At 72.7% G+C, this 42901-nt stretch carries 33 protein-coding genes and 1 pseudogene; 14 read left to right on the plus strand and 20 right to left on the minus strand.

Going from position 1 to position 42901, the window contains the following annotated elements; genetic code table 11:
• Positions 1-92 precede the first annotated feature (92 nt).
• Positions 93-695, minus strand: coding sequence for a superoxide dismutase (locus ACWDBB_RS32295; RefSeq protein WP_392880054.1), 603 nt, complete (start codon positions 693-695; stop codon positions 93-95).
• A gap of 181 nt (positions 696-876) precedes the next feature.
• Here ACWDBB_RS32295 and tsaD point away from each other — a divergent pair, with 181 nt between their 5' ends.
• The 5 genes and pseudogenes from tsaD to ACWDBB_RS32320 all read left to right on the plus strand — a co-directional run.
• Complete coding sequence (gene tsaD, locus ACWDBB_RS32300) at positions 877-1929, plus strand: tRNA (adenosine(37)-N6)-threonylcarbamoyltransferase complex transferase subunit TsaD (RefSeq protein WP_449792958.1); 1053 nt, start codon at positions 877-879, stop codon at positions 1927-1929.
• Between the two features lie 199 nt (positions 1930-2128).
• Positions 2129-4426 (plus strand): collagenase, encoded by a 2298-nt coding sequence (locus ACWDBB_RS32305; RefSeq protein WP_449792959.1) that lies wholly within the window; start codon positions 2129-2131, stop codon positions 4424-4426.
• A gap of 554 nt (positions 4427-4980) precedes the next feature.
• Positions 4981-6027 carry a cytochrome P450 gene (locus ACWDBB_RS32310; protein WP_449792960.1) on the plus strand — a complete coding sequence of 349 codons (1047 nt, stop codon included), beginning with the start codon at positions 4981-4983 and terminating at the stop codon, positions 6025-6027.
• Between the two features lie 75 nt (positions 6028-6102).
• Positions 6103-7209, plus strand: coding sequence for a JmjC domain-containing protein (locus ACWDBB_RS32315; protein ID WP_449792961.1), 1107 nt, complete (start codon positions 6103-6105; stop codon positions 7207-7209).
• Positions 7210-7315: 106 nt separating this feature from the next.
• Positions 7316-7465 (plus strand): annotated as a pseudogene (locus ACWDBB_RS32320) (LuxR C-terminal-related transcriptional regulator); the annotation flags it as partial.
• Positions 7466-7591: 126 nt separating this feature from the next.
• Here the strand turns inward: ACWDBB_RS32320 and katG are convergent.
• Positions 7592-9808: a catalase/peroxidase HPI gene (katG, locus tag ACWDBB_RS32325; protein ID WP_449792962.1), complete on the minus strand. Its 2217-nt coding sequence runs from the start codon at positions 9806-9808 to the stop codon at positions 7592-7594.
• Between the two features lie 289 nt (positions 9809-10097).
• On the opposite strand from katG, the gene ACWDBB_RS32330 reads away from it, so the two are divergent.
• Both ACWDBB_RS32330 and ACWDBB_RS32335 read left to right on the plus strand, forming a co-directional pair.
• A complete protein-coding gene (locus ACWDBB_RS32330) occupies positions 10098-10511 on the plus strand; it encodes a Fur family transcriptional regulator (RefSeq protein WP_449792963.1) in 414 nt (137 codons plus the stop codon).
• 452 nt (positions 10512-10963) lie between these two features.
• A complete protein-coding gene (locus ACWDBB_RS32335) occupies positions 10964-12064 on the plus strand; it encodes a PP2C family protein-serine/threonine phosphatase (RefSeq protein WP_449792964.1) in 1101 nt (366 codons plus the stop codon).
• A 31-nt stretch (positions 12065-12095) separates the two neighbouring features.
• On the opposite strand, the gene ACWDBB_RS32340 is transcribed toward ACWDBB_RS32335, so the two are convergent.
• The 4 genes from ACWDBB_RS32340 to ACWDBB_RS32355 all read right to left on the minus strand — a co-directional run bounded on the left by ACWDBB_RS32340 (position 12096) and on the right by ACWDBB_RS32355 (position 18833).
• Positions 12096-13244 (minus strand): substrate-binding domain-containing protein, encoded by a 1149-nt coding sequence (locus ACWDBB_RS32340; protein ID WP_449792965.1) that lies wholly within the window; start codon positions 13242-13244, stop codon positions 12096-12098.
• On the minus strand, positions 13241-14305 hold the full coding sequence (locus ACWDBB_RS32345; RefSeq protein ID WP_449792966.1) for an ABC transporter permease: 1065 nt from the start codon (positions 14303-14305) through the stop codon (positions 13241-13243). The genes ACWDBB_RS32340 and ACWDBB_RS32345 overlap by 4 nt, the downstream gene beginning before the upstream one ends.
• Complete coding sequence (locus tag ACWDBB_RS32350; protein WP_449792967.1) at positions 14302-15864, minus strand: sugar ABC transporter ATP-binding protein; 1563 nt, start codon at positions 15862-15864, stop codon at positions 14302-14304. Before ACWDBB_RS32350 ends, ACWDBB_RS32345 begins: the two co-directional genes overlap by 4 nt.
• Positions 15865-15944: 80 nt before the next feature.
• Positions 15945-18833 (minus strand): SpoIIE family protein phosphatase, encoded by a 2889-nt coding sequence (locus ACWDBB_RS32355; RefSeq protein ID WP_449792968.1) that lies wholly within the window; start codon positions 18831-18833, stop codon positions 15945-15947.
• Between the two features lie 169 nt (positions 18834-19002).
• On the opposite strand from ACWDBB_RS32355, the gene ACWDBB_RS32360 reads away from it, so the two are divergent.
• Positions 19003-19911: a cyclase family protein gene (locus ACWDBB_RS32360; protein WP_449792969.1), complete on the plus strand. Its 909-nt coding sequence runs from the start codon at positions 19003-19005 to the stop codon at positions 19909-19911.
• A gap of 55 nt (positions 19912-19966) precedes the next feature.
• Here ACWDBB_RS32360 and ACWDBB_RS32365 read toward each other — a convergent pair whose 3' ends face one another.
• Positions 19967-20563, minus strand: a complete 597-nt coding sequence (locus ACWDBB_RS32365; RefSeq protein ID WP_449792970.1) for a hypothetical protein — start codon at positions 20561-20563, stop codon at positions 19967-19969.
• A gap of 296 nt (positions 20564-20859) precedes the next feature.
• On the opposite strand from ACWDBB_RS32365, the gene ACWDBB_RS32370 reads away from it, so the two are divergent.
• Positions 20860-22005: a PP2C family protein-serine/threonine phosphatase gene (locus ACWDBB_RS32370; RefSeq protein ID WP_449792971.1), complete on the plus strand. Its 1146-nt coding sequence runs from the start codon at positions 20860-20862 to the stop codon at positions 22003-22005.
• A 9-nt stretch (positions 22006-22014) separates the two neighbouring features.
• Here the strand turns inward: ACWDBB_RS32370 and ACWDBB_RS32375 are convergent, their stop codons facing one another.
• On the minus strand, positions 22015-23316 hold the full coding sequence (locus ACWDBB_RS32375) for a cytochrome P450 (RefSeq protein ID WP_449792972.1): 1302 nt from the start codon (positions 23314-23316) through the stop codon (positions 22015-22017).
• Between the two features lie 84 nt (positions 23317-23400).
• Between ACWDBB_RS32375 and ACWDBB_RS32380 the strand changes: the two genes are divergently transcribed.
• The gene (locus ACWDBB_RS32380) at positions 23401-25518 is read left to right on the plus strand and encodes a tetratricopeptide repeat protein (protein ID WP_449792973.1); all 2118 of its coding nucleotides are present in this window, start codon (positions 23401-23403) and stop codon (positions 25516-25518) included.
• Here ACWDBB_RS32380 and ACWDBB_RS32385 read toward each other — a convergent pair.
• Both ACWDBB_RS32385 and ACWDBB_RS32390 read right to left on the minus strand, forming a co-directional pair.
• The gene (locus ACWDBB_RS32385) at positions 25446-26285 is read right to left on the minus strand and encodes a helix-turn-helix domain-containing protein (RefSeq protein WP_449792974.1); all 840 of its coding nucleotides are present in this window, start codon (positions 26283-26285) and stop codon (positions 25446-25448) included. The genes ACWDBB_RS32380 and ACWDBB_RS32385 overlap by 73 nt on opposite strands.
• Before the next feature lie 74 nt (positions 26286-26359).
• Positions 26360-27130 (minus strand): SDR family NAD(P)-dependent oxidoreductase, encoded by a 771-nt coding sequence (locus tag ACWDBB_RS32390; RefSeq protein WP_449792975.1) that lies wholly within the window; start codon positions 27128-27130, stop codon positions 26360-26362.
• A 155-nt stretch (positions 27131-27285) separates the two neighbouring features.
• Here ACWDBB_RS32390 and ACWDBB_RS32395 point away from each other — a divergent pair, with 155 nt between their 5' ends.
• Complete coding sequence (locus ACWDBB_RS32395) at positions 27286-27948, plus strand: NADPH-dependent F420 reductase (RefSeq protein ID WP_449792976.1); 663 nt, start codon at positions 27286-27288, stop codon at positions 27946-27948.
• Between the two features lie 33 nt (positions 27949-27981).
• On the opposite strand, the gene galK is transcribed toward ACWDBB_RS32395, so the two are convergent.
• Positions 27982-29109: a galactokinase gene (gene galK, locus ACWDBB_RS32400; RefSeq protein WP_449792977.1), complete on the minus strand. Its 1128-nt coding sequence runs from the start codon at positions 29107-29109 to the stop codon at positions 27982-27984.
• Entirely contained in the window at positions 29106-30218 is a 1113-nt protein-coding gene (gene galT, locus ACWDBB_RS32405) for a galactose-1-phosphate uridylyltransferase (RefSeq protein ID WP_449792978.1), read from the minus strand. Before galT ends, galK begins: the two co-directional genes overlap by 4 nt.
• A 151-nt stretch (positions 30219-30369) precedes the next feature.
• Between galT and ACWDBB_RS32410 the strand changes: the two genes are divergently transcribed.
• Positions 30370-31197 (plus strand): DeoR/GlpR family DNA-binding transcription regulator, encoded by an 828-nt coding sequence (locus tag ACWDBB_RS32410; RefSeq protein WP_449792979.1) that lies wholly within the window; start codon positions 30370-30372, stop codon positions 31195-31197.
• A gap of 124 nt (positions 31198-31321) precedes the next feature.
• On the opposite strand, the gene ACWDBB_RS32415 is transcribed toward ACWDBB_RS32410, so the two are convergent.
• The 7 genes from ACWDBB_RS32415 to ACWDBB_RS32445 all read right to left on the minus strand — a co-directional run bounded on the left by ACWDBB_RS32415 (position 31322) and on the right by ACWDBB_RS32445 (position 39728).
• Positions 31322-32419 (minus strand): LacI family DNA-binding transcriptional regulator, encoded by a 1098-nt coding sequence (locus tag ACWDBB_RS32415; protein WP_449792980.1) that lies wholly within the window; start codon positions 32417-32419, stop codon positions 31322-31324.
• 98 nt (positions 32420-32517) lie between these two features.
• Positions 32518-34263: a glycoside hydrolase family 36 protein gene (locus tag ACWDBB_RS32420; RefSeq protein ID WP_449792981.1), complete on the minus strand. Its 1746-nt coding sequence runs from the start codon at positions 34261-34263 to the stop codon at positions 32518-32520.
• Positions 34264-34265: 2 nt separating this feature from the next.
• Positions 34266-35111, minus strand: coding sequence for a carbohydrate ABC transporter permease (locus ACWDBB_RS32425; protein ID WP_449792982.1), 846 nt, complete (start codon positions 35109-35111; stop codon positions 34266-34268).
• Positions 35108-36055 carry a carbohydrate ABC transporter permease gene (locus tag ACWDBB_RS32430; protein WP_449792983.1) on the minus strand — a complete coding sequence of 316 codons (948 nt, stop codon included), beginning with the start codon at positions 36053-36055 and terminating at the stop codon, positions 35108-35110. Before ACWDBB_RS32430 ends, ACWDBB_RS32425 begins: the two co-directional genes overlap by 4 nt.
• On the minus strand, positions 36052-37398 hold the full coding sequence (locus tag ACWDBB_RS32435) for an extracellular solute-binding protein (RefSeq protein ID WP_449792984.1): 1347 nt from the start codon (positions 37396-37398) through the stop codon (positions 36052-36054). The genes ACWDBB_RS32430 and ACWDBB_RS32435 overlap by 4 nt, the downstream gene beginning before the upstream one ends.
• Before the next feature lie 293 nt (positions 37399-37691).
• Positions 37692-38918 (minus strand): radical SAM protein, encoded by a 1227-nt coding sequence (locus ACWDBB_RS32440; protein WP_449792985.1) that lies wholly within the window; start codon positions 38916-38918, stop codon positions 37692-37694.
• A 75-nt stretch (positions 38919-38993) separates the two neighbouring features.
• A complete protein-coding gene (locus tag ACWDBB_RS32445) occupies positions 38994-39728 on the minus strand; it encodes a hypothetical protein (protein WP_449792986.1) in 735 nt (244 codons plus the stop codon).
• 361 nt (positions 39729-40089) lie between these two features.
• On the opposite strand from ACWDBB_RS32445, the gene ACWDBB_RS32450 reads away from it, so the two are divergent.
• Entirely contained in the window at positions 40090-41004 is a 915-nt protein-coding gene (locus ACWDBB_RS32450) for an aromatic prenyltransferase (protein WP_449792987.1), read from the plus strand.
• Between the two features lie 88 nt (positions 41005-41092).
• Positions 41093-41884 carry a class I SAM-dependent methyltransferase gene (locus tag ACWDBB_RS32455; RefSeq protein ID WP_449792988.1) on the plus strand — a complete coding sequence of 264 codons (792 nt, stop codon included), beginning with the start codon at positions 41093-41095 and terminating at the stop codon, positions 41882-41884.
• A 53-nt stretch (positions 41885-41937) separates the two neighbouring features.
• Here ACWDBB_RS32455 and ACWDBB_RS32460 read toward each other — a convergent pair whose 3' ends face one another.
• The gene (locus tag ACWDBB_RS32460) at positions 41938-42729 is read right to left on the minus strand and encodes a DUF2785 domain-containing protein (protein WP_449792989.1); all 792 of its coding nucleotides are present in this window, start codon (positions 42727-42729) and stop codon (positions 41938-41940) included.
• Between the last annotated feature and the right edge of the window lie 172 nt (positions 42730-42901).

Raw genomic sequence — 42901 nt, forward strand, 5'->3', positions numbered from 1 at the left:
GTGGGGGGCTTCAACCCCTGTGGGGTTCTGTTCCTACGGGGGTCGGCCCCGGACCGCCCGACCGGTCCGGGGCCGACCGTCACCCGACGGGGTCAGGCGCTCTTGACGGCCGCGAAGCGGTCCGACACGTCCTGCCAGTTGACGACGTCCCACAGGCGGGTGACGTAGTCCGGGCGGACGTTGCGGTACTGCAGGTAGTAGGCGTGCTCCCAGGCGTCGAAGGCCAGCAGCGGAGTGGTGTTCTGGCCGACGTTGCCGTGGTGGTCGTAGACCTGCTCGACGATCAGGCGCTGCCCGAGCGGCTCCCAGGACAGGATGCCCCAGCCGGAGCCCTGGACGCCGGTGGTGGCGTTGGTGAGCTGCTTCTTGAAGGCCTCGAAGCTGCCGAAGTGCTCGGTGATGGCGTCGGCCAGCTCGCCCTCGGGGCGCTCGCCGCCCTCGGGCGAGAGGTTCTGCCAGAACAGCGAGTGCAGCACGTGGCCCGACAGGTGGAAGGCGAAGGTCTTCTGCAGGCCGACCAGGCCGCCGAACTGCTCCTTGTCGCGGGCCTCGGCCAGCTGGTCGAGGGTGTCGTTGGCGCCCTTGACGTACGCGGCGTGGTGCTTGGAGTGGTGCAGCTCCAGGATCTCGGCCGACATCGCCCGCTCCAGCGCGGAGTAGTCGTACGGGAGGTCGGGAAGCGTGTAGGTGCCCATCAGGACACGGCCCCTTTCGGCGGGTTGCACCGCGTTTGACGGCGGTGGAGGTGTGATCGTGCCGGGACAACACTATTGCGTATGAGTTGCAAGAACGAAGCATGGGCTCCTGCTTATTCCTCACATCCCGTCGGGCACAATGGTCGTCGTTCCGTGTAATGACCGACAAAGGTGAGTGACTGTGACAGGGTCACCGGTGGTGCTGGGCATCGAGTCCTCCTGCGACGAGACCGGCGCGGGCCTGGTGCGCGACGGCGTGCTGCTCGGACAGGCGGTGGCCTCGTCGATGGACGAGCACGCCCGCTACGGCGGGGTGGTGCCGGAGATCGCCGCCCGGGCGCACGTGCACGCGATGGCGCCGGTGGTCCGGGAGGCGCTGGACCGGGCCGGACTCGCCCTGGCGGACGTCGGCGCGGTCGCGGTGACCGCCGGCCCCGGACTGGCCGGGGCGCTCCAGGTGGGCGTGGCCGCCGCCAAGGGGTACGCCTTCTCGCTGGGCGTCCCGCTGTACGGCGTGCACCACCTCGCCGGGCACGTCGCCGCCGCCACCCTGGACGGCGGGCCGCTGCCCGACCCCTGCGTGGTGCTCATCGTCTCGGGCGGCCACACCTCGCTGCTGCTGGTGCGCGACCTGGCCCGGGACCCGATCGTCCACCTCGGCGACACCCTGGACGACGCGGCCGGAGAGTGCTTCGACAAGGTCGCCCGGATCCTGGGGCTCCCCTACCCGGGCGGTCCGGCGATCGACCGCGCGGCGCGCGAGGGCGATCCGACGGCCGTCCGGCTGCCGCGCCCGCTGACCGGGCCGCATGACGACCCGTACGCGTTCTCCTTCTCCGGCCTGAAGACCGCGGCCGCCCGCTGGGTGGAGGCGCAGCGCGAGCCCCGGGTGCCGGACGCGGCGGCCGCGCTGCAGGAGGCGATCGCGGACGTGCTGACCCGCAAGGCGGTGCGGGCCTGCCTGGACCACGGGATCGGCACCCTGGTGGTGGTCGGCGGGGTCGCGGCCAACTCCCGGGTGCGGGCGCTGGCCGAGCGGCGGTGCGCGGCGGCGGGGATCGCGCTGCGGGTGCCGCCGCTGCGGCTGTGCACCGACAACGGCGCGATGGTGGCGGCGGTCGGGGACCTGCTGGTCCGCGCGGGTGCGGAGCCGGCCCCGGCGGACCTGTCGGTGGATCCCTCGGCGCCGCTGGAGTTCGCGGCGCTCACGCCCCGGGCGCTCGCGCGGGCCTGACAACCCCGCATACCCGACAGCCACACAGACCGCTCGCCCGCGCGAACCTGACAACGTTTCGGTCTCGCCGACCGGCAATCCGCTCCCGGCCCTTCCCTCCGCGTTCTCCGTTGTGCCATTTTACATGTCACACGGCAAGGCCCGTGCGCCCCACGCAGCACGGCAGCCCCCACCCCCAACGGCCCGGAGGCCCCCACAGATGCGTCCCTCCTCGATGGCGAAGGACGCCGCGCGCAGGCTCCCCGCGCTCGGCACCGCGCTCCTCCTCTCGCTCGGCCTGTTCGCGCCGGCCGCCCAGGCCGCCGGCACCCCCGGCGCCGCACCGGCCGGGAGCCCGGCCACCTCGGCTGCCTCGGCGACCTCGGCGACCTCGGCCGGGAAGGCCGCGCCGCGCACCATCCCCGTGCCCAAGTCGCCCGACACCCCGCAGGACGACCGGCCGCTCGCCTCGGACCCGCAGGCCAAGGCGACCGCCCCGACGGCGGGCAGCACCGTCGGCGCCGCCAAGTCGGCCCGGTCGCTCTCGGCCGCCGCCTGCGACGTCTCCGCCTTCACCGGCAAGTCCGGTGCCGCGCTGGTCCAGCAGGTCAAGTCGGCCGGGCTCGACTGCGTCAACACGCTGTTCCAGCTCACCGGCAACGATGCCAAGGGCGCCTTCAACGAGGCCCAGATGGTCACCGTCGCCAACGCCCTGCGCGACACCGCCGCCACCTACCCCGGCGACAACTCCACCTCGGCCGGGAACCTGGTGCTCTTCCTGCGGGCCGGCTACTACGTCCAGTGGTACAACAAGGACGCCGTCGGCCCGTACGGCGACAGCCTCAAGACCGCCATCCGCGGCGCGCTGGACTCCTTCTTCGCGGCCCCGCGCACCAGGGACGTCAGCGACGCCAACGGCAACACGCTCGGCGAGGCCGTCACCCTGATCGACAGCGCCCAGGAGAACGCCCGGTACACCGGCGTCGTCAAGCGGCTGCTGAACGACTACACCGGCAGCTGGCCCGCCGCGATGACCACCGCCGTGGCCAACACCGAGACCGTCATCGAGCGCGGCTTCGACCTGCCGGAGTTCGTCTCCGCCCTCCAGGCCGACCCCACCTTCGCCACCACCGCGTCGTCCTTCGTCACCCGCAACAGCGGCCTGATCAACGGCGGCGACCTGGTCACCAGGATCGGCATCCAGCTGGGCAACCTGGTCGCCCACGAGGAGCTGCGCCCCCAGGGGCGGCCGATCCTCAAGGACCTGATCAACCGCTACCCGCTGGTCGGCAACACCGGTCCGCTCACCATGAACCTGCTCTGGTTCACGGAGAAGAAGGACGAGGGCAACTGCTCCCTCTACGGCACCTGTGACGTCCCGGCCAAGCTGGTCCCGCTGGTGCTCACCGTCGACCACACCTGCAACGCCAACCTGCGCATCCGCGCCCAGGACATGACCGCGCAGCAGCTCGCCGACACCTGCACCAGCCTGATCAACCAGGACGCGTTCTTCCACAAGATCGTGAAGGACAACGGCCCGGTCGCCAACGACAACAACACCAACCTCGAGGTCGTCGTCTTCGACGACTACTACAACTACAGCCTGTACGCCTGGGAGATGTACAAGATCGAGGTCGACAACGGCGGCATGTACGAGGAGGGCGACCCGGCCAAGGCCGGCAACCAGGCCCGCTTCATCGCCCACGAGGCCTCCTGGCTGCGCCCCCAGTTCCAGATCTGGAACCTCAACCACGAGTACACCCACTACCTCGACGGCCGCTACGACATGTACGGCGACTTCAATGCCGGCATGACCACCCCGACCATCTGGTGGGTCGAGGGCCTCGCCGAGTACGTCTCCTACAGCTACCGCGGCGAGCACTACGACGCCGCCGTCGCCCAGGCCGGCCAGGGCACCTACGCGCTGAGCACCCTGTTCGACACGACCTACGAGAACTCGAACTCCACCCGGACCTACAACTGGGGCTACCTGGCGGTCCGTTACATGCTCCAGTCGCACCCGGACGACGTCACCGCGCTGCTCGCCAAGTACCGCGCCGGTGACTGGAACGGCGCCCGCACCCTCCTGAAGACCACCATCGGCACCAAGTACGACGCCGACTTCGCCACCTGGCTCAAGGCCTGCGCCGCCGACAACTGCGGCTCGCTGCCCACCACCCAGGCCCCCCTGTGCACTGCCGCCGACGCCCGGCAGTTCGACAAGAACTGCCGCCGCGACAACGTCGCCGCCACCACCGGGAACTACAGCTACAGCTTCCTGAACCTGCCGGCCGGTGTGAAGCAGCTGACCATCACCACGAGCGGCGGCACCGGCAACGCCGACCTGTACTACAACAGCGGCTCCTGGGCCACCACCGGCTCGTACCAGGCCAAGTCGACCACCAGCGGCAACAGCGAGACCCTGACCATCACCAACCCGCCGGCCGGTTACGTCTTCTTCAGCCTCTACGCCCAGCAGGGCTTCGGCGGCGTGACCGTCACCACGACCTACAACTGATCACGTGCTCGACACCTGACCGACCGCGCCGTACCCGTCGTACGCGCAGCAGGGCCCCGCGGCTTCGCGGGGCCCTTTCGCGTTCCCACTCCGCGCCCCACCTTGATTTCCACGGGTTATAACGATTCGACCATCGAATAGACCGCTAACAACACGCAGAGATCGCATAATCCTCTGCCGAAGGGGTGTCCGAGCGGCGATCTTTCGGTTAGGGTCCATGACAGATGAACCCGTTCGGCACCCGGCAACGGAATGCCGAATAACTCGGACGGCCCGGGTGCGGCATTCTCGCCGCACCCGTATTCACCGGAATGGAGACAGCCATGAAGATGATCAAGACGCTCGTCAAGAAGTTCAAGAAGAACGAGGACCTCGCGAACCACGCGTGGGTGCTGCACGTCATCTGACGTGGTCGGCCGTCGGCGGGAGCGAGGGTCGGCCACGTCTCCCGCCGGCGCCGCGGCGCGTCCGGAATTCCCCGCGCGCCGCACCGAACGCACTTCCCAGGCATTTCCCGGGCATTTCGCATTGGAGGCCGAATTCCCATGGAAGAAATGGCGACGGCCACCACGCGCAGCCGTACCGTCGTGTTCGCCCCGACGATTCGGGACCTGCTGGCCAGGGACGAGAAGGTCTTCCGGATCGACCCGGCCAAGGTCGGCGTCTCGGACTCCCGACTGATGGCCGAAATCGTCGCGGCCCGCCCCGTGCTTTCCACCGAGCGATCGGTCTACAAACCCGCCGCGGGCGCCGAAATCCCCCACGACAGCGCGACCCGGACGATCCGGGCGCTGGGCCAGGACGCCGTGGCGGGCAGCCGCAAGCCGCCGCCCCCGGCCCGCGGGATGGCCGGCGCCTGGCCCTACGCGGGCACCTCCTACCTGCGCCGCTGGCTGTTCTCCGGCGACCCGCTGCCCGTCTCGCTGCTGTCGAAGCGCGGCGTGACCCGCTCCGACACCCTCTCCCGGCTCGTCGACCGCGCCGCCACCCGCTGGCCCGGCTCCGCCGAGCAGGACGGGCGCACCGCACTGGCCGGGCTGATCCGCGACGCCGACGACCCGCTGGACCGCCGGCAGGCCGTCGCGATGTACCGGCGGGCGACGGCCACCCTGTGCGACGGCGTGGCCGCGCTGACCGGCAACGCCCTCTGGCTGATGGGCCCGGAACGGGACCGGCCGGAGCAGCGCGCCGACCTCACCGCCATCCTCTGGGAGACGCTGCGGCTACTCCCACCGGCGTGGATGCTGTACCGCAACGGCGGCGCGGCGTACACCGCCCTGCACCCCGAGATCCGCCCCGAGGACGACGTCGCGCTCTTCCCGCTGCTGATGCACCGCCACCCCGACTACTGGCCCGACCCGCTGGAGTTCCGCCCCGAACGCTGGGGCGGCGTCACGGACCCGGAGAAGGCGCCCGCGTTCATGCCCTTCGGCTTCGACGGCGCCCGCTGCTGGGCCAAGCACCTGATCGTGCCGCTGGCCGAGCGGCTGCTGACCGTTGCCCTGGACAACCGGCTCACCGTCCGCGGCCCGCAGCAGGAGGCGCAGGTGCCGCTGCGCTCCCTGCTCTCCGTACGGTTCGAGGCGCAGGTCGGGGCCTGACGCCCGGCTCGTAGAGGACCCCTGGGGCCCCGCGCTCCCGCGCCCCGGAACACCCCTGACACCACGGGACACACCATGGAATCGCCCACGCTGGCCGACTGGGTCGGCGACGTCCGGAGCTTCGCCGAGCGCCAGTGGCAGCGCGAGCCCGCGCTCTTCCCCCGGGAGAACCCGGCGGCCCCGAAGGCCCCGAACGCCCCGGACGCCCCGGCGGCACCGGTGGGTCCCGCGGCCCCCGCCTCGCCGTTCGACCTCGACGAACTGGACGCCGCCTTCGACGGCGGGCTGCTGCGCACGCCCTACCTGGAGATGGTCCGCTCCGACAAGGTCACCATCCCGCCCGAGGCCTTCACCACCTCCCGCGTGGTCAACGGCGTCACCCACCACGGCTTCGCCGACCGGGCGCGGGTCCTCGCCCAGTTGCGCCGCGGGGCGACCCTGCTGCTGCGCTGCGTCGACCAGTGGCACCGCCCGACCGGCGACCTGGTGGCCCGACTCTCCGAGGACCTCGACCGGCGGATAGAGGCCTTCTTCTTCGTCACCCCGGCCGGCGGACAGGGCCTCGCGGTGCACCGCGACGACGCCGACGTGTTCGTCCTCCAGGCCGCCGGCCGCAAGACCTGGTACGTCCACGACGCGCCGACCGCGGCCGACTGGCGGCTCGGCGAACTGCCGGACGACGAGCGCTCCCCACTGCGGCTGCACGGCGTCCTCGAACCCGGCGGCGTGCTCTACGTCCCGCGCGGCTTCGCCCACCGGGCGGTCGGCGCCGGCGGCCTCTCCGCCCACCTGTCGCTGACCGTCCGCGACCTCTCCGTCCAGGACCTGCGCGCCGCCCTGGAACGGCAGTTGGCCGAGGGCCTCGACCTCCCGGCCCGCCCGCTCGGCGAGGCCGCGATCACGGACGCCTGCGCCACCCTGCTCGACCACGCCCGGGCCCGGCTCGCCGCGCTCGGTCCCGAGGACCTCCTGCGCGCCGCCCGCGCCGCCCGGTCGGTCCGGTCCGACCGGACCGACCAACCCGACCGGGGCGGCCCGCCGATCGCACCGGCGCCGCCGGAGACCCTCGCCGAGGCGGCCCGGTCCTGGGAGTCCGGTGCGCCCGCCGCCGGACGCACCGGACCGTCCTCCCTCGGCCGCACCTGGCGCAAGCTGCGCGACGCGGCCCGCACGGGGGCCTGACGGGCAAACGGGCGGGGCCGGGTGAACAACCACCCGGCCCCGCCCGTCGGCCGTCACTCGGCCCGCAGCGCGTCCACCGTGCGCGCTCGCGCCGCCCGTACGGCCGCTCGCCGCCCGGGTGGGACTGTCCGAGGCGACGGTGAAGACGCACGTGGCCCGGATCCTCGGCGAGCTGGGCCTGCGGGACCGGGCCCAGGTGGTGGTCGCGGCGTACGAGACCGGGCTGGTGAGCGTGGGCTCGTCAGAGGTCCGATGAGGAGTCCGGGTCAGGAGTCCCCGTAGCGACGGCAAGGACCCGTGACGACGGCGGGAGCCCGGGGCAACGGCGGGAGCCCGGGGGTGGCGCCCCTGGGCTCCCGCCGTCGCCGTCAGTCGACCGGCATCACGCGAGGTCGAAGCGGTCCGCGTTCATGACCTTGACCCAGGCCGCGACGAAGTCCTCGACGAACTTCTCCTTGGCGTCGTCGGCCGCGTACACCTCGGCGATGGCCCGCAGTTCGGCGTTGGAGCCGAACACCAGGTCGGCGCGGGTGCCGGTCCACCGCACCCGGCCCGACTCGTCCCGACCCTCGAAGGTGTGCGCGTCCTCCGAGGTGGCCTTCCAACTGGTGCCCAGGTCCAGCAGGTTGACGAAGAAGTCGTTCGTCAGCACGCCCGGGGTGGAGGTGAGCACGCCGTGCGTGGACTTGCCGTGGTTGGCGCCCAGCACGCGCAGGCCGCCGACCAGCACGGTCATTTCGGGTGCGCTGACGCCCAGCAGGTTGGCCTTGTCGAGCAGCAGGTACTCGGCCGGCAGCCGGTTGCCCTTGCCGACCCAGTTGCGGAAGCCGTCCGCCTTGGGCTCCAGCGCGGCGAAGGACTCGGTGTCGGTGAGCTCCTGCGTCGCGTCCACCCGCCCGGGCGCGAACGGCACCTCGACGGCCAGGCCGGCCGCCTTGGCGGCCTGCTCGACGCCGACGCCGCCGGCCAGCACCACCAGGTCCGCGAGCGAGACCTGCTTGTCGCCGGCCTGCGCGTTGAACTCCTGCCGGACGCCTTCGAGGGCGCGCAGCACGGTGGCGAGCCGGTCGGGCTCGTTGACCTCCCAGCCGGCCTGCGGCTGGAGCCGGATGCGGCCGCCGTTGGCGCCGCCGCGCTTGTCGCTGGAGCGGAAGGAGGAGGCGGCGGCCCAGGCGGTGGAGACCAGCTCGGACACCGACAGGCCCGTGGCGGCGATCCGCCGCTTGAGGTCGGCGACGTCGGCCTCACCGATCTGCCGGTAGGTGGCCTCCGGCAGCGGGTCCTGCCAGAGCAGGTGCTCGGCCGGGACCTCCGGGCCGAGGTAGCGGACCACCGGGCCCATGTCGCGGTGGGTCAGCTTGAACCAGGCGCGGGCGAAGGCGTCGGCGAACTCCTCCGGGTTCTCCAGGAAGCGCCGGGAGATCGGCTCGTAGACCGGGTCGAAGCGCAGTGAGAGGTCGGTGGTGAGCATGATCGGCACGTGCCGCCTGCTCGGGTCGTGGGCGTCGGGGACGGTGCCCTCGCCGCCGCCGTCCTTGGGCTTCCACTGGTGCGCGCCGGCGGGGCTCTTGGTGAGCTCCCACTCGTAGCCGAACAGCGTCTCGAAGAAGCTGTTGTCCCAGGTGACCGGGGTGGGCGTCCAGGTGCCCTCCAGGCCGCTGGTGATGGCGTCGCCGCCGACGCCGGTGCCGAAGGTGCTCCTCCAGCCGAGGCCCTGCTGCTCGATCGGGGCGTCCTCCGGGGCCGGGCCCACGGAGTCGGCCGGGCCGGCGCCGTGGGTCTTGCCGAAGGTGTGGCCGCCGGCGATCAGCGCGACGGTCTCCTCGTCGTTCATCGCCATCCGGTAGAAGGTCTCGCGGATGTCGCGCGCGGCGGCGATGGGGTCCGGGTTGCCGTTGGGGCCCTCGGGGTTGACGTAGATCAGGCCCATCTGGACGGCGGCCAGCGGGTTCTCCAGCTCGCGGTCGCCGGTGTAGCGCTCGTCGCCGAGCCAGGTGGTCTCGGGGCCCCAGTAGACGTCCTCGTCCGGCTCCCACTCGTCGACCCGGCCGCCGCCGAAGCCGAAGGTCCGGAAGCCCATGCCCTCCAGGGCCACGTTGCCGGACAGCACGATCAGGTCGGCCCAGGACAGGGCGCGTCCGTACTTCTTCTTGACCGGCCACAGCAGGCGGCGGGCCTTGTCCAGGCTGGCGTTGTCCGGCCAGCTGTTCAGCGGGGCGAAGCGCTGCTGGCCGCCGCCGGCGCCACCGCGGCCGTCGCTGATCCGGTAGGTGCCGGCGCTGTGCCAGGCCATCCGGATGATGAAGGGGCCGTAGTAGCCGAAGTCGGCCGGCCACCAGTCCCGCGAGGTGGTGAGGGCCTCCTGGATGTCCCGCTTGACGGCCGGGAGGTCGAGGGTCTTGAAGGCCTCGGCGTAGTCGAAGTCCGCACCGAGCGGATTGGCCACGGCGGGGTTCTTCGCGAGGATCTTCAGATTGAGCCGTTCCGGCCACCACTGGCGGTTCCCGCCGCCCTGGGTGGGGTGCGGCGCCCGCCCGTGGTTCACCGGGCAGCCCTCCGCGTTCGCCTCTACGCCGGTTGCATCGTGGTTGTCAGACATGGGAATCCTTCCCTCACAAGGCGGATCACGGTGTCTTCTCTGCTACCTACGGCACCTACTGCTGCTGTCTGGTCCTGGCGCGTCACGTGCTGCCCCTGCTCGCCGTTGCGCACGGCAGCGACGGGAGTCACGTGCTGCTGCTACCCAGGCTAGCGCCGGAGCCGATCCTACGATGGACGGAATCCAAGTCAAGAAAGACACCAAAGCCATATCCGATCGGGATCCGGAAGGCACCGGATGTGAATTGGTAAACTCCGGTCCTCCCCTTGACCTGAATAGGTGAACCGATATGAGTGACCTGCTGGAGCGACTGCGCGGGCGCGGCTGGCGCCTCACCTCCCAGCGGCGTGTCGTGGCCGAGGTCCTGGACGGCGAGCACGTGCACCTGACCGCCGACGAGGTGCACGCCCGGGCGGCGGAGCGCCTCCCGGAGATCTCCCGGGCGACCGTCTACAACACGCTCGGCGAGCTGGTCGCCCTGGGCGAGGTCGTCGAGGTGGCCACCGACGGGCGCGCCAAGCGGTACGACCCGAACGCGCACCGCCCGCACCAGCACCTGATCTGCACCGGTTGCGGCGCCATCCGCGACGTCCAGCCGCGGGGCAATCCGCTGGCCGACCTGCCGGCCGAGCAGCGCTTCGGGTTCGCCGTGTCGCAGGCGGAGGTCACCTACCGGGGGCTGTGCCCGACCTGCGCGGGCTGATCGCCCCGATGGTCGGCCCGATGGTCGGCCTGATGGTCCGCCCGGACGGTCGGCCCGCCGGCTCTTTCGCGGGCGCCGTGCGGTCGCGTGCCCGGCTCCGTCGGCGGGCGGCAGTGGCTGGTATGTCGTGATGATGGACGTATGCATGCACAGGCGGATCACGAACCGGATGACGCCCGCCACCGGGAGTTCGGGGTCACACCGCTGGGCACCGCGGTGCCCCCCGCGGCCGTCGGACTCCCGCCGCCGTCCGGGCGGACGCTCCCCGGCACGCTGACGGATCCGCCGTTCGTGGGGGCGCGGCGGTCCGCTTCGCCCGCCCGTGTCCGGCCGGTTCCCCGCGGTTCCTCGTTCGACCGGGCGCACCGTCACCGGAGCGCGCGGTGAGGCTCCCGGGCTTCGGCGGGGCCGCTCGGCACCGTGCGACGGAGCCGGACGGGACGGAGCCCCAGGTGCCCGCCCCGCCGGCCTGGATCCGCTGGCTGCCCGCCATCTACGTCGCGGTCATCCTGGCGCTGGAACCGATCACTCCCGTGCAGTGGCCGGTGAGCTTTCTGCTCATCGCCCTGCCCGTCATCGCCGCTTTCGCCCACGGTCCCGCCTTCGTCGGCGCCATCACCGTCTTCGCCTTGGTCTTCGAAGGCGTGCTGGCGGGCACTCCGTGCTGTGCGGGCCGCGCCGTGGGTTATCTGTGGGAGCGCCACTACGTGGCCACCTACTTCTCCACGGCACTGGTCGGGGCGCTGGGCGTCCTTCTGGCCGCCCACCGAATGCGCAGGGAACGCACCCTGGCCACCGTGCGCTCGGTGGCCGAGACGGCGCAGCGCGTGCTGCTGCGTCCGGTTCCCCACCGCCTGGGCCGCGTCAGCATCGAAACCCTGTACGTGTCGGCAGCTGCGGAGGCCCAGATCGGCGGCGACCTCTTCGAGGCGATGAGCACCGCGCACGGTGTGCGCCTGCTGATCGGCGATGTCCGGGGCAAGGGCCTGCTCGCAGTGGAGACGGCCGCGGCGATGCTGGCCGCCTTCCGCGAGGCCGCCTACGACGAGCCCGATCTGCCCGCGGTGGCGCGTCGACTGGAGCGGAGCATGAGCCGCCGGGCCGACCAGCTCCCCGGAAGCGAGGAACGCTTCATCACCACCGTGCTCGCCGAGATTCCCGGCGACGAGCCCGTGGTCCGCATCGTCAACTGCGGTCACCCCCCGCCGCTGCTCATCAACCGGGATAGCGTCAGCGAACTGGCCCCGCGGGATCCGTCGCCGCCTCTCAACCTCGGCGTGCTGCTCGGCGGCGACTACCACGTCGACGTGGAGCCCTTCCGTCCGGGCGACCGGCTGCTGCTGTACACCGACGGCGTGACTGAGACTCGCGACCGGACCGGAGCCTTCTACCCGCTCACCCAGCGTGTCCGCAACTGGACCGCCCTGCCGCCACGCGAGCTCCTGAACCGTCTGCACGAGGATCTGCTCGCATACAGCGGTGCCGCCCTCGACGACGACATCGCCGTGCTTCTCGGCCACCGGCTCCCCGACGACGGCGCTGACGCGGACTGATCACAGGGGCTCCGTCGGGCACCGCCCCTCGCTACCTGCCCCAGATCGTCCGGTACGCCTCACGGTAGCCCGACGGGTCCCAGGAGGTTGCTCCGCCGCTGTTGGCGGCCGTGGCGATGTGGACCGGGGCGACGTAGCCGCTGGCGGGCTGGTCGGAGAAGGCGCGGTTGAACTCGTCGACGATCTGCCAGCCCTGTGCGGCGAGGGGTTCGGGGACGGTGGCGGCCTGGAACTGTCTGCTGTCGATGCGCTGGAAGGCCGAGGGGTCGCCGTCGCCCGCGCCGATGTTGTACGGGGCCGCGTCGCCCGGTCTGCCGGCCGCGCGCAGGGCGGGCGCGGCGTCGGCGAAGTACAGGTCGTTGATGGCGACGGAGTGCGTCCACTGGCCCTGGAAACGGGCGAGGAGGGCGGAGACCTCCTGGGGAGTGCGGCTGGTCGCGTCCGGGATGGGGATGTTCTCGGAGGCCAGCAGTCTCACGCCGGGGCAGGTGGCGAGTTCGTCCTTGATCAGTTGGGACTTGGTCCTGGCGAACGGAACGGAGTCGTCGGTGAAGACGACGGCTCCGGCGTCGCCGTTGGACTCCGCGATGACCCAGTCCGCGCTGAGCCGTGCGACATCCCCGACGTTGGTGGTGATGTTGCTGAAGAGCGGCGGGTTCGTGCTCGGCCCGGGAGCCGCGACCGCGTGCCAGCCGATGAGCGGGATGTGTGCCGTTCCGGCCTGCGCGACCTGTCGCGAGGTCAGGCCCGGGTCGAAACCCCCGATGACGATGCCCGAGGGCCCGAGGTTCACCGCCTGGCCGAGCGCCGCCTGGATTCCGGCGGGCGTGCCCTGCCCGTCGATCACCCGCACGCTCCAGCCCATGACCGTCGCGGCCTCCGTGACACCCCTGGCGACGCCCGCCACGCCGGGGTTGGTCATGGTCTGGGCGACGTAGACGATGGACTTGCCGGGGACGGCCCCGGGGCCGCTGGTGGGGCCGTTCCAGGCGGTGGTGGCCTGCTCGGCCTGCTGGACGTCCGCCTTCGCCCGGGCCAGGGTGGCCGGGCAGCCGACCCCCGACGGCCCTGCGACGGGGCCCCCGGCCCCGGTCGACAGGCCGCGCTGGCAGCCGGCCAGGGCGGCGCCGGCCGCTGCCAGCACGACTGCTGCCAGCACAGTCGCGGCACCGCGCTTCATGGTGTCTCCCGGGAGGATGCCACGTCCGTCGACGGCGGCGTGAGCGGATCGTGGGGCCCGGCGCCACCGGCGCGCAGCCGGCGGCGTGCGGAGTAGCCGGCCAGGCCGACGGCGAGGAGCAGCGTCGCGCCGTTGAACAGCGGCACGGCCCAGAAGTCGGCGCCGAGCTGCCCGATTCCGGCCAGTCCGATGGCGAGGACGGCGACGGCGACGGCGGTGCCCAGGCTGTTGGCGCGTCCGGGTTTGATCGCGGTGGAGCCGAGCAGCGCGCCGACGAACGCGGGCAACAGGTACTCCAGGCCGACGCTCGGGTTGCCGATCTGCTGCTGCGCGGCGAGCAGGACCCCCGCGAAGCCGACGACCAGGCCCGATCCGGCGAAGGCATGGACGCTGTAGCGGCGGACGGGGATTCCGACGAGTTCGGCGGCGCGCGGGTTGGAGCCGATGACGTACAGGTACCGGCCCAGCGGCAGCCGCTCCTGCACCGTCCACAGGACGGCCGCGAGCGCGAGCACGTAGGAGGCGGACACCGGCAGTCCGAGGAACGTGGAGTCGTAGAGGTCGGTGAAGGCGACCGGCAGGCCGCCCGCGCCGGGGAGGACCCGGGCGCCACCGGTGATCCAGCCGGTGAAGGCGTACAGGATGCTGCCGGTGCCGAGCGTGGCGATGAAGGAGTCGATCCGCCCGAACTCGACGATGACACCGTTGAGGGCCCCGAAGGCCGCTCCGCCCAGGATCACGGCCAGGCAGGCGAGCGGCCAGGGCCAGTCGCCGTCGACGATGAGCCACAGCACCGCGACGTGCGCGAGGCCGAGGCCGTAGCCGATGGACAGGTCGAATCTGCCGGTGGCGATGGGGATCGTCGCACCGAGCGCGAGGATGGCGGGGACCGACTGGTTGGACAGGATCGAGGAGACGTTGTCGAGGGTGGGGAAGGTGTTCGGCAGCGCGACGGAGAAGACCAGGAACAGCAGGGCGGCGAGGGTCGGCAGGCCGTAGCCGCCGATCAGGTGCCCGCGCCGGCGGCCCGGCGGGAACCGCCGGAAGGGGGGCGCGTTCATCGGCCTGTCGCATGACCCTCGCCGTCACCGCCGGTGACGGGAGGCATGGCCGAGGCCGCGGAGGTGAGTTCGGTGACGGTGAGGCCCGCACCGGTCAGCTCGGCGGTCACGGTCCCGCGGACGAAGACCAGGGCCCGGTGGCACACGGTGGCGACCTCCTCGAAGTCGGTGGAGATGAGCAGGACCGCGAGGCCGTCGGCCCGCGCCTGGTCGAGCAGGCGGTAGAGCTCGGCCTTGGCGCCGACGTCGACGCTTGCGGTCGGTTCTTCGAGGATCAACAGCCGCCGGTGGACCCGGAGCCACCGGCCGACCATGACCTTCTGCTGGTTCCCGCCGGACAACGTGGCGATCGGCGCCTCGCTGTCGCGGGGGTGCACCGAGAACCGCTCGATCAGGGCGGCGGCCTGGGCCCGCTCGCGCCGGGGACCGATCCAGTGCAGCGCCGACCGGCCGCCCGCCCGGGGGTTCGCCAGGAAGTTCTCGCGGACCGTCAGTTCGGCGGCGCAGCCCTCCTCCTGACGGTTTCCGCCGACCAGGCCGACGCCGGAGTCGACGGCATCGGCCACCGTGTGCGGGGTGTACGGTCGGCCGTCGAGCAGGGCCCGCCCACTGACGATCCGACGGGCTCCGGCGAGGGCGCGGCCCAGGTCGAAGTGGCCGGCGCCGGTGAGGCCCACCATGCCGAGGATTTCGCCGGCGCGCAGCCTGAGGCTGACCGGCCCGGCGTTCGGGGTCCGCACCGCGTCGAGGCTCAGCACCACCGGGCCCTCGGCGGGGGCGACCGGGGCGGCCCGGTGGCTGACCGGTTCGCGGCCCACGATGTCGTGGACCAGGCGCCGGCGGCTGTGGCCGGCGAGCGGGCCGGAGCTGATCAGACGGCCGTCGCGCAGGACGGCGAAGGTGTCGGCGACCTGGTAGACCTCGTCGAGCCGGTGGGTGACGTGAACGATGCCGTGCCCCCGGTCGCGCAGGGTGCGCAGGACGGCGAAGAGCCGGGTGCAGTCCGCGGCGGGGAGGCTGGCGGTCGGCTCGTCCAGGACGATGAGCTCCGCCCGCGTCGCCAGCGCGCGGGCGATCGCGACCAGCGAGCGCTCGGCGGGGGCGAGGTCGGCGATTCGCGCGTCGGCGTCGAGGTGCCCGGCGATCAGGGCGAGGGCGTCGGCGCAGCGCTCCCGGGTCCGCCGCCAGGAGACCAGCCCGTGACGGCGCGGGTAGCCGGCGACCAAGGCGATGTTCTCGGCGACCGTCATCCACTCGACGAGACCGAGATCCTGGTGGATGAAGGCCATGCTGCGAGCAGCGGCCTCGGTGCCGAGCGGGTGCCCGGCCACCGTCACCTCGCCCTGGTCCGCGTGGTGGATCCCGGCGAGCGTCTTGATGAGGGTGGACTTGCCGGCGCCGTTCGGACCGAGCAGGGCCAGGACGCTGCCGCGATGGATGTCGAGGTCGATCCCGGCCAGCGCGGAAGTCCCGCCGAACCGCTTGCCGAGACCGCGGATGCGGACGAGTGGGTCGCGGCCCGCGGGTGGGCCCGCCAGGGGGTCGGGGGTGTCGTGCATGGACCACCGTTCCTACCAGCTCGGCCCGGCCGCCGAGGGGTTGACACGCCACGGTGGCCGTTGGTGTCCGCAGGGGTGGGTCATTCGATTTCGGGAATGTCGGCGAAGTGGTTCTCGAAGATGTGGCTCTCGAAGAGGTCGGGGCCGCCGTCGGACGCCTCCAGGCCGCATTCGGCCCAGATGACCTTGCCCCTGGCCGTGTAGCGGGTGCCCCAGGCCTGGGCGAGCTGGGCGACGAGGAACAGGCCGCGGCCGCCCTCGTCGGTGGTCGCCGCGTGGCGCAGGTGGGGGGCGGTGCTGCTGCCGTCGGAGACCTCGCAGATCAGGGCGCGGTCGTGGATCAGACGGACCTGGATGGGCTCGGTGCCGTACCGGATGGCGTTGGTGACCAGCTCGCTGAGCAGCAGTTCGGTGACGAAGGCGACCTCGTCCAGCCCCCAGTCGTCCAGGCGGCGGGCGGCGGCGGCGCGGACGTCGGCGACGCGGGACGGGTCCGCGGGCAGGTCCCAGGTGGCGATCCGGCCGGGGTCGAGGGCGTGGGTGCGGGCGACGAGCAGCGTGACGTCGTCGGCCGGGTGCTCGGGTACCACGGCCTCCATGACGGTGCGACAGGTGTCCTCGGGCGAGCGGTTCGGGTGGGCCAGGGCGGTGCGCAGGCGGTCGAGGGCCGCGTCGGGGTCGCGGCGGTGGTCTTCGAGGAGTCCGTCGGAGTAGAGGACCAGCCGGCTGCCTTCGGGCAGGTGCAGCTCGGCGGTTTCGAACGGCAGTCCGCCCAGGCCCAGCGGGGGCCCGGCGGGGAGGTCGGGGAGGGTGACCGTGCCGTCCGGGTGGACCACCGCGGGTGGCGGGTGACCGGCGCGGGCCAGCGTGCAGCGCTGCGAGGTCGGGTCGTAGACGGCGTACACGCAGGACGCGCCGACGATGCCGTCGTGGCCGGCGGCGGGCTCCACGCCGTCCTCGTCCCGGTCCAGGCGCCCCACGAGGTTGTCCAGGTGGGTGAGGAGCTCGTCGGGCGGGAGGTCCAGTTCGGCGAAGTTGTGCACGGCGGTGCGCAGGCGGCCCATGGTGGCGGCGGCGTGCAACCCGTGGCCGACGACATCGCCGACGACCAGGGCGACCCGGGCACCGGAGAGGGGGATGACGTCGAACCAGTCCCCGCGCACCCCGGACTCGGCGGGCAGATAGCGGTGGGCGACCTCGATGGCGCTCTGCTCGGGCAGGCCGCGCGGGAGCAGGCTGTGCTGCAGGGCCAGGACCATGGCGTGTTCGCGGGTGTAGCGGCGGGCGTTGTCGATGCAGATGGCGGCGCGGCTGGCCAGCTCCTGGGCCAGCGAACGGTCGTCGTCCCCGTAGGGGGCGGGGTTCCGGGCGCGGTAGAAGCCGGCGATGCCCAGCAGGACGCCGCGGGCCAGCAGCGGGACGGCGATGAGGGAGTGGACGTCGTGCGCGAGGAGGCGGTCGGCCCGCTCGGGGTCCTGCGAGGCCCAGCCGGCGGCCGTGCGCAGATCGGGTTCCAGCACCGCCTGCCCGTCGGCCAGGCAGCGGCGGTGGGGCGTGGTGGGGCTGAGGTCGATCCGTTCGCCGACCGGGCGGAAGGGACAGTCGGTGCGGATGCCGTGGACCACCGTGCGGTGCAGCTCGTTGGCGGCGTCGGTGGGCTCCTCGCCGCGCAGGACGGTCTCCGGCAGGTCGATGGTGACGTAGTCGGCCAGTCGCGGGACGGCCATCTCGGCGAGTTCCCAGGCGGTGCGGGTCACGTTCAGGGTGGTGCCGATGCGGGCGCTGGCCTCGGACAGCAGCTCCAGGCGGCGGCGGGCCGCGACGGCGTACTGTCCCACGCCCGGCTCACCCAGCAGCAGCAGGCCGGTGGCTGCGTCGCGTGCGGGGGCGGACGGCGTCTCGGCCCCGAGGTCCGCCGCCCCCGTGGAGGTCCGGAGCGGTGGGACGGCGGTGGTCGTCGCGGGCGCCGGGAGGCCGACCGGCCGACCGACCTGGGCGGCCTGGGCGGCCTGGGCGGTCTGGGCGGTCTGGTCGAGGGCGACGAGCCGGGGCTGCGAGTCGCCGTACAGGATCGCCTCGATGACGAAGCCCTCCACCCCGGACGGGCTGGTCACCGGACGGCTCAGCAGGGTGGCCCGCCGGCCCTGGGAGAGGATCACCTCGACCGCGGTGCGGCGGGCCGCGGAGATCAGCTCGGTGGCCATCTGTTCGAGCAGCATCCGGTCGTGCCGGTCCAGCCCGCTCCGGGGCAGCTCGCCCATCCCGACCACGCGCCCGTCCCCGGCCGCCTGGTCGGCCTGGGCGCGGCGCCTGGAGTCGAGGTACGCGCGCAGCAGGGCACGCTCTCGCGCCGAGGTCTGCGCCAGCAGGCGCCGCTCGATGGCGATGGCGGCCCTGCGGATCAGGTCCCCCATCTGCGGGTCCGCGTAGGCGGGCGGATAGGCGAAGCAGAGGACACCCTCGATCCGTCCGCTGAGGGGGTCACGGACGGGAATCGCCGTACAGGCGTTCGACTGGCCGCGCTCGGCGAAGTGCTCGGCGCCGGAGATGTGAATGAGCCGTCGTTCCGTGAGCGCCAGCCCGATGCCGTTGGTCCCGCCGTACCGCTCGGCGAACACGAAACCCGGGACGCTCTGGATAGCGGGCAACTGCCTGCTCATGGACGCTTCGCCGAAACGGCGCTGCAGCACCGCCCCGTCCCCGTCGGTCAGGGCCACGTTCACCCGGCTGCCGGCGAACCTGGATGCCAGCCGGTCCAGCACGGGCCTGGCCGCGTGGACCAGCCGGCCGTCCAGGTCGATGTCCGGCCGGTACGGGAGCTCGCACCCGTCCGGGGAGATCGCCATCGACTGGCAGCGTTGCCAGGAGCTCAGGATCAGGTTCCGCACGCCACCCTCGACCGGTTCACCGAGCATGAACCGCTCACGGGCCCGCACGGGGCCGATCCCCGCCTCGTCCGAAGCCGTCATGACCGCCACAGCGCTCGCATTCCCACGGACCTGCACCCTTCACTGCAATATTAGGACTTTGCCCGTTACGCGGTGTTTTTCCCCGGCCGCCCACGCTCCCCGAGCACGGTGGCGGTATCGCGGCCGTCGCCGCATCATCGGCAGAGCGGGGGACGGGTTGAGGAGCGCCATGACCAGTGCCGACGGGTCGGCGATGACCCGCGACGAGTTCGACGCGCTGTTCCGGCAGCTGCGCCGCGACCGTCTCCCCGGGCCGGTCGAAGGGCGGCGGCGGGTGGCGGCCGCCGGACTCGTGCGCACGGGTGAGGTCGTCGCCATGGGGCGGCCGTGGGACAGCGTGCCGGGGCCCGACAACCGCAGGCCGGCACTGCACCAGATGACCGAACTGGCGGACGTCACGGCCCCCGAGCCGACCGTCCACCGGGACTTCATCGCCTCCGACTACCACGGCAAGGCGCAGACGCACCTGGACGCGCTCTGCCACATCGCGTACGGCGGACTGCTCTTCGCGGGAGTGCGGGCGCGGGAGGTGTTCTCCTCGCAAGGTGCGGCCTACGGCGCGGTGACCGACCTGCTGCCCGGACTGGTGGGACGAGGAGTCCTGCTGGACGTGCCGCGCCTGCGTGGCCGTGCCTGGCTGGAGCCGGGAGAGCCGATCGGCGGCCCGGAGCTGTTGGCCTGCGCCGAGGATCAGGGCAGCCCGCTCCGCCCCCAGGACATCCTCCTGGTCCGCACGGGCCACCTCGCCCGACGGCGGCGGCTGGGCGCGTGGGACCCTGACGACCTCAGCGCGGGCCTGCATCCCGGCGCGATGCGCGTGCCGAGCGAGTCACAGGCCTCGGCACTGGGCAGCGACGGCGACAGCGACGTACGCCCCAGCCCCGTCGCCGGCGTCCACTCGCCGGTCCACGTGCTGGCCATCACCGCCCTGGGCCTGCCGCTGATCGACAACCTGGACCTGGAACCACTGGCCGAGGCGTGCGCGCGCACCTCACGATGGGAGTTCCTCTTCGTCGCCGCGCCCCTGAACATCCCCCGCGGCACCGGCTCCCCGGTCAATCCGCTCGCGGTCCTCTGAGCACTCGCGGTCTTCCCGGCGGGGCCGGGAGCCGGCCGCGCTCCGGGCGGCGTCGTCACCACTCGTCGCGGTCGCCGATCACCCGGAAGCTGCCCACCGCGCCGCCGCCACCGAGCAGGCCCCCGTACACGCCCCCGTGGTCGGTACGGGTCACGACGCCATTGGTGGCGCCGTAGGGGCCCACGGTGGCGACCGGACCGCCGTTGTCACAGGAGAAGCCGCGGTAGACCTCGACGACCTTCCGACTGTCGTTGAAAATGCTGAAGCTACTGGAGCCCAGTCCGCTGGCGGCGGTGATGCATCCCTCCGCGTCGGCGGAGTACGTGCGTTCGTTGAAGTAGATCCTTCCCGCTTCCTCATGGCCGTGGCCGCGTCCGCCGTCATGGCGGTCGCCGCCCTCGCCCTCGTGCCGCTCCCCGCTTTCGCTGTCGCCGCCCGAGGCGGCCGCGGCCGGGGCGGCCTGCTTGTCGGGCTCGGCCGCCGGCTGGACGGCCGGGGGCGCCGGGGCGGCTGGTTGGGCAGGCTGAGCCACCTGCCGGACAGACGGGGACGCCGGGGTGGATCCGGTGGTCAGGGCGTAGGTGATGCCGGTGGTTGCCAGGGCTGCCGCGCCTACTCCGGCGGCGGCCACGGCCAATGTGCGCGTGCGCATGTCACTGTCTCTCTGCCTCACGGACGTCGGCCGGGTGACCGACCCGCGATGAACGTAACGACAGCGTTGGTGACCGTCATTTCGGACATGTCCGAGGTGTGACACCGTGAGCCCAGCCAGGTGAACATGCGGCACGTCTCGCATACCGGTGACATCGGGTTCACCACTCCACGCCGCCGAAGTCCGGTGCAGCGGAGCGACCCGGGACTGCACCGGAGCGGCTACCGCCAGCACGTCGGTCACCCCGCATGGTGCGACACGCTGCGCTCGCCGACGCCCAGGAGCACAGTGGGGACATGGAAGTCCGAGCACGCGCGGCCCGCCTCCAGCAGCGCTGGCACCAGAGCTGGGCGCTGCTGCTGATCCCGCTCGCCCTCATCTCGGTGATCACCGTGGTCGATCTCCACTCCCCCACCACCATCCACCTCGGCCCGCTCCTGGTGATCGCCCCTGCCCTCACCCCCTCGTTCGCCGGCTCCCGCGCGACCGCCCTCGTCTCAGCCCTGGCCATCGCCGCTCAGGTCCTCATCGCCTTCCTCCACGGCGGCTTCACCACCAGCAACCACATCGCGCAGATCGTCGCGCTGACCGTCCTGTGCGTCCTGATCGTCATGTTCACCGCCATCCGCGAACACCGGGCCGGACAGCTCGCCCGCGCCCAGTCGGTCGCCGAGGCCGCCCAGCGCGCCCTGCTGCGCCCGCTGCCCGAACAGATCGGGCCGCTTCAGATCGCCACGATGTACCTCGCCGCCGAGAAGGAGGCACAGATCGGCGGCGACCTCTACACCGCCACCCGCACTGCGGGCAGAACCCGCATGATCATCGGAGACGTCCGGGGCAAGGGCCTGGCCGCCGTCGGCGAGTCGGCCCTGCTGGTCAGCGCCTTCCGCCTCATCGCCGCGCAGCACGACACCCTGGCGGACCTGGCGTCCACGCTCGACCACAACGTGGGGCGCTACCTCACCGACTTCGCCCAGGAGGGCGGCGACATCGTCGAGCACTTCATCACCGCGATTCTCCTCGACCTGCCCGACGACGAGCCCGTCGCCCACATGACCAACTGCGGACACCCGCCGCCCCTCCTGCTGCGCGACGGCCGCGCACTGCCCGTCGACTCCGTGCCGGCCGCTCCACCCCTCGGCGTGAACGACCTCGGCGACGGGAGCTACCCGAACGACACCTTCCCGTTCGAAAGAGGCGACACCCTGCTGCTGTACACCGACGGGGTCACCGAGGCACGCGACGACACCGGCGAGTTCTACCCGCTCGCCGATCGCGCCGCCCACTGGACCAGATGCTCCCCCGAGGCACTCGTCAACCACATCCGCCGCGACCTCCTCGCTCACGTCGGCCACCGCCTCGACGACGACGCCGCCGCCATCGCCATCCGGCGCGCCGAACCCGCCGCCGCCCGCCTCGCCGAGTCCGGCCGGAACCCGTGAGGCGCCTGCCTACCTCCAGCGGATGCGCAGCTCCTTCAAGCCGTTCTGGAAGTTGGAGACCAGCCGTTTCGGCGGCGCGTCCGAGGCAAGCTCCAGACCGGGCAGCTCGGCGACGACCCGGCCGATCAGGGCCGACATCTGGATCCTGGCGAGCCGTGCTCCCACGCAGAAGTGTGCTCCGAACCCGAAGCTGACATGGTCGTTCGGCGTGCGGGTGATGTCCAGGCGGTCCGGGTCGGGGAAGACCGATTCATCCCGGTTGGCGGAGGCGTGATACACAACCACCTTGTCGCCACCGCGAATCTCCTTCCCGGCCAGCACCACGTCCCTGGTTGCGGTACGTCGGAATTCGACAACCGGCGGCCAGAACCGAAGCAGCTCATCCACTGCCGGAGCGATCAGGTCCGGCCGTCGACACAGCAGGCGGTACTGCTCGGCGTGGGACAGCAGGGAGTACAGCCCGCCGGGCAGGCCGTTGCGCAGGGTCTCGTTACCGGCGACCGCGAAGAGGAAGAACATCGTCTCGAACTCCTCGGCCGTCAGGCCCGCGTCGAGCGTCCGGGAGAGCAGTCCGCCCGGGTCGGGCCGCCGGGCCAGGCCGTGGGCGTACGCGAACATGTCCGCCAGCGCGGCGCGGGACCGGGGGTTGACCGGGCGGCCGTCCGGCGTGGTCCAGGTGGTGGGGCGGTGGGCCAGGGCGGCCCGGCCGAGGTCGGTGAGCGCGGCCGGCTCGACGGTGCTGGAGTGGGCGTAGTCGGGGTCCTGGTAGCCGATCACCCGGTTCGCCCAGTCCAGCAGCAGCCCCCGGTCCTGCTCCGGCACGCCCATCACCCGGGCCAGCGTCCACACCGGCAGGTCCGCGGCGAGCCGGACGAAGTCCGCCCGACCATCCGGCCGCACCTCCTCCACCAGCTCCCGCACCCGGCCGTCGACCGCTTCCGCCAACTCCGCCAGCGCACGCGGGGTGAACGCCGCGGCGACGATCCGACGCAGCCGGGCGTGGACCGGAGGATCCTGGTTGAGCAACATCGCCCGGGCGAACTCCAGATCCGCCGGCGAGTCGGGGTCGCGGATCTGGGTGGCGCCCAGGTGCGAGGAGAACAGCCCGGGACTGCGCAGCACGTGCTTCACGTCCGCGTGCCGCAGCACCGCCCAGTACCCCGGCCCACCGGTCCACCCGCCGACCGGGGGCTCCTCGACCCACCACACCGGCGCGGACTCGCGGAGCTCCCGCAGGAGCCCGTACGGAACGCCGTGGGCGTAGGTCTCCGGGAGGAAGAGCTGGTTCACGTACGCCTGGTCGAGGGTCACGTGGAGGGACGGTACGGCAGGTCTGCCGCGATGTCATGGACGGCGGAAGATCCGGCAGGGCTTCGCCTTCCATAATGGTGTCCGTTGAACACGCGGGTCGTTGGTGGGGGCGAGCAGGTGCAGGGCCGGCAGGTCAGGAACGGGATCGACGGCAGTGCCACCGTGCATGGCAGTGCCTTCCAGGCCGGGGAGATGACCGTCCACCAGTACGCGGTGCCGGCGGGTGCCGAGGTGCGGTGGCCGGTGGTGGTCGGGCGGATCCCGCCGAAGGCGACCGCCTTCCAGCCGCGGGCGGAGCTGCGGCAGGCGATCGACGAGGCGCGCGGGGAGTTCGGGACGGTCGTGCTCAGCCAGGTGCTGGCGGGCGGTGGCGGTGTCGGGAAGTCGCAGCTCGCGGCGCACTACGCGCGGGAGGCCGTCGAGGCGGGCACCGATCTGGTGCTGTGGGCCGACGCCGCGGAGCCGTCCGCCGTGACCGACCTGTACGCGCGGGCCGCCGTGGCGGTTCAGGCTCCCGGGGCGAGTGGGGAGGCGGCGGAGCAGGACGCGGAGCGCTTCCTGTCCTGGCTGGCCACCACCGACCGCAGCTGGCTGGTCGTCCTCGACAACACCACCGAGCACACCCCCGAGGAGCTGTGGCCGGTCACCAGCCGGGGCGGGCGAGGCCGGGTCATCGCGACCACCCGGCACCGGGGCGCCGCCAGTACCGGTGGCGACCGTCGGCTCGTCGACGTCAGCACGTACTCCGAAGCCGAGTCCCTTGCCTATCTGAGCGAGCGACTGGAGCGGGCGAAGTGCGCCCGGTTCCTGGACGAGCACGCGGGCGAGCTCGCCGAGGAGCTGGGGCACCTACCGCTGGCGTTGGCCCACGCGGCCGCCTACATGGTCAACACCCGGCGCGGCTGCGGCCGTTACCTGGAGCTGTTCCGCGACCGCACCCGCAGCCTGGACGCCGTCCTGCCCGCCCGCTCCGGCGCGGACGGCTACCGGGGCCCGGTGACGGCGGCGCTCCTGCTGGCCCTCGACGAGGCGCAGCAGGAGGAGCCGGTCGGGCTCGCGGGGCCGGTCCTCGGGTTGGCGGCGCTGCTCGACCCGGCCGGGCATCCGCAGGAGCTGTGGGGCACGGAGGCGGTGCTGGAGCACCTCGGCAGGGTTCGCGGCGGGCCGGTCACGGCCGACGACGCGCTGGACGCGCTCGCCTTGCTGCACAACTACAGCCTCATCACGCTCACCGAGACCGCCGACCGGGAGGTGACGCTGCACGCGCTCACGGCGCGTGCCGCTCTGGACATCAGTCCTGATACGCCGGAAGCCGGCCTCGCGGCTGCCGATGCCCTCGTCGAACTGTGGCCGAGTGCGGATTACACTGCGCCGGACTTGGCCGCGACGCTCCGGGCCAACACCGACGTCCTCGCCGGGCACAGTGGCGCCGACCTGGTTCAGCCGTTGACGGGAATTCACCAGCTGCTGTTCAGCTTCGGAATCAGCCTCATCGAGGCAGGCCTGTACACCAGTAGCGTTGAGTACTGGAGCGTCCTTGCCGCCGTGAGTGAGCGGGTCCTCGGCACCGACCACCCGGACACCCTCACCTCCCGCAACAACCTCGCCAGCGGCTACGCGGACGCCGGGTACACCGACGACGCCCTGCGGGTCCAGGAGGAGGTCCTCGCGGACCGCCGACGTGTCCTCGGCGACGACCACCCCGCCGTCCTCATGACCCGCAACAACCTCGCCGTCACCTACCGGACCGCCGGACGCATCGACGACGCCGTCGACCTCATGGAACAGGTCCTCGCGGACCGCCGGCGCGTCCTCGGCGACGACCACCCCGACACCCTCATGGCCCGCCACAACCTCGCCGTCACCAGGTCGGAGACCGGACGCGTCAACGAGGCCGTCGACCTCATGGAACAGGTCCTCGCGGACCGCCGGCGCGTCCTCGGCGACGACCACCCCGCCGTCCTCATGACCCGCAACAACCTCGCCGTCATGTACTGGGAGGTCGGACTCCGGGACCAGGCAGTGGAGCTGCTCCGCCAGGCCGTGGCGGATCTGGACCGGGTCCTCGGACCGGACCATCCGGACACCGTACTGGCCATGGGCAACCTGCGTGATCTGACCCCGGAACCTCAGCCCGACGCCGCCCAGGACAGCAGCAGCCGCAGCCCGTCGTCCGAGGCCGAGCCCGGGTCCGCCGTGTAGGTGACGAGCGCCTGGCCCGGGTCGTCGGCCGGCCGGAGGGTGTCGTAGGCGAGGTCCATGGTCCCCGCGAACGGGTGGCGGAAGGACTTGCGGCCCGAGGTCTTGTCGGCGACCGGGTGTTCGGCCCACATCCGCTGGAACTCCTCGCTGCCCAGGCAGAGTCGGCCGATCAGTTCGGCGAGCAGCGGGTCGTGGGGGCGGCGGCCGGCCTCCAGGTGGAGGAAGGCGACGTTCTCCCGGGCGCAGGCGGCCCAGTCGGCGTAGAGCTCGCGGGAGGCCGGGTCGAGGAAGGTGATGCGGGCGATGTTGCGGTCCTCGACGGGCAGGGCGCCGTAGTCGCCGAACAGGGCGACGGCGGCGGGGTTCCAGGCCAGGACGTCCATCCGGTGACCCATCACCACGGCCGGGGTGTCGTGGAGCTGCCGCAGCAGGTGCAGCAACGAGGGGCGCGGCTGCTGGCGGACGGCGGGGCGGCGGCGGGGCCGGGCCGTGGGACGGGCGAGGCGGTGGAGGTGGCCGGACTCGTCGGGGGCCAGACGCAGGGCGCGGGCGACGGCGTCGAGGACGGCGTCGGACGGGTTGCCGACGCGGCCCTGTTCGAGGCGGGTGTAGTAGTCGACGCTGACCCCGGCGAGGTGGGCGAGTTCCTCGCGGCGCAGTCCGGCGACGCGGCGGCGGCCGCCGTAGTCGGGGAGGTCCACGTCCTCGGGCCGCAGGCCGGCGCGACGGGTGCGGAGGAATTCGCTCAGGGCGCTGCTCGGGTTCACGTCATGGATTCTCACCCGGACGGGTGCCGTCGTGCCTGGCCCTGTCAGGACCAGGCACGACGGCACCGGGGCGGTCAGCCGGTCAGCGATGGGAAGGCCGGGACGAGGCCGCCGTCGATCACGATGTCCTGCCCGGTGATGTACGAGGAGCGGTCGGAGAGCAGGAAGGCGACCGTCTCGGTGATGTCGTCGGCGGTGCCCAGCCGCCCGAGCGGGACCTGGCCGCGGATCGGCTCGTGGTCGGCCGGGTCCGGGACGGCGGCGTGGAACATCTCGGTGACGATGTAGCCGGGGCTGACCGAGTTGACCCGGATGCCGCGCCCGGCGAGTTCGCTGCCGAGCGTGCGGGCGAGGCTGTGCACGGCGGCCTTGGTGGCGGCGTAGACGGCGGCGCCGGGCAGGCCGCGGTGCGGGGTCCAGGAGGCGTTCAGGACGACGGATCCGCCGCCGGCGGCGTCCAGCAGCGGCAGGGCGTGCTGGACGGTGAAGAAGACGCCCTTGAGGTTGGTGGCGACCATCCGGTCGAACTCGGCCTCCGTCACCTCGTCGACCGGCTGGAAGCCGGCCACGCCCGCATTGGCGAACACGCCGTCGAGCCGGCCGTAGCGCTCCCGCACGGTGTCGGCCAGCCGGGCGAGGTCCGCGGGGACGGAGGCGTCGGCGCGGACGGTGAGCAGGCGGTCGCCGGCGTCGAGCCGCGCCGCGGCGCGGGCGAGCCGGGTGTCGTCACGGCCGGTGATGACGACCCTGGCGCCGGCGGCGAGGAGGCGGCGGGCGGCGGCGAAGCCCATGCCGCTGGTGCCGCCGGTGACGAGGACGGTGGAGTGGGACGGAGTGCTGTTCATGGCGTCCACCCTCGCGACGGGCCCCGGGGTGGCACCAGGCCCGCCTCGACCGTGGGTCCAGGAAAACCACCCTGCCGATCGGGAATCCGGGGCGCTCTCCGGGTGGTTGGGCCAAGGCGAACGTCCCAAACAGCACTCGCGGAGAAGGACTTCCCATGAAGATCGGCATTATCGGCGCGGGCAACATCGGCGGCAACCTGACGCGGCGGCTGACGGCGCTGGGGCACGAGGTCTCGGTGGCCAACTCGCGTGGCCCGGAGACGCTCAAGGCGCTGGTCGAGGAGACCGGGGCGAAGGCGGTGACGGTCTCCGAGGCCGCGCGGGGCGCCCAGGTCGTGGTGGTGACGGTGCCGCTGAAGAACGTGCCGGACCTGCCCGCCGGGCTGCTGGACGGCGCGGCCGAGGGCGTCGCGGTGATCGACACCGGCAACTACTACCCGAAGGAGCGCGACGGCCGGATCGACGCGATCGAGGACGGCGGGCTGACCGAGAGCCGCTGGACGGAGCAGCACCTCGGGCACCGGGTGGTGAAGGTGTTCAACGGCACCTACGCCCAGGACCTGCTGGAGCGCGCGCGCCCGGCGGGCGATCCCGAGCGGCTCGCCGTGCCGGTCGCCTCGGACGACGAGGCGGCCAAGCGGGTGGTCCGGGCGCTGGTCGACGAGTTGGGCTTCGACACCGTGGACGCGGGCGGGATCGACGAGTCCTGGCGGCAGCAGCCGGCCACCCCGGTGTACGGGCTGCGCGCGGGCGTCGACGCCGTCACCCGGGCGCTCGCGGAGGCCTCCCCGGAGCGCCCGGCCGCCCACCGGGCCTGACTCCGCCGAACCGGCCCGCCCACCGGGCGTGGCTCAGCCGACCCGGCGCGCCCCCTCCGCCGGGACGGCCGTGAGGGTGCGTGGCTCGGCGTACCCGGCGTCGCGGAACGCCGCGGTGACCTCTGCGGCGACGCGCTCCGCCGCGGCCGCGTCCACCAGGGCGATGACCGAGCCGCCGAAGCCGCCGCCGGTCATCCTCGCGCCGTGGGCGCCGGCGGCCAGGGCGGCCTCGACGGCGAGGTCGGTCTCCGGGCAGGAGACCCGGTAGTCGTCACGCAGCGAGGCGTGCCCGGCGGTGAGGATCGGGCCGAGCGCGGCGAGGTCGCCGGCGTCCAGGCGGGCGACGGCGGCCTCCACCCGGGCGTTCTCGGTGACCACGTGCCGTACCAGCGGAACCAGTTCCGAGGGCAGTCGGGTGAGCGCGTCGGCCAGTGCGGACGGCTGGAGCGAGCGCAGCGCGGGCAGCCCGAGCAGGGCGGCCGCCCGTTCGCAGCCGGCCCGCAGCGCGGCGTAGGCGCCGTCGCCGAGGTCGTGCTTCACCCGGGTGTCCAGGACCAGCAGGGCGAGGCCGGCGCCCGCGAGGTCGACCGGGACATGATGCATCGTCAGGTCTCGGCTGTCCAGGAACAGTGCGGCTCCGGGGCGGCAGCACAGCGAGGCCATCTGGTCCATGATCCCGCAGGGCACGCCGACGAAGGCGTTCTCGGCGCGCTGGGCCAGCACCGCCAGCTCCGTGGCCGGGATCCCCAGCCCGTACAGGTCGTTGCAGGCGGCGGCGACGACGCACTCCAGGGCGGCCGAGGAGGAGAGCCCGGCGCCGCTGGGCACGTCGCTGTCCAGCCGGAGGTCCGCCCCGCCGACCGGGTGCCCGGCCTCGCGCAGCGCCCACACCACCCCGGCCGGGTAGCCTGCCCAGCCGGGCACCGAGCCGGGGGCGAGGTCGTCGACCGGGAGCGTGACGAGTTCACCGCCCTGGGCGGACCAGAGCCGCAGCAGCCCGTCCTCCCGGCGGGCGGCCTGGGCGCGGACGGTCTGCGGCAGGGCGATCGGGAGGACGAACCCCAGGTTGTAGTCGGTGTGTTCGCCGATCAGGTTGACCCGGCCGGGGGCGGCCCACTCCCCCTCGGCGGGTCGGCCGTACAGCTCCGTGAAGGTGCTCATGCTCCAGCGACCTCCCGCAGTCGGCGGGCCGCGTCCTCGGGGGTGACGTCGTTGACGAAGGCGTCCATGCCGGATTCCACCCCGGCCAGGTACTTGAGCTTGTCGGCGGTGCGGCGGATGGTGAACAGCTCCAGGTGCAGGGCGAGTTCGTCCCGCCGCCCGGCGGGGGCCTGGTGCCAGGCGGAGATGTACGGGGTGCGGCCGGCACCGAAGAGCCGGTCGAAGCGGCGCAGCAACTCCAGGTAGAGGGAGGGGAATTCGTCCCGCTGGTCGGCGTCCAGGGCGGTCAGGTCGGGCACCCTGCGATGTGGGTACAGGTGGACCTCGTACGGCCAGCGGGCGGCGAAGGGGACGAAGGCCGTCCAGTGCGCTCCGGCGAGCACGACGCGCTCGCCGTGGGAGCGTTCGGCGGCGAGCAGGTCCTCGAAGAGGTTGCGGCCGGTTCCGGCGCGGTGTTCGGCGGCGCGGGCGGCCATCCGGGCGGTGCGCGGGGTGGTGAAGGGCAGGGCGTAGATCTGGCCGTGCGGATGGGCGAGGGTGACGCCGATCTCGGCGCCCCGGTTCTCGAAGCAGTAGACCTGCCGCACGCCGGGCAGGGCGGAGAGTTCGGCGGTGCGGTCGGTCCAGGCGTCCAGGACCAACCGGGCGCGTTCGGGGGTGAGGTCGGCGAAGGAGGCGTCGTGGTCGGCGGTGAAGCAGACAACCTCGCAGCGTCCGGTGCCCGGACCGCTGGTCCACAGGCCCTCGGCCGCCCGGACGGGCTCCGCGGGCTCGCCGGCCAGCGAGGGGAAGCGGTTCTCGAAGACGGCCACCTGGTAGTCCCCGGCCGGGATCTCGCTGAGCCGCCCGTCCCGGGACGGGCAGAGCGGGCACTCCTCGGCCGGCGGCTGGTAGGTGCGCGCCTGGCGGTGGGCCGCGATGGTGACCCAGTCGCCGGTGGCCGGGTCAAGCCGGACCTCGGAGCCGGGGACCTGCGGGTCGAGCGGCCGTTCGTCCACCGCGCCCCGGGGGTCGGCGGCGCCGCTGTCGTAGTAGATCAGCTGCCGACCGTCCGCGAGGGTGGTCACGGTCCTGACGGTGGTGGGCTGGGTCAAGGACGTCCCGGGCATGGCCCTTCTTCCTCCGAGTGAAGCCATTGGAATCGTGGGATCGACCGGGATCGATGAGGATCCCTGGGATCGATAGAGAATCAACAGAAAGTTACAATCTCAAACATTATCCACCAGTACCACTCATCGGCAGTGGACGAAGGAGGCCCCGATGGCTGACAGCGCCCAACCGCTCGCCGGACAGCGCCGCGTGCTGATCCTGGAGCAAATCCGCGCGCGCGGCGGGGTCCGGGTCACCGAACTGGTCCGCGACCTCGGGGTCTCCGACATGACCGTGCGCCGCGACCTGGACGCGCTGGCCCGCCGCGGCCTGGTGCACAAGGTGCACGGCGGCGCCGTCCGGGTCGAGGCGCCGGCCACGGGCGAACCCGGGTTCGAGGCCAAGGCGCACTGGGAGCTGCCCGCCAAGGACGCGATCGCCCGGGCCGCAGCCGCGCTGGTCCCCCCGGCTTCGGCGGTCGGGCTGACCGGCGGGACGACCACCTTCGCGGTCGCCCGGCACCTGCGCGCCGTCGAGGGCCTCACCGTGGTGACCAACTCGCTGCGGATCGCCGAGCTGCTGGAGCAGCCCGCCGAGGACGGGACCCCGGCCACCGCCACGGTGATCCGCACCGGCGGGGTGCGGACCCCCTCGGACGCCCTGGTCGGGCCGGTGGCCGACCAGGCGATCCGCTCCCTGCACGTCAACCTGCTGATCCTGGGCTGCCACGGCCTCTCGCCCGAGGCCGGACTGACCACCCCGAACCTGGCCGAGGCGGAGACCAACCGCACCTTCCTGCGCTCGGCCCGCCGGGTGGTCGCGGTGGCCGACCACACCAAGTGGAACGCGGTCGGCCTGGCCTCCTTCGCCGACCTGGACCAGCTGGACGTCCTGGTCACCGACGACGCCCTGCCCGCCGAGCAGCGGGCGGCCGCCGCCGGACTGGTCGGCGAGCTGATCGTGGCGGCGACGGCCGAGCGCACGGACCGGCCCAGCTGACCGAAACCGCACCGGACCCAACCGGACCGCACCGGACCGGACCGGACTGGACCGGCCAACCGGACCCGACCGGACCGGACTTGGACCGGCCAACCGGACCCGACCGGCCAACCGAACCGGACCGCTAACCGAACCAGCCCGACCAGCCGGACGGTTCCGCCCCGCCGGACCGGCCCGAACTCCCCCGCACCACCAGCTCGGTGGGCAGCTCCAGCCCCTCGGCCGGCGCCGCCTCCCCGCGCACCCGGTCCAGCAGCCTGCCGACCATCGCGGTGGCGATCGCCCGCAGCGGCAGCCGGACCGAGGTCAGCGCCGGGTGGAGGTGCCGGCAGAGCGGCGTGTCGTGGAAGCCGGTGACCGCCACCCCGCCGGGCCCGACCACCAACCCCTCCGCCCGGACGGCCTCGTAGACGTCCAGCGCCAGCAGGTCGTCGCCGGCCGCGAAGGCGGTGGGCCGGTCGGGCCCGCGCAGCAGCGCCCGTACGGAGGCCACCGCCGAGCCCGCGGCCGTCCCCGAGACACCCGCCTCGGCGGCACCCGTCGCCACCGCGGACAGGCCCAGCCGGTGCGCCTCGGCCAGGAAGCCGGCCCGCCGCGCCGCCATCCAGGGCAGTTCCTCGGCGGCCCCGAGGTAGCCGATCCGGCGGTGGCCGAGCGCCGCGAGGTGCCGCACCACGTCGGCCATCGCCGCCTCGTTGTCGATGTCCACCCAGCACTGCGGCTGCGCGGGCCCGGTCCGTCCGAAGCTGACGAACGGGACGCCGAGCCGGGCCACATGGGCGATCCGGACGTCCTCGCGCAGCACGTCGGCCAGCACCAGCCCGTCCACCTGGCGGGCCGCGACCAGTTCGTCGATCGCGGCCACCGGGTCGGCCGTGCCCTGCCCGGGGCGGAACAGCAGCACCCGCTGCCCGGCCGCCCCTGCCGCGTCGACCAGGGCCTCCAGGAAGCCGGCCATCAGCGGGTTGGGGTCGAGCGGGTCGTCCACCGGGGCGAGGTAGCCGATGGTGCGCCGGGCGCCGCTGCGCAGCGAGCGCGCCGACTGGTCGGGCTGGTAGCCGAGTTCGCGGATCGCCGTGTTCACCCGCTCCAGCGTCTCCGGGCGGACCCGGTGCGGCGCGTTGAGCGTGTTGGAGACGGTCTGCCGGGAGACCCCGGCCGCCCGGGCCACCTCCTCGATCGTGGTGGCGCCGCGGCGCTGCCGGTGCGGTCCGTCGGGCATGCGGTTCTCCAGGGGTGGTCGGGGACTCGGGACGGGCGCCGGTGCCCCGCCCGAGCCCCACGGCTCGGGCTCGGCGCGGAGGCGGGCCCGACACGGCGTCAGGCCCGGCGCAGGGTCAGCAGCCCGCCGCGCGGCACGGGGATCGTGTCCGCCCGGTCCAGCTCGACCTCGCCCTGCCGGACGATACGCCCCTGCGCGTCCCGCACCGTCACCGCCACCTGCCCGCGGCCGCCGGTGAGCCGGACGTCCGGGTCGGCGTCGGCGTTGGCCACCAGCAGGGTGCGCCAGTCGTCGCCGGAGGCGTCCACCGGCAGCGCGGCGTACCGGGCCACGGCGACGGTGTCGGTGCCGCGCGCGGTGACCATCGGGTAGCCGAGGTCCGGGCGGGCCGGGAGCAGTTCGCCGAGCTGGAGGGTGGCGGTGTGCTCGCGGAAGACGCCCAGCCAGAAGGCGATCGCCTCGCGCTGGCCCTCGCTCTGCGCGGCGAGGTCCACGGAGACCTGCGGCACCGAGAACAGCACGTTGATCAGGTGGCAGGCGACCTGCTCGGCCGGCTCGCCGGAGTGCCACATCAGCATGTCGGCGTGGACCGGGACGGGCCCGGCGGCCAGCCGCACGTCGATGGTCCGCTGCCGGTTCTCCTGCGGGCTGAGCGGGCAGTCGGTGGCGCGGATCATGGTGGCGTACGGCCACAGGCCGGGGCTGACGTACGGCTGGCGGTGCTCGACCATCGCCTCCGGGTTCGCGGCGGTGATCCGGCCGCGGATCGCGGCGAGCAGCCGTTCCACGCCCTCCTCGACGCTCGCGCAGTCCGCTCCGGGGCGGGCCGGCGGGGCGTCGGCGCTCTCGGCCGCACGGGCGAACCAGTCGACGAAGTCCACCTTGAGGCCGTCCATGCCCCACTCCTCGACGGCCCGGGCGAGCCGGTCGGTGAGGAAGGCCCGGACCTCGGGGTGGCGCGGGTCGGCGACGATCGCGCCCATGTGGGCGACGTCGGCCAGCGCGAGGTGGCCGATCTCCCGGTACGCGGCACTGTCCTTGCCGATGAACGGCAGCGCGTACCAGAGCATGTAGCGCACGCCGAGGTCGTGCACCCGCCGGACGTGGTCGGCGGTGTCGGGCAGCGAGACCGGCTCCCAGTCGCCGCAGTGGGCGTAGCCGCGGGTGCGGTCGGCGGTCATCCAGCCGTCGTCCACGATGATCACGTCCAGGCCGAGCTCCTTGCCGAGCGCGGCCTGGGTCTCGACGCCCTCGGGCGTGATGTCCTGGTGCATCGAGTACCAGGTGGAGTACGCGGGGCGGCGGGCGGCCTCCGGGATGTCGGCGGTGCGGCCCTCGCCCCACCAGGCGGCGAGGTCGGCCAGGGCGCGGCCGAAGTGGCGGCGCGAGGTGTCGATCCGGACGGTGAGCCGGTCGGCGGCCTGGGCCCAGAACCGGAACTCCCCGGTCTCCTCGACCACGCCGGCCCCGGCCAGCACGTCCGGGCGCCAGGCGGCGAAGGCGCACAGGGCGACGTCCCCGGTGCCGACCAGCGCGGCGATCGGCGCGCCGTTGGCCAGCGAGGTGCGGCGCGGGGCGCTCCAGGCGGCGGGCAGCCAGCCGGTGCCGCGCGGCTCGGGGGTCCAGAGGGCGGTGGCGTCGACGCAGGGCACCCGCCACTCGATCCGCACCTCGCCCTTGCCCTCGGCGCTGACCTCCACCACCCCGTCGGCGATCCTGCGCACCGTGCCCGTGCCGCTCACCCGCAGGTCCAGCCCTTCGGCGTCCAGCGGTCGCGGGGTCCCGGCGGCGGTGGGGGCGTGCGGCTCCCAGACCTCGGCCGCGGCGTCGTTCGTCTCGGTCATGCTCAGCCCTTCGTGGCGCCGGCCAGCAGGCCGGAGATGAACTGCCGCTGGAGGACCAGGAAGAGGACCATCATCGGCAGGGTGGACAGCGCGGTGCCGGAGAGGATCGCGCCGTAGTCGGTGTTGGACTTGTTGCCGTGCAGCGTCGCCAGGGCGACCGGCAGGGTGTGCATCTCGGGGCTGCGCAGGGCGATCAGCGGCCAGACGAACTGGTTCCAGGAGCCCAGGAAGAGGAAGATCGACAGGGCCGCCAGCACCGGCCGCATGACCGGCACCACCACGCTGAACAGCACCCGCAGCTCGCCCGCGCCGTCGACCCGGGCGGCGTCCAGGAGTTCGTCCGGCAGGCTGCTCAGTGACTGCCGCATCAGGAAGATGGCGAACGGCACGCACAGGCCCGGGAGGATCAGCGCCTGGTAGGTGTCCAGCAGGCCGAAGTTCATCATCATCTTGAACAGCGGTACCAGCAGCACCTGTTCGGGCACCACGAGGGTGGAGAGCAGCAGCGCGAACAGCAGGGTGCGTCCGCGGAAGCGGAACTTGGCGAAGGCGTAGCCCGCGAGCAGCGCCACGACCAGCGCGCCGATCGTCTGGACTCCCGCCACCAGCAGGGAGTTCCCGACCACCCGGAGCAGGCCGATCTTCTGCTCCAGGTGGCTCAGGTTCTCGCCGAGGCTTCCGCCGGGCAGCAGCTTGGGCGGCCAGTCGAAGACCTCGGTGTCCTTGCGGGTGGAGGAGACCACCAGCCAGTAGAAGGGGGCGATCGACAGCCCGGTGACGCCGGCGAGGAGGAAGGTCAGCGGCCAGCCGCGCAGCTTCTTGAGGGGGTTCACGGTCTTGGGGGTCACTTCTCGCGCTCTCCCATCAGGCGCATCTGGACGGCACCGAGCACCGACACCAGCAGGGTGAGCGCGTAGGCGATGGCTGAGGCGTAGCCGAAGTCGAAGAACCGGAAGCCGTTCTGGTACAGGTACATGGAGACGGTCAGGGTGGCGTTGTCAGGCCCGCCGCCGGTCAGCACGTACGGCTCGTCGAAGAGCTGGAGCGTGCCGATGGTGGAGAGCACGACGGTGAACAGCAGCACCGGGCGCAGCGCGGGGACGGTGATCGAGGTGAACCGGCGGATCGGGCCGGCGCCGTCGACCATCGCGGCCTCGTACAACTCCCGTGGGATGGACTGGAGTCCGGCGAGGTAGATGACGGCGTTGTAGCCGGTGTAGTGCCAGGTGAGCACGACGACGACGGCCATCCGGGCCCAGACGGGCTGGCCCAGCCAGTCGACGGAGGGCAGACCGACCGCGTTCAGCAGCCAGTTGACCGCGCCGTCGTCGGCCTTGAGCAGGTAGGCGAACATCACGCCGGTGGCGACCAGGCCGGTGACGGAGGGCATGAAGACGCCGAGCCGCCACACCGTACGCCAGCGCACCAGGGCGGAGTTGATGCCGACGGCCATCAGCAGGGCCAGTCCGAGCATCAGCGGGACCTGCACGACGAGGATCACGCCGGTGTTGCGCAGGGCCGTCCAGAACAGCGGATCGTCCACCAAGCGCTGGTAGTTGGCGAGGCCGGCGTTACGGGTGGCGCTGCCGGCGCCGGTGGTGAAGGACAGCAGCAGCGAGTCGACGATCGGGTAGACCTTGAACACGGCGAAGGTGATCAGGGCCGGGGCGAGCAGCAGGTACGGCACCGCGCGGCGGCGCCAACGACTCGGCCTGGGCTTTCCGTTGAGGCCGGAGGCAGTCGGTCCGGACTTTCCGTTGAGGCCGGAGGCGGTCGGGCTGGCGGCACTCATGCGATACCGCGCCCCGTCTGCTGGGCGAGCTGCTTGGCGGCGTCCTGGAGGACGGCGGCCGGGTCGGCGCCCTTGAGCAGGACCTTGGTCTGGGCGTCGCTGACGAGCTTGAGGGCGCGGGCGTAGTCGCCGGAGTAGTTGGTGGGGTCGCCGCCCTCGGTGGCGAGGTCGGCAAAGGTCCTGAGCACCGGCTGGCCGCCGTAGAACGCGCTCGGCGCCGCGTACAGCGGGTCGGTGTAGGCCTCGGTGAGAGCGGGGAAGACGCCGCCCGCGTTGAACATGGCATTCACCGAGGCGGGGCGGGTGACGGCGTACTCGACGAACTTCCAGGCTGCCCGGCGGCGCGGACTGGAGGCGGCGACGGCCAGGTGGGTGGAGTTGACCAGGGCGGTGCGCTTGCCGCCGGAGGTGACCGCCGGGGGCTTGGTGAGGCGCCAGTTGCCGCTCTGGTCGGGGAACTTCTTCTCCAGGTAGTGCGCGACCCAGGCGGGCATCGCGGCCACCGCGAGCTTGCCGGTCTTCATCACGGGCGGCCAGCTCTGGACGCCGGGGGTGTCGCCGATCAGCCCGGCCTCGTCCAGCCGCTTGATGATGGTCATCGCGCGCACGGCCGGCTCCGAGCCGACGGTGATCTTCCCCTGGAGGTCGAAGTAGAAGGCGCCCTGGAGCTGCAACAGCGCCTGGAGGAAGTCCAGGTCGGGGGTGGGGTTGGCGGCCTTGTTGAGGCCGATCAGGGCGATGCCGGGGTTGGCGGCCTTGAAGCGGTCCGCGACGGCGATCAGGTCGTCCCAGGTGGCGAGGGCCTCGGGGTCGATGCCCGCCTTGTCGAAGTAGTCCTTGCGGTAGAAGAAGCCGAGCGGGTTGACCTCCCAGGGCAGCGCGTAGGCGTGGCCGTCCTTGCCGCTGACGACCGGCCACAGGCCCTTGGCGAACTTGTCCTTGTGGGCGTCCGCGCCGAGCGCGGAGAGGTCGGCCAGGCCGCCGGGGAACTTCTCCTGGTAGCCGGGCAGGTAGTCACAGCCGATGTGCAGGACGTCGCCGAGGCCCTGGCCGCCGGCCGCCAGGCCGACGGTGATCTTGTCCCAGATGGCGGGCTCGCCGATGTCCTGGACGTCGACCTTGATCCCCGGGTTGTCCTTCTCGAAGGCCGGGACGATCCCGCGCAGGGCGTCGGCGGCGGTGGCCCAGGACCAGACGGTGATCGTGCCGGTGTCGGCGTCCCCGCCGGCGGCGCCTCCCGAGCCGGAGCCGCCGCCGCAGGCCGCGAGGGTGCCGCCGGCGGCGACGGCCAGCAGGCCGGCTCCGGAGGCGCGGAGAAGGTCGCGGCGGGAAAGGTGTGACATTGCATTCCTCTCGGTGGGGTGGCGCCGGAAGGCTGTGGTGCGAAGGGGGTGGGTGGGCGCGGAGGGGATGGGTGGCGCGGAGGGGGTAGGTGGTGCGGAGGGGTGGCGGGGCGTGACGGGGGCGCGAGGGTAGCTCGGCTTTTTGAACGTTCAAACACGCAAAACAAACCAGAACCAAACAGGTTCCAACGAGCGGACACAGCAAACGCCCGCCCTCCCCGTGCCGTCAAGCCCCGGGCCCGGGAATGGCGGGCTCCGCAACCGTTCCGTTATCAGCCCGGCAGCCGGGAGCGTCAGCCCCGCACGGTATCCGCCGGGCCGAACACGGTCCCCGGGGTGACCGGGATCCCCCGGGACATCGCCTCGAAGTCCAGGATCGGGTGGGTCAGGATCTCCGCCACCTCGTCCGTCAGCAGGTTGCCCAGGATGAACTCCTCCTCGGCGCCCGACCCGAAGGTGACGACCTGCCCACTCGACTGGATCATCCAGTTCAGCAGCTCCCGCTGGCTGCTCTCCGCGAGGTGGATCTCCCGGCCGGGGTGGTCCCGGCGGATCGCCTCCACGACCTCGCGGACCTCCTCGACCGCCACCCCGAGCCGGCGGACCATGGCCGGCGAGGCCCGTCGCCCCCACCACTGGAAGATCACCCACTGGGCCACCGACGGGTGGGACATCACCTCGGCCGCGAGCTCCGGCAGCTGGTGGAGGTTCTCGGCGCTCGCCACGGTGTGCACCCGCACCCGGTCGAAGCCCTCGGCGTCGCAGAGGTCGAGGGAGTCCAGCAGCGCCCGCAGGAGGTTGCCGTCCGGGCTGCGCCGGAAGGCGCGCTGCACGTCCGCGGTGACGGCGTCCAGCGGCAGCCGCAGCGAGGACAGCCCGCGCAGCCGGGCGAGCTTCCCGGCGGTGAGGGTGTAGCCGGTGGTGTCGAGGCCGACCTTGAGGCCGGCCTCGACGGCGTGGTCGACCACGTCGAAGATCGGCGGCCAGAGCAGCGGGTCCCCGCCGGCCAGGACCAGGTCGGTGGTGCCGTGCGCGGCCAGCTTCCCGATGATCAGGTCCGCCTGGTCCAGGTCGATCTGCTCCGCGGCGAACGGGTTGTAGCAGCCCTGGCAGGACATCGGACAGCGGTTGTTGATCGACCAGTTGACCCGCCGGACGCGACGGCCGGTGCGCGGCAGGTCGGCCCGGCCGCGGATGCCCGCCACCAGGTGGGCGAGGCGGACGGCCTGCGGGAGGGTGGCTCCGGCGAGCAGGGCCTCGGCCCGCTCGACGGCGGCCGCCGTGGCGTCGTTCTGGAGCAGCAGGAACGCCAGGCGCCACCGCATGGTCTCGTCCGCCGGATCCTCGCCCAGCGCCCGCTCGACCCGCTCGGTCAGGGCGCCCAGGTAGCCGGGGTTGAAGTTGCCCGGCTCCAGGCGCCGTTGGAAGTCGTCGGCGATCGAGCCGCGGGCCAGGGACCGGTCGTAGCCGGCCCGCAGCGGGTGCGGGGGCAGGATCTCCACGTGCTGCCGGGTGGACATGGGCGTTCTCCGGTACGGGTCAGTTCGGGAGGTACGGTCGGTTCGGGACGGACGGGTCAGCTCGGGAGGGGCTGGTCAGTTCGGGACGGACGGCAGCAGGACGACCATCGAGTCGGCGGAGGTCAGGCCCATGCTCTCGACGAAGACCGCGTCGCGGACGAGCTGCGCGATGTCGGGGTGGGTGGGGGCCGCGAGGTAACGGGCCGTGGACTCCAGCGGGGTGACGCCGTGTTCGGCGATCAGGGTGCGCAGTGTGCCCGGGAGGTCGTCGAGGCCGTCGTGCACAACCGCCAGGTCGAACCGGTCGGCCAGCCGCGTCGCGGCCCTACGGGCCTTGGCGAGGTTGGTCGTCGGGTCCACGGCCGTCGCCTTCGACAGGTAGTAGGGGACGGGCTGCATCATCCAGGCGAGCGCCGTGCGAAGGTCGTCCTCCTCGCGGCCGGGGCCGTCGAAGGCCTCGGGACCGAGCCCGAGACCGTCGCAGAACCACTCGCGCCGCATGCTGATCCGGTAGTGGGCGTGGGCCGCCTGCCGGAACGCCGGCAGCCTGGCGATGACGGAGGTCGTCTCGATCCGGAAGGTGTCGGCGATCCGCCGCATCCTCCGCCCCACCATGGCACGGACGTCCGGCACGTCCGCGTCCTCGGCCACGACGTGGACCAGGTCGAGGTTGGAGAGGACCTCGCCGCCCGGTCCGGTGCGGTGGTCGCCGCGGGCCAACGACCCGGTCGCCGCCACCGACATGCCGGTCGCGTCCGCGAACTCGCGGGCCAACTCCTGGAACAGCAGGGGGACGTCTTCGGGTCTCACGCGAATCCTCGGGTGTCGGCGGGCGGTGGTGGAGGGCGAGAGCCCTTCACCCTCTCTTCCAAGTCCTTTTACATCGTGGAGAGTTCGTATTCAGGCGCGCAGCCTAACAGCGACCGGCCACACACGGTCGAGTTCGCACCACGGATCTCACCCGGACCAGCTGACGGTCGGACGGAAACGTTCCGATCCAGCCATTTGTGAGCATTCGGGAGCTGTGGGAACCACCGCCACAGGCGGAAGGGTCGGCGCCCCTGGCAGGTCGGCGGGCCCCTGGTGAAATGATCTACAAGGTGATTTGATCACCATGGGACCGGTCCGATCACCCGCCGAATTCCTCCACGCACGAACGGGGGCAGCCCTGATGGTGTCTGCTAGCGACTTCTCTCCGTCCCGCTTCCTCCGGGACCTCGAGACCACCGCGGACCTGCTGGGCGTCGACCACTCCCCGCCCATGACACGCCGGGTGCTGGACGCGTACAAGGAGGGCTTCCACCGGGGAGCCGTCCTGTGGCGCACCAACGACAAGCCCGGCAACGCGCTGAACTACCGCTTCTACGACCGCGTTCCCGTCGACACCGTGGGCCTCGGGGCACGCGCCGGACTCCTCGACCCCCACAGCCCGACGGCCGGCCTGATCTCGGCCTGGAGCTCCCTCTACGACGGTTCGACGGAGCTGTGCGACTTCGACGCGGCCCGGGGCCTGGTCAAGACCTGGGTGTACCTCGGCGGGATCCGGCCGCTGGGCGAGGTCCTGGACGCCCCCGGGATCCCGGACACGATCCTCCGGCACCACGACCGCTTCCGCGAACTGGGCCTGACGTCGGTGCGGCACGTGGCCGTCGACTACCAGCACGACACGGCGAACCTGTACTTCCGCACCGGGGAGGGCCTCACCCCCGAGGGCGCGCTGCGACTGCTCGCCCTCTCCCGAGCCGGGGTGCCGGACGAGGCGACCTTCCGGGACATGGCGGCCTTCACGGCCCCGGACGGGCACACGTTCTCGGTGACGCTCCGCATCGCCACCGGAGAGATCGAGCGCGTCGGCGTCTACGCCCTCCGGCTGCCCGCCGGGCGGTTCCCGCGCGTCAACGACCGGCTGGCCGCGTTCTTCCGCGGCGCCCCCTCGCACGACGAGGAGGAGATGAACGCCGTCGCGTGGTCCTTCGGCGCGGGGGGCGGCGGTTACGTGAAGGCGGAGCGCAGCTACTGCGGCCGACTGGTCGCGCTGATGCGCGAGTGGAACAGCCCGATGACCGACCCGGGCAGGCAGCCGTGACCGCCCTCGACCCCGAGCCGCTCGACGTGGGCATCGTCCACGCCTCCACCCCGGCACGGCCGGCCCGACACCCGAACGGAGAACAGGGATGAACGCCCCGGCCTATCAGGAGGGCGTCCTCGCCCACGGCACACGGGGGGAACTCGAGCGCCTGCGTCTGCTGGAGGAGCTCTGCGACCCGACCACCACGGCCGTCCTCGAACGGCTCGGTGTCGCCGCGGACTGGCACTGCGTCGAGGCCGGGGCCGGGCACGGTTCCATCGCCCGCTGGCTCGCCGCCCGCTGCCCCGACGGCAGGGTGACGGCCACCGACCTCGACACCGCGCTCCTCGACGCGTCACCCGCACCGGCCAACCTGACGGTCGCACGGCACGACGTGACGCGTGACGACTTCCCGGCGGGCTCCCAGGACCTGGTGCACGCCCGGGCCCTGCTCGGCCACCTCCCCGACCCGCAGCTCGCCCTCGACCGGATGGCCGGCTGGCTCGCGCCCGGGGGCTGGCTCGTCGTCGAGGACCCCACCTACCTCCCGGCCGCCGCCTCCCCCCATCCGCGGTTCGCCGAACTGCTCGAGGCCTGCCAGCGGTTGCTGGCCCGGACCCACGGCACCGACCACTCCTGGGCCCGCCGCATCCCCGCGGCCATGGCCCGTTCCGGCCTCACCGACATCGGCATGACCATCCGCGTCGCCGTGTGCGGCACGGACGAGAAGGAGGACGCGTTCTGGCGCCGGTGCTTCGCCCAGGCCACCCCCGGGCTCATCGCCACCGGGCTCATGACCGCCGAGCAGATCACGGCGGCCGTCGCCCACCTGGACGACCCGGCCTTCACCGACACCGCCTGGATGATGGTCACCTGCTGGGGGCGCCGCCCTTCGTAGGCCGCCGCGGCCGCTTTACGCCGCCCGCCGCCCGCCGCCCGCCATTCGCGGTCTCAGGCGTACGGGAACACCGGGCGCAGCACCTCGGCCAGCCGGCCCTTGACCGCGGCGGCGTGAGCCAGCGGGACGGGGTTCCCCCCGCGCTCCGTGGGCACCCCGAGGTCCGCCAGGGCGTACAGGGCGAGCAGGGTGCGGACCGTGTTGGAGGCCCAGACCGGCATCGGCCCGCGTTCCATCCCGACGAATGCGTCGCCCACCGTCGACAGCCAGGCGGTCGACCGCTCCGGCGTCAGGTCGGGGCGGGTGAGGACGAGGGCGAGGGCCCTGGCGAGCCGGTTGTCCTCCCGTTCGGCGAACAGGTAGTCGGTCGGCGCGAGCAGGCGCTCCGCGGCGAGCCCCAGCAGCGGTTCGGGGTCGACCTCGGGCCGCCGACCGCAGGCCCCGAGCAGGTCCGCGCCGTGCGCCACGGCGTGCAGCCAGCCGAGCGTCTCGTCACGACCGCGCAGGTCGGCCTCCGAGCGGTACCAGGCGGCGAACGCGTCGATCCATTCGGGCCTGAGGTGGCCCTGGTTCACGATCATCACCAGGACCAGCGGGGCGAACGTCCGGGCCTCGATCCGCGGATGGGCGAAACGTTCCACCATCAGATCGCCGAGCGCCAGGCACCGCTTGCCGTCGATCACCCCGCGCCCGATCCAGGCCGCCAGCACCGCGTACGGATAGCCGTCCCGGATCTCCGGGTCCGGGTCCCCCAAGGCCTCCGCCAGCTCCGCGACCAGCTCGTCCAACCCGGGCCCAGCGGGCAGCACGCAGTCGTTCTCGTAGATCTCTCGCCAGTTCGTCACCCGCCGGACCCTATCGGGGGCCGCCACCCCGTTCACCTGCTTTTATGCGCGACCGGCCGGCGTGAGAAGTCGGACGAGCGACTCTGCTGGCGAAGTATTTGATCTGGTCAGGCCGCCGCTGGGATGGCGTGTTGGGTGCAGAGTGTGTGGATGCGGGTGGGGCGGCGGTTGG

The sequence above is a fragment of the Kitasatospora sp. NPDC001095 genome (genome assembly GCF_053598615.1).

Excerpts from the sequence above, each read along its gene's own strand:
- ACWDBB_RS32355 (WP_449792968.1), bottom strand. The coding sequence starts at position 18,833 with ATGACGGCTTCGGACGAGGCGGGGATCGGCCCCGTGCGGGCCCGTGAG.
- ACWDBB_RS32420 (WP_449792981.1), bottom strand. The coding sequence starts at position 34,263 with ATGACCGAGACGAACGACGCCGCGGCCGAGGTCTGGGAGCCGCACGCC.
- ACWDBB_RS32415 (WP_449792980.1), bottom strand. The coding sequence starts at position 32,419 with ATGCCCGACGGACCGCACCGGCAGCGCCGCGGCGCCACCACGATCGAG.
- ACWDBB_RS32315 (WP_449792961.1), top strand. The coding sequence starts at position 6,103 with ATGGAATCGCCCACGCTGGCCGACTGGGTCGGCGACGTCCGGAGCTTC.
- ACWDBB_RS32345 (WP_449792966.1), bottom strand. The coding sequence starts at position 14,305 with ATGAACGCGCCCCCCTTCCGGCGGTTCCCGCCGGGCCGCCGGCGCGGG.
- katG (WP_449792962.1), bottom strand. The coding sequence starts at position 9,808 with ATGTCTGACAACCACGATGCAACCGGCGTAGAGGCGAACGCGGAGGGC.
- ACWDBB_RS32455 (WP_449792988.1), top strand. The coding sequence starts at position 41,093 with ATGAACGCCCCGGCCTATCAGGAGGGCGTCCTCGCCCACGGCACACGG.
- ACWDBB_RS32340 (WP_449792965.1), bottom strand. The coding sequence starts at position 13,244 with ATGAAGCGCGGTGCCGCGACTGTGCTGGCAGCAGTCGTGCTGGCAGCG.
- ACWDBB_RS32305 (WP_449792959.1), top strand. The coding sequence starts at position 2,129 with ATGCGTCCCTCCTCGATGGCGAAGGACGCCGCGCGCAGGCTCCCCGCG.
- galK (WP_449792977.1), bottom strand. The coding sequence starts at position 29,109 with ATGAGCACCTTCACGGAGCTGTACGGCCGACCCGCCGAGGGGGAGTGG.
- ACWDBB_RS32295 (WP_392880054.1), bottom strand. The coding sequence starts at position 695 with ATGGGCACCTACACGCTTCCCGACCTCCCGTACGACTACTCCGCGCTG.
- ACWDBB_RS32430 (WP_449792983.1), bottom strand. The coding sequence starts at position 36,055 with ATGAGTGCCGCCAGCCCGACCGCCTCCGGCCTCAACGGAAAGTCCGGA.
- ACWDBB_RS32410 (WP_449792979.1), top strand. The coding sequence starts at position 30,370 with ATGGCTGACAGCGCCCAACCGCTCGCCGGACAGCGCCGCGTGCTGATC.
- ACWDBB_RS32365 (WP_449792970.1), bottom strand. The coding sequence starts at position 20,563 with ATGCGCACGCGCACATTGGCCGTGGCCGCCGCCGGAGTAGGCGCGGCA.
- ACWDBB_RS32360 (WP_449792969.1), top strand. The coding sequence starts at position 19,003 with ATGACCAGTGCCGACGGGTCGGCGATGACCCGCGACGAGTTCGACGCG.
- ACWDBB_RS32440 (WP_449792985.1), bottom strand. The coding sequence starts at position 38,918 with ATGTCCACCCGGCAGCACGTGGAGATCCTGCCCCCGCACCCGCTGCGG.
- ACWDBB_RS32390 (WP_449792975.1), bottom strand. The coding sequence starts at position 27,130 with ATGAACAGCACTCCGTCCCACTCCACCGTCCTCGTCACCGGCGGCACC.
- ACWDBB_RS32350 (WP_449792967.1), bottom strand. The coding sequence starts at position 15,864 with ATGCACGACACCCCCGACCCCCTGGCGGGCCCACCCGCGGGCCGCGAC.
- ACWDBB_RS32330 (WP_449792963.1), top strand. The coding sequence starts at position 10,098 with ATGAGTGACCTGCTGGAGCGACTGCGCGGGCGCGGCTGGCGCCTCACC.
- galT (WP_449792978.1), bottom strand. The coding sequence starts at position 30,218 with ATGCCCGGGACGTCCTTGACCCAGCCCACCACCGTCAGGACCGTGACC.
- ACWDBB_RS32395 (WP_449792976.1), top strand. The coding sequence starts at position 27,286 with ATGAAGATCGGCATTATCGGCGCGGGCAACATCGGCGGCAACCTGACG.
- ACWDBB_RS32435 (WP_449792984.1), bottom strand. The coding sequence starts at position 37,398 with ATGTCACACCTTTCCCGCCGCGACCTTCTCCGCGCCTCCGGAGCCGGC.
- ACWDBB_RS32450 (WP_449792987.1), top strand. The coding sequence starts at position 40,090 with ATGGTGTCTGCTAGCGACTTCTCTCCGTCCCGCTTCCTCCGGGACCTC.
- ACWDBB_RS32310 (WP_449792960.1), top strand. The coding sequence starts at position 4,981 with ATGGCGACGGCCACCACGCGCAGCCGTACCGTCGTGTTCGCCCCGACG.
- ACWDBB_RS32370 (WP_449792971.1), top strand. The coding sequence starts at position 20,860 with ATGGAAGTCCGAGCACGCGCGGCCCGCCTCCAGCAGCGCTGGCACCAG.